General features: G+C 43.1%; 64 protein-coding genes and 5 tRNA genes (1 of these 69 cut by a window edge). 30 read left to right on the top strand and 39 right to left on the bottom strand.

All coding sequences use genetic code 11. From position 1 onward, the window contains the following. A protein-coding gene (locus JKP82_RS17475) for an alpha/beta hydrolase (RefSeq protein WP_159530398.1) crosses the window boundary here: on the top strand, positions 1-500 show its final stretch. 532 nt of this gene lie to the left of the window's left edge; the window shows 500 of its 1,032 coding nt (coding positions 533-1,032); the start codon falls outside the window, past its left edge; its stop codon occupies positions 498-500. 5 nt (positions 501-505) lie between these two features. Here JKP82_RS17475 and JKP82_RS17470 read toward each other — a convergent pair whose 3' ends face one another. Beyond that, the gene (locus JKP82_RS17470; RefSeq protein ID WP_159530396.1) at positions 506-1,177 is read right to left on the bottom strand and encodes a hypothetical protein; all 672 of its coding nucleotides are present in this window, start codon (positions 1,175-1,177) and stop codon (positions 506-508) included. A gap of 453 nt (positions 1,178-1,630) precedes the next feature. Here JKP82_RS17470 and JKP82_RS17465 point away from each other — a divergent pair, with 453 nt between their 5' ends. From JKP82_RS17465 to JKP82_RS17455, 3 genes are all read left to right on the top strand, one after another. Continuing rightward, the gene (locus JKP82_RS17465; protein WP_159530394.1) at positions 1,631-2,011 is read left to right on the top strand and encodes a hypothetical protein; all 381 of its coding nucleotides are present in this window, start codon (positions 1,631-1,633) and stop codon (positions 2,009-2,011) included. Positions 2,012-2,214: 203 nt separating this feature from the next. Next, positions 2,215-2,306: transfer RNA gene (locus JKP82_RS17460), tRNA-Ser, on the top strand. Between the two features lie 331 nt (positions 2,307-2,637). Further along, the gene (locus tag JKP82_RS17455) at positions 2,638-4,104 is read left to right on the top strand and encodes a DUF3360 family protein (RefSeq protein WP_218398026.1); all 1,467 of its coding nucleotides are present in this window, start codon (positions 2,638-2,640) and stop codon (positions 4,102-4,104) included. Between the two features lie 58 nt (positions 4,105-4,162). Here JKP82_RS17455 and JKP82_RS17450 read toward each other — a convergent pair whose 3' ends face one another. Continuing rightward, positions 4,163-5,095: a LysR family transcriptional regulator gene (locus JKP82_RS17450; RefSeq protein ID WP_218398059.1), complete on the bottom strand. Its 933-nt coding sequence runs from the start codon at positions 5,093-5,095 to the stop codon at positions 4,163-4,165. 192 nt (positions 5,096-5,287) lie between these two features. Here JKP82_RS17450 and JKP82_RS17445 point away from each other — a divergent pair, with 192 nt between their 5' ends. From JKP82_RS17445 to JKP82_RS17390, 12 genes are all read left to right on the top strand, one after another. Continuing rightward, positions 5,288-5,737: a DoxX family protein gene (locus JKP82_RS17445; RefSeq protein ID WP_159530390.1), complete on the top strand. Its 450-nt coding sequence runs from the start codon at positions 5,288-5,290 to the stop codon at positions 5,735-5,737. A 113-nt stretch (positions 5,738-5,850) separates the two neighbouring features. Next, complete coding sequence (locus tag JKP82_RS17440; RefSeq protein WP_218398024.1) at positions 5,851-6,687, top strand: DODA-type extradiol aromatic ring-opening family dioxygenase; 837 nt, start codon at positions 5,851-5,853, stop codon at positions 6,685-6,687. 141 nt (positions 6,688-6,828) lie between these two features. Then, positions 6,829-6,920 (top strand) — tRNA-Ser (locus JKP82_RS17435). A gap of 647 nt (positions 6,921-7,567) precedes the next feature. Beyond that, the gene (gene ovoA / locus JKP82_RS17430) at positions 7,568-9,667 is read left to right on the top strand and encodes a 5-histidylcysteine sulfoxide synthase (protein WP_218398022.1); all 2,100 of its coding nucleotides are present in this window, start codon (positions 7,568-7,570) and stop codon (positions 9,665-9,667) included. Positions 9,668-9,718: 51 nt separating this feature from the next. Then, positions 9,719-11,101, top strand: a complete 1,383-nt coding sequence (locus tag JKP82_RS17425) for an aminotransferase class I/II-fold pyridoxal phosphate-dependent enzyme (RefSeq protein ID WP_218398020.1) — start codon at positions 9,719-9,721, stop codon at positions 11,099-11,101. A 348-nt stretch (positions 11,102-11,449) separates the two neighbouring features. Next, positions 11,450-12,097: a pirin family protein gene (locus JKP82_RS17420; RefSeq protein ID WP_258544425.1), complete on the top strand. Its 648-nt coding sequence runs from the start codon at positions 11,450-11,452 to the stop codon at positions 12,095-12,097. A 67-nt stretch (positions 12,098-12,164) separates the two neighbouring features. After that, positions 12,165-12,809, top strand: coding sequence for a UvrY/SirA/GacA family response regulator transcription factor (uvrY, locus tag JKP82_RS17415; RefSeq protein ID WP_159530380.1), 645 nt, complete (start codon positions 12,165-12,167; stop codon positions 12,807-12,809). Positions 12,810-12,815: 6 nt separating this feature from the next. Beyond that, positions 12,816-14,633 carry an excinuclease ABC subunit UvrC gene (gene uvrC / locus JKP82_RS17410; protein ID WP_159530378.1) on the top strand — a complete coding sequence of 606 codons (1,818 nt, stop codon included), beginning with the start codon at positions 12,816-12,818 and terminating at the stop codon, positions 14,631-14,633. Positions 14,634-14,747: 114 nt separating this feature from the next. Next, on the top strand, positions 14,748-15,326 hold the full coding sequence (gene pgsA / locus JKP82_RS17405) for a CDP-diacylglycerol--glycerol-3-phosphate 3-phosphatidyltransferase (RefSeq protein WP_218398018.1): 579 nt from the start codon (positions 14,748-14,750) through the stop codon (positions 15,324-15,326). Between the two features lie 151 nt (positions 15,327-15,477). After that, positions 15,478-15,553, top strand: a tRNA-Gly gene (locus tag JKP82_RS17400). Positions 15,554-15,567: 14 nt separating this feature from the next. Further along, positions 15,568-15,641 (top strand) — tRNA-Cys (locus tag JKP82_RS17395). A gap of 62 nt (positions 15,642-15,703) precedes the next feature. Further along, positions 15,704-15,790, top strand: a tRNA-Leu gene (locus tag JKP82_RS17390). A 398-nt stretch (positions 15,791-16,188) separates the two neighbouring features. On the opposite strand, the gene JKP82_RS17385 is transcribed toward JKP82_RS17390, so the two are convergent. From JKP82_RS17385 to JKP82_RS17375, 3 genes are all read right to left on the bottom strand, one after another. Next, positions 16,189-17,139 (bottom strand): DUF2589 domain-containing protein, encoded by a 951-nt coding sequence (locus JKP82_RS17385; protein WP_218398016.1) that lies wholly within the window; start codon positions 17,137-17,139, stop codon positions 16,189-16,191. A gap of 1 nt (position 17,140) precedes the next feature. Beyond that, complete coding sequence (locus JKP82_RS17380) at positions 17,141-17,818, bottom strand: hypothetical protein (protein WP_159530372.1); 678 nt, start codon at positions 17,816-17,818, stop codon at positions 17,141-17,143. A 67-nt stretch (positions 17,819-17,885) separates the two neighbouring features. Beyond that, positions 17,886-19,025, bottom strand: a complete 1,140-nt coding sequence (locus JKP82_RS17375; RefSeq protein WP_159530370.1) for a DUF2589 domain-containing protein — start codon at positions 19,023-19,025, stop codon at positions 17,886-17,888. Between the two features lie 309 nt (positions 19,026-19,334). Between JKP82_RS17375 and JKP82_RS17370 the strand changes: the two genes are divergently transcribed. From JKP82_RS17370 to JKP82_RS17335, 8 genes are all read left to right on the top strand, one after another. Then, complete coding sequence (locus tag JKP82_RS17370; protein WP_201299250.1) at positions 19,335-20,042, top strand: tRNA-uridine aminocarboxypropyltransferase; 708 nt, start codon at positions 19,335-19,337, stop codon at positions 20,040-20,042. Positions 20,043-20,107: 65 nt separating this feature from the next. Further along, positions 20,108-20,602, top strand: coding sequence for a thiol peroxidase (gene tpx, locus JKP82_RS17365; protein ID WP_159530368.1), 495 nt, complete (start codon positions 20,108-20,110; stop codon positions 20,600-20,602). A gap of 78 nt (positions 20,603-20,680) precedes the next feature. Beyond that, the gene (locus JKP82_RS17360; protein ID WP_218398014.1) at positions 20,681-21,505 is read left to right on the top strand and encodes a sulfurtransferase; all 825 of its coding nucleotides are present in this window, start codon (positions 20,681-20,683) and stop codon (positions 21,503-21,505) included. 58 nt (positions 21,506-21,563) lie between these two features. Next, a complete protein-coding gene (gene cobB / locus JKP82_RS17355) occupies positions 21,564-22,280 on the top strand; it encodes a Sir2 family NAD+-dependent deacetylase (RefSeq protein WP_218398012.1) in 717 nt (238 codons plus the stop codon). A 100-nt stretch (positions 22,281-22,380) separates the two neighbouring features. Then, positions 22,381-23,073: a LysE family translocator gene (locus tag JKP82_RS17350; protein ID WP_218398010.1), complete on the top strand. Its 693-nt coding sequence runs from the start codon at positions 22,381-22,383 to the stop codon at positions 23,071-23,073. Positions 23,074-23,211: 138 nt separating this feature from the next. Continuing rightward, positions 23,212-23,973, top strand: a complete 762-nt coding sequence (locus JKP82_RS17345; protein WP_309475345.1) for a stress protein — start codon at positions 23,212-23,214, stop codon at positions 23,971-23,973. Continuing rightward, positions 23,966-24,757, top strand: coding sequence for a glucosaminidase domain-containing protein (locus JKP82_RS17340; RefSeq protein WP_159534496.1), 792 nt, complete (start codon positions 23,966-23,968; stop codon positions 24,755-24,757). The genes JKP82_RS17345 and JKP82_RS17340 overlap by 8 nt, the downstream gene beginning before the upstream one ends. Then, positions 24,754-25,389, top strand: a complete 636-nt coding sequence (locus JKP82_RS17335) for a DUF2987 domain-containing protein (RefSeq protein ID WP_159530360.1) — start codon at positions 24,754-24,756, stop codon at positions 25,387-25,389. Before JKP82_RS17340 ends, JKP82_RS17335 begins: the two co-directional genes overlap by 4 nt. On the opposite strand, the gene JKP82_RS17330 is transcribed toward JKP82_RS17335, so the two are convergent. From JKP82_RS17330 to ccoN, 12 genes are all read right to left on the bottom strand, one after another. Continuing rightward, positions 25,381-26,382 (bottom strand): patatin-like phospholipase family protein, encoded by a 1,002-nt coding sequence (locus tag JKP82_RS17330; RefSeq protein WP_218398009.1) that lies wholly within the window; start codon positions 26,380-26,382, stop codon positions 25,381-25,383. The genes JKP82_RS17335 and JKP82_RS17330 overlap by 9 nt on opposite strands. Further along, complete coding sequence (ttcA, locus tag JKP82_RS17325; RefSeq protein WP_159530356.1) at positions 26,383-27,324, bottom strand: tRNA 2-thiocytidine(32) synthetase TtcA; 942 nt, start codon at positions 27,322-27,324, stop codon at positions 26,383-26,385. Positions 27,325-27,504: 180 nt separating this feature from the next. Then, on the bottom strand, positions 27,505-28,428 hold the full coding sequence (gene uspE, locus JKP82_RS17320) for a universal stress protein UspE (protein WP_218398007.1): 924 nt from the start codon (positions 28,426-28,428) through the stop codon (positions 27,505-27,507). Between the two features lie 97 nt (positions 28,429-28,525). Further along, the gene (fnr, locus tag JKP82_RS17315) at positions 28,526-29,266 is read right to left on the bottom strand and encodes a fumarate/nitrate reduction transcriptional regulator Fnr (RefSeq protein WP_057791847.1); all 741 of its coding nucleotides are present in this window, start codon (positions 29,264-29,266) and stop codon (positions 28,526-28,528) included. A gap of 49 nt (positions 29,267-29,315) precedes the next feature. After that, a complete protein-coding gene (locus JKP82_RS17310) occupies positions 29,316-29,975 on the bottom strand; it encodes a sulfite exporter TauE/SafE family protein (protein ID WP_218398005.1) in 660 nt (219 codons plus the stop codon). Further along, positions 29,962-30,177 carry a cbb3-type cytochrome oxidase assembly protein CcoS gene (gene ccoS / locus JKP82_RS17305; protein ID WP_159530350.1) on the bottom strand — a complete coding sequence of 72 codons (216 nt, stop codon included), beginning with the start codon at positions 30,175-30,177 and terminating at the stop codon, positions 29,962-29,964. The genes JKP82_RS17310 and ccoS overlap by 14 nt, the downstream gene beginning before the upstream one ends. 1 nt (position 30,178) lies before the next feature. Continuing rightward, entirely contained in the window at positions 30,179-32,581 is a 2,403-nt protein-coding gene (locus JKP82_RS17300; RefSeq protein ID WP_159530348.1) for a heavy metal translocating P-type ATPase, read from the bottom strand. Next, positions 32,581-33,060 (bottom strand): FixH family protein, encoded by a 480-nt coding sequence (locus JKP82_RS17295; RefSeq protein WP_159534494.1) that lies wholly within the window; start codon positions 33,058-33,060, stop codon positions 32,581-32,583. Before JKP82_RS17295 ends, JKP82_RS17300 begins: the two co-directional genes overlap by 1 nt. A 136-nt stretch (positions 33,061-33,196) precedes the next feature. Next, complete coding sequence (gene ccoP / locus JKP82_RS17290; protein ID WP_159530346.1) at positions 33,197-34,150, bottom strand: cytochrome-c oxidase, cbb3-type subunit III; 954 nt, start codon at positions 34,148-34,150, stop codon at positions 33,197-33,199. Positions 34,151-34,166: 16 nt separating this feature from the next. Further along, positions 34,167-34,328, bottom strand: a complete 162-nt coding sequence (locus JKP82_RS17285) for a cbb3-type cytochrome oxidase subunit 3 (protein ID WP_013784114.1) — start codon at positions 34,326-34,328, stop codon at positions 34,167-34,169. A 1-nt stretch (position 34,329) separates the two neighbouring features. Beyond that, complete coding sequence (ccoO, locus tag JKP82_RS17280) at positions 34,330-34,935, bottom strand: cytochrome-c oxidase, cbb3-type subunit II (RefSeq protein WP_013784113.1); 606 nt, start codon at positions 34,933-34,935, stop codon at positions 34,330-34,332. Between the two features lie 15 nt (positions 34,936-34,950). After that, positions 34,951-36,384 (bottom strand): cytochrome-c oxidase, cbb3-type subunit I, encoded by a 1,434-nt coding sequence (ccoN, locus tag JKP82_RS17275; RefSeq protein WP_159530344.1) that lies wholly within the window; start codon positions 36,382-36,384, stop codon positions 34,951-34,953. A gap of 322 nt (positions 36,385-36,706) precedes the next feature. Here ccoN and JKP82_RS17270 point away from each other — a divergent pair, with 322 nt between their 5' ends. Further along, positions 36,707-37,093 (top strand): hypothetical protein, encoded by a 387-nt coding sequence (locus JKP82_RS17270; RefSeq protein ID WP_309475344.1) that lies wholly within the window; start codon positions 36,707-36,709, stop codon positions 37,091-37,093. Positions 37,094-37,099: 6 nt separating this feature from the next. Here JKP82_RS17270 and bfr (JKP82_RS17265) read toward each other — a convergent pair whose 3' ends face one another. From bfr (JKP82_RS17265) to JKP82_RS17255, 3 genes are all read right to left on the bottom strand, one after another. Continuing rightward, positions 37,100-37,567 carry a bacterioferritin gene (bfr, locus tag JKP82_RS17265; protein ID WP_159530340.1) on the bottom strand — a complete coding sequence of 156 codons (468 nt, stop codon included), beginning with the start codon at positions 37,565-37,567 and terminating at the stop codon, positions 37,100-37,102. After that, entirely contained in the window at positions 37,567-38,043 is a 477-nt protein-coding gene (gene bfr / locus JKP82_RS17260) for a bacterioferritin (protein ID WP_218398001.1), read from the bottom strand. The genes bfr (JKP82_RS17265) and bfr (JKP82_RS17260) overlap by 1 nt, the downstream gene beginning before the upstream one ends. Positions 38,044-38,179: 136 nt before the next feature. Next, positions 38,180-39,754, bottom strand: coding sequence for a cation:proton antiporter domain-containing protein (locus JKP82_RS17255; protein WP_062086274.1), 1,575 nt, complete (start codon positions 39,752-39,754; stop codon positions 38,180-38,182). 321 nt (positions 39,755-40,075) lie between these two features. Between JKP82_RS17255 and JKP82_RS17250 the strand changes: the two genes are divergently transcribed. Then, a complete protein-coding gene (locus JKP82_RS17250) occupies positions 40,076-41,707 on the top strand; it encodes an FMN-binding glutamate synthase family protein (RefSeq protein ID WP_159530336.1) in 1,632 nt (543 codons plus the stop codon). Here the strand turns inward: JKP82_RS17250 and JKP82_RS17245 are convergent. Beyond that, complete coding sequence (locus JKP82_RS17245; RefSeq protein WP_218397999.1) at positions 41,704-42,183, bottom strand: c-type cytochrome; 480 nt, start codon at positions 42,181-42,183, stop codon at positions 41,704-41,706. The genes JKP82_RS17250 and JKP82_RS17245 overlap by 4 nt on opposite strands. 136 nt (positions 42,184-42,319) lie before the next feature. Here JKP82_RS17245 and JKP82_RS17240 point away from each other — a divergent pair, with 136 nt between their 5' ends. Together JKP82_RS17240 and JKP82_RS17235 are read left to right on the top strand one after the other, a co-directional pair. After that, on the top strand, positions 42,320-42,742 hold the full coding sequence (locus JKP82_RS17240) for a universal stress protein (RefSeq protein WP_159530332.1): 423 nt from the start codon (positions 42,320-42,322) through the stop codon (positions 42,740-42,742). Positions 42,743-42,850: 108 nt separating this feature from the next. Beyond that, positions 42,851-43,207, top strand: coding sequence for a diacylglycerol kinase (locus tag JKP82_RS17235; protein ID WP_218397997.1), 357 nt, complete (start codon positions 42,851-42,853; stop codon positions 43,205-43,207). A gap of 61 nt (positions 43,208-43,268) precedes the next feature. On the opposite strand, the gene JKP82_RS17230 is transcribed toward JKP82_RS17235, so the two are convergent. Together JKP82_RS17230 and JKP82_RS17225 are read right to left on the bottom strand one after the other, a co-directional pair. Then, positions 43,269-43,625, bottom strand: coding sequence for a hypothetical protein (locus tag JKP82_RS17230; RefSeq protein WP_159530328.1), 357 nt, complete (start codon positions 43,623-43,625; stop codon positions 43,269-43,271). 270 nt (positions 43,626-43,895) lie between these two features. Further along, a complete protein-coding gene (locus tag JKP82_RS17225; protein ID WP_159530326.1) occupies positions 43,896-44,999 on the bottom strand; it encodes a tyrosine-type recombinase/integrase in 1,104 nt (367 codons plus the stop codon). Positions 45,000-46,142: 1,143 nt separating this feature from the next. On the opposite strand from JKP82_RS17225, the gene JKP82_RS17220 reads away from it, so the two are divergent. Next, the gene (locus JKP82_RS17220) at positions 46,143-46,544 is read left to right on the top strand and encodes a hypothetical protein (RefSeq protein ID WP_218397995.1); all 402 of its coding nucleotides are present in this window, start codon (positions 46,143-46,145) and stop codon (positions 46,542-46,544) included. A gap of 9 nt (positions 46,545-46,553) precedes the next feature. On the opposite strand, the gene JKP82_RS20930 is transcribed toward JKP82_RS17220, so the two are convergent. The 16 genes from JKP82_RS20930 to JKP82_RS17145 all read right to left on the bottom strand — a co-directional run bounded on the left by JKP82_RS20930 (position 46,554) and on the right by JKP82_RS17145 (position 55,658). After that, the gene (locus tag JKP82_RS20930) at positions 46,554-46,682 is read right to left on the bottom strand and encodes a hypothetical protein (RefSeq protein WP_258544424.1); all 129 of its coding nucleotides are present in this window, start codon (positions 46,680-46,682) and stop codon (positions 46,554-46,556) included. Continuing rightward, positions 46,679-46,972: a hypothetical protein gene (locus tag JKP82_RS17215; RefSeq protein ID WP_218397993.1), complete on the bottom strand. Its 294-nt coding sequence runs from the start codon at positions 46,970-46,972 to the stop codon at positions 46,679-46,681. Before JKP82_RS17215 ends, JKP82_RS20930 begins: the two co-directional genes overlap by 4 nt. Next, entirely contained in the window at positions 46,969-47,217 is a 249-nt protein-coding gene (locus JKP82_RS17210; RefSeq protein WP_218397991.1) for a hypothetical protein, read from the bottom strand. Before JKP82_RS17210 ends, JKP82_RS17215 begins: the two co-directional genes overlap by 4 nt. Further along, the gene (locus tag JKP82_RS17205) at positions 47,214-47,627 is read right to left on the bottom strand and encodes a hypothetical protein (RefSeq protein WP_258544423.1); all 414 of its coding nucleotides are present in this window, start codon (positions 47,625-47,627) and stop codon (positions 47,214-47,216) included. Before JKP82_RS17205 ends, JKP82_RS17210 begins: the two co-directional genes overlap by 4 nt. Positions 47,628-47,683: 56 nt before the next feature. Beyond that, entirely contained in the window at positions 47,684-49,147 is a 1,464-nt protein-coding gene (locus JKP82_RS17200) for a hypothetical protein (RefSeq protein WP_218397987.1), read from the bottom strand. Between the two features lie 3 nt (positions 49,148-49,150). Then, the gene (locus tag JKP82_RS17195; protein WP_218397986.1) at positions 49,151-49,804 is read right to left on the bottom strand and encodes a hypothetical protein; all 654 of its coding nucleotides are present in this window, start codon (positions 49,802-49,804) and stop codon (positions 49,151-49,153) included. Then, the gene (locus tag JKP82_RS17190; protein WP_218397984.1) at positions 49,804-50,004 is read right to left on the bottom strand and encodes a hypothetical protein; all 201 of its coding nucleotides are present in this window, start codon (positions 50,002-50,004) and stop codon (positions 49,804-49,806) included. The genes JKP82_RS17195 and JKP82_RS17190 overlap by 1 nt, the downstream gene beginning before the upstream one ends. Positions 50,005-50,073: 69 nt before the next feature. Continuing rightward, the gene (locus tag JKP82_RS17185; protein WP_218397983.1) at positions 50,074-50,409 is read right to left on the bottom strand and encodes a hypothetical protein; all 336 of its coding nucleotides are present in this window, start codon (positions 50,407-50,409) and stop codon (positions 50,074-50,076) included. Between the two features lie 10 nt (positions 50,410-50,419). Continuing rightward, positions 50,420-51,256, bottom strand: coding sequence for a major capsid protein P2 (locus JKP82_RS17180; RefSeq protein WP_218397981.1), 837 nt, complete (start codon positions 51,254-51,256; stop codon positions 50,420-50,422). Between the two features lie 239 nt (positions 51,257-51,495). After that, positions 51,496-52,134, bottom strand: a complete 639-nt coding sequence (locus JKP82_RS17175; RefSeq protein WP_218397979.1) for a hypothetical protein — start codon at positions 52,132-52,134, stop codon at positions 51,496-51,498. Continuing rightward, positions 52,134-52,637, bottom strand: a complete 504-nt coding sequence (locus JKP82_RS17170; RefSeq protein ID WP_218397977.1) for a hypothetical protein — start codon at positions 52,635-52,637, stop codon at positions 52,134-52,136. The genes JKP82_RS17175 and JKP82_RS17170 overlap by 1 nt, the downstream gene beginning before the upstream one ends. A 40-nt stretch (positions 52,638-52,677) precedes the next feature. Further along, positions 52,678-52,971: a hypothetical protein gene (locus tag JKP82_RS17165; RefSeq protein ID WP_218397976.1), complete on the bottom strand. Its 294-nt coding sequence runs from the start codon at positions 52,969-52,971 to the stop codon at positions 52,678-52,680. Next, entirely contained in the window at positions 52,971-53,147 is a 177-nt protein-coding gene (locus JKP82_RS17160; RefSeq protein ID WP_218397974.1) for a hypothetical protein, read from the bottom strand. Before JKP82_RS17160 ends, JKP82_RS17165 begins: the two co-directional genes overlap by 1 nt. Then, a complete protein-coding gene (locus tag JKP82_RS17155) occupies positions 53,144-54,934 on the bottom strand; it encodes a replication endonuclease (protein ID WP_218397973.1) in 1,791 nt (596 codons plus the stop codon). The genes JKP82_RS17160 and JKP82_RS17155 overlap by 4 nt, the downstream gene beginning before the upstream one ends. Beyond that, the gene (locus JKP82_RS17150; protein ID WP_218397971.1) at positions 54,931-55,260 is read right to left on the bottom strand and encodes a hypothetical protein; all 330 of its coding nucleotides are present in this window, start codon (positions 55,258-55,260) and stop codon (positions 54,931-54,933) included. The genes JKP82_RS17155 and JKP82_RS17150 overlap by 4 nt, the downstream gene beginning before the upstream one ends. Next, entirely contained in the window at positions 55,257-55,658 is a 402-nt protein-coding gene (locus tag JKP82_RS17145; protein ID WP_218397970.1) for a hypothetical protein, read from the bottom strand. Before JKP82_RS17145 ends, JKP82_RS17150 begins: the two co-directional genes overlap by 4 nt. A gap of 119 nt (positions 55,659-55,777) precedes the next feature. Between JKP82_RS17145 and JKP82_RS17140 the strand changes: the two genes are divergently transcribed. Further along, complete coding sequence (locus JKP82_RS17140; RefSeq protein ID WP_218397968.1) at positions 55,778-56,113, top strand: hypothetical protein; 336 nt, start codon at positions 55,778-55,780, stop codon at positions 56,111-56,113. Positions 56,114-56,203: the final 90 nt, after the last annotated feature.

The raw sequence follows: 56,203 nt of genomic DNA, 5'->3' as shown, positions 1-56,203 counted from the left end.
TTACTATGCGTTACGCGTTGAAAGATAATAAACCAGACGTTGACGGATACTTATTGTTTGCTCCCAATTTTGGCGAAGGTCCTACACAGCGTAAAGCGAGTGGAGATATGGCGGGCAATTCGCCAATTTTATTCAATACGACGAGAATGATAGGGCTATTGATGTTAAACACTATAGGAATTAATCATTTAGACTCATTAGCTATTATGTATTTTAATTTTCCACCACAGATGATGGCCTATAGTTATTCTTCAATCATGTCTGCTCAACCTATTAGGCCGGACACTACCGATAAAGCATTGCTCAATATACCTCAGCCATTAATAGCGATTATAGGACAAGAAGATGAAGTGTTTTTGGCCAGCGCGTACCCGAGTTTTATTCGTGAAAATAGTGCTTTAGGCTCTGTTGAATTAATAAACCATGCTGATCACATGAGCATATTATCTAATCCTCAAGCCATTGAGAAAGCGACTGCCTGGCTTAGAGCTAATTTCTAAACATGTTAAATGTCGATGGTTACATGTTGTTGTAACTCGCGCCTCTCATGCAGCAACATCGAACCTACAAGTATGAACCAAATTATCTGCAATAACCCAAATACTGCGCCAATTTCCTTAAGACTTGGTATAAGCGTCGAAAAACCGAAAAAACTTATAATATAACCAAAGAGAACAAGATTTTTACTTAATCTTTCCTCTTTCAGTAAACAAGTATTAATCAACATGACCCAGGTTGCTCCTACCCATTCAGAGCCTTCTCCTAAGCCCATTTGTATCGCATATATCTCTCGCCACAAATCAACTACAGCCGTTCCCAGCTTATAATTTTCACTAAATAGAAACTCGATCGATAGAATAGCGATAAGTCCGCTGGCGAATATGTAACATGACCAAAGATAGCTCATTAGCATCGTAATTTGCTGAAGTACACTGTGCTCTCGCGTTTGATTTTCTAATAATGAAACGCTAAGCACTAAAACGCTTATCCCAAATACGACATAAACTAAGAAATACCAAACCTGCATTAATTCACTAAAGTTATTAAGGGTACGCAAGCGTTGATCGGGGCCATCATTAAAGTCGGGCGCAATGATAAATATGAGGCACAAGCCAAGAATAAAGCTTGTAGCGCAAATAAAAGAAGCGATAGCGCCATGAAATTGTTTTTTTCTCATTTTTCTTTTGCCATCAATAAAACCTCACCAGTTGATGAGGTTGTTTTCAACGATGCAATATTAGCAAAACATCCTTTAATATAAGGAGTTTTTTTAATCAGAACTTTTTATAGTAGTGCTTGTATGGTCAATGTAAGGTGAAAAAATTGCTATTTCTGGTGCCAGTGAATATTTAGGAGAAAGCTTAATTCGCGCGAGGGGTCAAACCACCGTTGTTCGACAAAATGGCAGGATAGCCATTTTGCACAGCCGCAGGGTGAGCGCCATGGACGGCGCGAATGAATCCCTCCCTCTGTGCCAAGTTCTAGAAACCCGCACACTGTTGCGGTTTTTTTTATGCTTGAAATAAATCACATGATTTTATCATTTATTCGATGTATGTTTTGTATTCAGTCTTTGATTTACATACAGAAAATACTTTCGAAAGCCTAATACTTGTTTAAGGATGAATTTATGAAGCGCTTTTTAGCTATGTTACCCATTATCTTGTTGGCAGGGTGTAATTCAGATAACGACGATGGCGTTGTTTGTACCACTGAAGTTATTCCAGGCATCGCTATAACCGTTATTGATGATGTAACCGAAGCACCTATTTCTTGTGGCGCCACTGCCATACTACAAGAGTCAAGCTACGAGGAAGAGCTAACCAATCCAGAATCCTCTGATTGCGATTCTACTGCGATGTTGTTAGGCGCACTTGAGCGACAAGGCTATTATAACATTACCGTGCAAAAAGAGGGCTATGAGTACTGGTATGCTTATGATGTTGAAGTTGCCGAGGGGCTTTGCCATGTTGAACAAGTTGAAGTGGAAGCAAGGTTAATCCCTTTATAAGGTGCTGAAAATAACTGCCTACAAAAATGTGAAGCTTTGCAGATTCACTTAGCGTGGTTATTAGCTAAATGGCGCAAAACAAGTGCATTTTGTACGAAATAAGGCCTTTGCTTTTCATTTTGTTTATCTATTCGCCACTTGGCACACTTTATTTAGATTTGCACTTTACACGCAGAAAAATATCATTAAGATACGCAGCACTTGGAGAGGTGGCAGAGCTCGGTTTAATGCACCTGACTTGAAATCAGGCGAAGGGTCAAACCTTCCGGGGGTTCGAATCCCTCCCTCTCCGCCAAGTTTTGAAATCCCGCACACTGTTGCGGGTTTTTTTATGGTTAAAAGAAAAGTTAAAGCTTACATGAGAGGGAGGGTGAGACCCCCCGTTTTTCGACAAAATGGCAGGATAGCCATTTTGCACAGCTGAAGGCTGCCCGTAGTGTGAGCGCCATGGACGGCGCGAATGAATCCCTCCCTCTACGCCAAGTTCTGAGAACCCGCACATTGTTGCGGGTTTTTTATACATAAAATAAATGCGAAATCAGTTTACGTGTAAGACCACAGTCGCATTGTTACAGGCTATTAACAGGTATAGCCTTGCGATTCTTCCAGCAATCGTAAGGTGTAAAGTGTCTCAAGAAAGCGATTCTTATCAAAAACTTCACAAGCCAAGTAATACATTTAAATCAAGAGAAGATTACCTCAACCACGAATTACAAATCATTGCGCCAAAGCGCTGGCGATTCAACCTACCAGGTAGAGACTATCGTATAGAGTGGGAAGACTGTGTGCCTGGCATGGCGGCAACGATAGGTAAAATTGTAATGGTTGCCGCCGTTGTAGGAGCGTTTGCTGCGCCATTAGGGTTATCACCTGAATTCGTTGTAGAAAACGTCCGGTTTGAACTTCTCATTGCTGCAGTGCTTTTTGTTGTGTTGATATCCGGTTTTTTCAACCCTTCAGCGAACTTAGCGGGTACTCATGGCCCTTTACTGCCTTTGGTACCACTGATTGTTGCGTCGGGCGGTCATCCTATGGCGTTAGGGCTGTTAATTGGCTTTTTTGGCTTTTTGTTGGGGATAACCAAAGGCGGCAGTGTACTAGCAAAGCTAACCAGTAATGGGGTTTGTGGCGGCCTTTTACTGTATTTAGGATTTATTGGTATTACTGGGCAAGTTAAAAAGCTGTTTGCGTGGGCAGAGAGTTTCGACATGGCCTATTTAGCCTTTGTGGTTATTGTTGCCACCATTTTAATGTATGCATGGTTGGAGCATATTCAAAAGCGTTGGTTGGCTATTCCTTTAGGTGCAGTCATGGCAGCGGTTATTGCTTTTGCTCTAGGCGCGCCATTTGAATTTACTACCTCACCGGGTATGCCAAACTTAAACCCAGCCTATTGGTGGGGTGAAAGTACAGGTTGGCAACTGGGGTTACCTGATTGGTCTCATTTTATTGCGGTACTGCCATTTGCTGTATTAGCGGTGTCTATGTGGTCTCCAGATTTTCTTGGGCATCAGGTTTTCCAGAAGCTGAGCTATCCGAAGCACAGTGAGAAAGCGCACATGAATATCGACGATACCATGATTGCAGCATCTAGCCGCCAAGCAGTGGGAAGTTTACTTGGTGGGGGGAATATTGCTTCATCGTGGGGAACCTACATAATACCAGCTTCAATTGCTCGTAGACCTATTCCAGGCGGAGCGATAGTAACTGGCATATTGTGTGTAGTTGCTGCCATTTGGGGTTATCCAATGGACCTTGCTATTTGGCCTCCCGTGTTATGTGTTGCACTCATAGTCGGTGTGTTTTTACCGCTGATGGAAGCCGGTATGCAAATGACACGAGAAGGTAAAACAACACAATCTGCGGCCCTAGTGGTAATTTCATCAGTACTGGTTAACCCTGTGTTTGGTTGGTCGTTCACTATGCTTCTCGATAACTTAGGGTTAGTTGGTTGTAAAGAACGGGCTGGTGAACTTGGCAAAGCGGGTAGGTGGTTAATACCGGGCATTACCTTTATTGTGCTATGTACGGTTATGGCTCTGATTGGTATGTTCCCAGGGGTGCCTGCCATCATTGAGACCTTCAGGGTGTAAGTACTAAAACGTTTTTATAATATTAAGGGTAGGGGCTGTGTTTATAGCGGCCCCTGCATTAATTTTTTGGTATGGGCTCATTTAAGAGCTTGTCCCAGTAAGGAGTATCTTCAAAGTACGCACACAAAAAGTCGATAAAAACGCGGAGCTTATTGGAAACCAGTTTACGGTGTGGGTATACCGCATATAACGAAATAGCTTGTGGGACATAGTCTTCTAATATTGATAACAATTCACCCCGTCTGAGCGCGTCACCGGTAATAAAAGTAGGTTGTAGTACATAACCATCACCGTGTATTGCCACATTAGTCAGTACCTCTCCATTGTTCGCAATAAGTTTTGGTGTTACTTTTTGCGCATTAGTTTTAAGCGCCTTCATTAACTCAGACCCGTCACTATCATAATTTACATACGAATATTCTAGGTAATGCTCTGGATTCAACTCTGATGGATGTGCAGGCGTTCCATATTTTTCTAAATAGGCCGGTGCTGCACAAAGGGCTAAGTTAAGTGTGGTGATCTTTTTTGCAACGAGGGCAGAGTTAGCTAAATAGCCAGCCCGAATCGCAACATCCAGACCTTCATCTACCACATCTACTTTGCGATCATTCAGTTGTAAGTTTACAGAAACGCTGGGATGAGCATGTTGGAACGCCGCGAGTGATGAAGAAAGATGTAAGGTAGAAAAGGATACAGGGGCACTTACGCGTAGTACACCTTTGGCTTGCGTGTTAAGTAGGCCCAGCTGTCCCTCCATATCGTTAACACTTTCCAATATGTTATTGGCATGCAGTAAACACTGTTGCCCTGCTTCTGTCAGGTGAATCTTTCGGGTAGTGCGGTTGAATAAACGTACGTCTAAGTGCTTTTCAAGTTGAGCCACATATTTACTTATAAGCTGGTTTGAAGTGTTTAGCCTATCCGCAGCGCGAGTAAAACTGCCTTCATTAGCAACCACCACAAACGTTTTAAGCAGTGCGATCCTATCCATTTCTCTATTATCAACCATATTGTCAACAAAACGTTGTTAATTATTCAATACTATGCCGCTTTATTCAATTTATGTTGACAACTATTCTAGACCCATGCAGTTAGTTCTTCGTCACAGACAAAGGACTAACAACTAACTAAAGGCTTTCTGCACGGCAGTGTGGTTGCCGTGACTAAATATTAAGGTGTAACTATGAATAAGCATTTTTTAACAACCGTATTTTCTAGCAACAATAGTGTAGCGAATTTAGTGCTACGTGTGCCCCTCGGAATTATTTTAGCTGCACATGGTGGGCAAAAGCTATTTGCATGGTTTGGCGGATACGGTCTTGAGGGGACTGGACAATGGATGGAGAGTATAGGGTTAGCTCCTGGGCTTATCATGGCATTACTCGCTGGTAGTGCAGAGTTTTTTGGGGGAATAGCGCTAATACTTGGGTTTCTTACACGTCCCGCTGCCGCACTAAGTGCGTTCACCATGTTAGTCGCTATTTTTAGTGTGCATGCGGGTAACGGATTATTCATGAGCAACAACGGTTACGAATTTGCCTTAGCCCTACTTGCTGCCACGGTTGCACTGTCTATTCAGGGCGCCGGAAAGTTTTCATTTGATGCTGTTATCAGCAATAAATTACTTGGTTAATACGGTGGCTTTATAAAAGGCTGATTTTGTGAAAGACAGGCACGAATGAAGGCTGCCTATAGCTTTAATGAGTCTGCGTCATCGATTTAACAGTTATATCGGGAAAAACACTGATGAGTATTACAACGGCTTACATTTCACATGGTGGTGGACCGCTGCCACTTCTAGAACGCGGTACAGATGAAGACGGCAAAGGGGGCGCAAACCATAAAGAAATGATTGAGGTACTTAAAACCTTATCGCGAGATATGCGAAGGCCTGATGTCATTGTGGTGGTTAGTGCGCATTGGGAGGAAAATAACACCCAAGTGACTGCCGGTAACAAACCAAGCTTGATTTATGATTACTACGGCTTTCCTGAGCGGGCTTATACATTGCAATATCCAGCCCTTGGTATCCCCGATTTATCTGCATCTATTGTGGCGGGTTTGCAAGCACAGGGAGTTGATGCAACGGCTAACCAAAATCGCGGGTTTGATCATGGGATGTTTGTTCCTCTCACTATCATGTACCCAGAAGCAGACATTCCATGTATTCAAGTATCCTTAACATCAGACTTGGATGCGGCAAAGCATATAGCGTTAGGAAGGGCATTGAGACACATTTTACAGGCTAATTGTAACGACAAGCATGTTTTACTGTTGGGCTCGGGTTCGTCTTTTCATAACATGCGTGGCTTTTTTGATAGTTCAGCGTCGGCAAATAAAAAAGCACAAGAATTCAATCAATGGCTACAAGAAACAATGAAGTTTGAAGCAATGAATGAATTAGAACGGAGTCAAAAACTCATTGAGTGGAAAAGTTCACCCCACGGAATATTTGCTCACCCTAGAGAAGAACATTTACTCCCTCTTCATGTTTGTTACGGTGCAAATGAAAGGACGGTAGACAAAGCAATATCATTAACGTTACTGACGAAGCCAGCAAGTATGTTTGTTTGGAAAAACTAAGCGAAACATCCACGGACATGCACTTAACTTAAACAAATTAACCAAAATACAAGCACTTTGTTTATCAATTAATCGGTTGAACATAAAAGTTTAAGTTAGTGCTTTACACTTTCAGCTAAATCATTAAGATACACAGCACTTGGAGAGGTGGCAGAGCTCGGTTTAATGCACCTGACTTGAAATCAGGCGAAGGGTCAAACCTTCCGGGGGTTCGAATCCCTCCCTCTCCGCCAAGTTTTGAAAACCCGCACACTGTTGCGGGTTTTTTTATGCCTGAAATAAAGTGTATTAGCACCACAGCAAACGGGAATAAGCAGCGTATATTTTCGGGCAGGTTTAATTAAATAAAATTCACAATTCTAAAACTTTTATTAAGGCTAGAAGTTGTTCTAGCCACTAAGTAGCAATGCCGCAATGATAAACGGACAAACAAACGAAAGATAGCGGTGAAAAAGTACTGCAACTCATTGAAAGTTTTTCTGATCTTCCTCTGTCTATAATTTGTAATAAGCTCTTATAAAATGATTACATTCATAATAACTAATATTTTCGACTAAGCGGCGTTAGTAAAAATGAGTGAGAGATAGAAGAAAGGCACTCGCGACAGTCGCATGTTGGTCATAAATTTTTGCTAAAAACGATTAACCATTAGTTTTCTATATTATCGCTATTGTACATAGGTACACTTGTTTAAAGACACTAGTTCACAGATGTGTGATTAGGGCTTCACTCTAATGTCCAATTGCAATTAAGGTGTATAGTAAGTGATATAGAGGTTATTACTCATTACAGTGCTAATGCTTAAAACGAAAGTGTAAGTGAAACGCAACGACAGCTCGTTACACCCACTGACGAAAAAGAATAAATATAGAGGATTGATATGCAGGCTATGAGTACGCTCAATTTGAGTCAGGGCAGTGTTGAGCAAAAACGTCAGGAAATAAAAGCGTATTTTACGGATTCGTTTGATACCTATGAAAGCCTATTTACTTGCCTAGCAAGCGATGATGCCTATTTCCAGCGTGCTGAAAAGCTTCGCCATCCACTTATCTTTTATTTTGGCCATACCGCGACTTTTTTTATCAATAAGCTTATTTTGGCTAAAATCATTTCTGAGCGTATCAACCCGAGATTCGAGTCGTTATTTGCTATCGGTGTAGACGAAATGAGTTGGGATGATCTTAACGACGAGAACTACGTATGGCCGTCTGTTGATGAAGTGCGTCAGTATCGCCGCCAAGTGCGCGATCTCGTGTTATCGGTAATTGAAACCCTCGATTTTAGTATGCCTATCAATTGGGAAAGCCCAATGTGGCCGCTGGTGATGGGAATTGAACATGAACGCATTCATTTAGAAACGTCCTCAGTCCTTATTCGTCAACTGCCCATTAGCCAGGTTAAGACCGATAACAAAAATTGGCCCAGATGTAACGTTTCATCTAGTGCTCCTATCAATACATTAATTGACGTGCCAAGTGGCGATGTTATATGTAACAAACAATGGAACGATGCCTTGTATGGGTGGGATAACGAATATGGCCACCATCAAGCTAGTGTAGCCGAATTCAAAGCCAGTCAATTCGCTGTGAGTAATGGTGAGTTTTTAACGTTTATAGAAGCAGGCGGATATGAGAGCTCAGATTACTGGGAAGAGGAAGGCAATAAGTGGCGCGAGTACACAAAAGCAGCTCACCCGACTTTTTGGGTAAAGGCTGATAGCGGTTATTTGTATCGCAGTATGTTGGAAGCATTTCCATTACCACTGAGTTGGCCTGTAGATGTGAATTACCACGAAGCGAAAGCCTTCTGTAATTATAAAAGTGAGCAATCCGGCACGCTAATTCGACTACCTACTGAAGATGAGTGGCTACGTTTACGTGAGTTCGCGGGCGTTACCGATAATATTTATTCAAGCGGCTACAATGTTGCGTTGAACAAGTACGCGTCTAGTGAACCGGTAGATGTTAACCAAGCCGGTGATTTTTACGATGTAGTAGGTAACGTATGGCAATGGACGGAAACGCCAATTTACCCCTTTGATGGGTTTAAAGTGCATCCGCTGTACGATGATTTCACCACGCCTACCTTTGACAACAAGCATAATCTTATTAAAGGTGGAAGCTGGATATCTACGGGGAACGAGGCTATGGCACAAAGCCGTTATGCGTTTCGCCGTCACTTTTTTCAACACGCAGGCTTTCGCTATGTAGAAGCTGCACTACCTATACAGGTAAATGATTTGGATTACGAAAGCGATACACAGGTATCACAATACAGTGAGTTCCATTACGGTGACACTTACTTTAATGTTGAAAACTTCGCTAAAGCAAGTGCTCATTTTTGTTTAAGCCACATGCCTCAAAACAAAGGCGGAAAAGCGTTAGACTTAGGCTGTGCAGTAGGGCGCTCATCGTTTGAATTAGCCACCTATTTTGACCAGGTTGATGGCATCGATTTCTCTGCACGGTTTATTAAAACCGCTGTTGCTATGCAGGAACGAGGTGAAATTCGTTATAACCTTATTGAAGAGGGCGAATTAACGTCGTTTAAAGCCCGTAAGCTAAGCAACATGGGCTTAGCGGAATGTGCAGATAAAGTCCATTTTGCCCAAGGTGACGCCTGTAACTTGAAGCCGCAATTTACAGGCTACGATTTGATCTTTATGGGTAACTTGCTTGATAGAGTGTACAGCCCTAAGAAAGTGTTGAACGATGTTACTGCAAGGCTTAATGCAGGCGGCATACTGGTAATAGCCTCACCGTTTACGTGGTTGGAAGAATATACAGAGCGTAGCGAATGGTTAGGGGGTTTCAAAGACGAGAACGGTGAAACGTTAACGTCGACAGAAGCGCTGGAAGCCACGCTTAAAGAAAATTTCGAGCGAGTAGGGGCGCCAACTGAAATTCCTTTTGTTATTCGTGAAACAAAGCGTAAATTCCAGCATACGCTGTCTGAATTTAACGTGTTTAAGAAGCGATAGTATTGTGTATACAGTGTTTACGCGTTGTGTTCTTTGCCAAAAAGGTAATGAATGAAAGCGGCTAAGCAAAGCGCTTTAGCAGGCGCCGATCAAATAGCGGGCTGCAGCGTAGATATAAACGCTGCTTTGAGAAAACAGGTTGCCGATATCGACAATTTATTTTCTGAGCAATGTAGTGAATTTTCATCGCTTTGGCATACACCCTTGTCTTTAGGTGACACTGATGACAATGACAACGCCGACTATGGCGAGGCTCACGCAAGAAACCGCCTGAAGTTTTCGTCGCTTTCTACTCGCTTCCCGCATGCACCAGAACACGCAGTAAGTATGTGGATAGCCGACATGGACACTGCGCCATCTAAGCACATTGCCCATGCTATATCGGCATTTGTGTCTTCGCATTATGGGTATCAGTCATGTGATATTGGTGATGTTGTGGCAGCCCGTTACGCTAAACAAGGTGCGGTCATTGCTTCCAATTCGGTAGTGAGTACGGCAAGTGTGATGGCTGCAGTAGATACTGCGTTGAAGGTGTGCACCACAAAAGGTGATAAGGTCATGGTGCTTTCACCTACCTATGGCCCTCTTCGAGAAAGAATGGCGGCGCAAGGCCTAAACCTCGTTGATGTGAGTATTGACGATATTAGTTATAAGGGAACCGGTGTTGAAACAGGTTTAGAAAAAAATACAACCGCGTTATTAGATGCAGATTGTACTGCCTTTGTGCTTTGCCACCCGAATAACCCCACAGGCACAGTGCTAAGCGAGTCATACCAACTTGATATTGCCCGTTTTTGTGAAACCCACAATATCACCCTTATCCTTGATGAAGTGCACAGTGAATTTGGTTTTATTGATGCCGATGCTACTGTGAATGCTTCGAGCAACACCAAAACTAACACCAAGCATAATGCTCCAAGCGCTATAAAACCTTTTGCGATAGATATCCCATTTGTGCAAGACACAATTATACGAATAAACAGTGCCGCAAAAGCATTTAATTTATCGGCTATACCCGCTGCATCGTATGCCATTATTGTAAATGATGAACTACGCACTAAGTTTGCAATGGAAATAGACAGCTGCCATCTTGAGGCATCCCCCGTAGCTAAAGTTGCACTGATTGCGGCCTACGAAAAAGCAGATGACTGGTTGGCGTTAGTGTTGAAGGCTATTGCGTTTAACAGGCAATACGCCAAAGCGCTTATGAACGTACTGAGCCCAACCACATCTTTTACTTTGGGTGAGGCTGGTTACTTTTTATGGTTGAATTTGAATCAACGCTTTCCACAAAACATGTTCGTTGAAACCTGCAAGCGTGGGGTTATTGGTGTTGATGGGTCAAGTTTTAACGCCCCAGGTTATTTGCGCCTTAATTTGGCATGTCACCCTAGTGCGATAAAAACGGCGTTACTGAGATTATTTTCCGATTAAGTTATAGCCTTTAGCTTAGTGCTAGTCTTCCGCTAATTGTCACTCATGCTGTGTTTACTAAATCCAGTTCGTTCCCCCTTTGTTGGGTGCTTCCTATTTCTACCGTTAGATCTGACTAATTTTCACCTCGGGCTCCTGTATCGTGCTCTGCATCGGGAAAGCCAATTTAGTACCTAGCCTAGACCTAGCCCAACATCCATTCATTCTCAAAAAACGAATGAATGGTGCTAAATTCGCTAATTTTATCCCGCTGTTTAGGTACTACAATATTGAGTATTGAAAATTGATTATCGATAACAAGCGCTCTAGTGGTGCTTGGCGCAAAAGAGTCGATGTAAGGAATTAAAGATGCAATACATCCGAAAAGGTAGCGAACGAGGCAACGTAAATCTTGGTTGGCTAAACAGCAAACATAGTTTTTCATTTGGCCAGTATTATGACGCCAATCATATGGGGTTTTCTGCCCTAAGGGTCATTAACGATGATATCGTACAGGCGGGTAGAGGCTTTGAAACCCATGGACACCGAGACATGGAAATCATTTCTTTTGTCGTAAGCGGTGCGCTAAAACACAAAGACAGCACAGGTAACGACTACGTTATTCCTGCTGGTGATATTCAAGTGATGAGTGCAGGAAAGGGCATTAGGCATTCTGAAATGAATGCGTCTGATCACGAGGAAGTTAATTTTATTCAAATTTGGATTGAGCCTAACGTAACGGGTGTTCAGCCAGCTTATTTACAGAAGTCGGTTAGTGATAAAAACGGATTAGAGTTGCTTGTCAGTGAGTCGGGGCAAAACGGCGCATTAAAAATTAATCAAGAAGCACGTATTAGTAAACTGGCTCTTAGCCAAGGCGAAGCTTTCGACTTAGCGGTTGAATCTACAACAACCTTGGGAGCTGGCTATTTGCATATTGTGAAAGGTGAATTAATAGTTAACGACGTGAAGTCAGATAAGATGACTACCTTAAATAGACGCATGATTGGTAAGTAACTGGTGGAAACCACCACGGTTACGGATCTTTTTTGTTCGAAAGTAAACCGTAGTCAGTGAGATACTTGTGATAAAAATTATCCTAGCAGATGACCATGATTTGGTCAGAAGAGGGATCCGCCGAATTCTGGAAGATGTCGTAGATTTTTCAATCATAGCTGAAGCTAAAAATGGCGAAGATGCCGTACAGTTATGTCGAAAAAATGCCCCAGATGTGGTACTCATGGACGTAAATATGCCCGGTATTGGCGGGCTAGAAGCAACTAAACGCATTGTGCGAATGTCTGAGAACACTCGCGTGATTTGTTTGTCTATGCACAAAGAAAGCCCCATTCCGATGCAGGTTATGAATGCTGGCGCGTTTGGTTTCTTAACGAAAGATGCTGAACCTGAAGAAGTTATTCGAGCCATTCATAAAGTCGTTGCTGGGCAAAAGTATATCGATAGTGAAGTAGCGAACAGTATCGCCATCGATAAGCTTTCCCCGAATTCAGACAACCCGTTTAATGATTTATCAGATAGAGAGTTAAGTATTGCGCTTCGCCTCACCAAGGGCAAACGCGTACCTGACATTGCCAATGAGTTAAGCATTAACGCGAAAACTGTCAATACATACCGTTATCGTATGTTTGAAAAGTTAGGCGTAACCACTGATGTGGAATTAACCCACTTAGCGCTTCGCCACAAACTCATCGATTCGAATTTGCTTTAGCCCAGCATGTCTGCATTTGATTCCGCAGCGTTTCTCAAAAATTTAACTTCTCAACCGGGCGTATACAGAATGTATAACGCTCAGGAAGACGTCATTTATGTAGGTAAAGCAAAAAACCTTAAAAAGCGTGTTTCTAGCTATTTTCGGATGAATGTCGATAATGCAAAAACACGCTCATTGGTAATGCAAATTGCCAATATGGATGTCACCGTTGTAAATAGTGAAACAGAAGCGTTTTTGCTAGAAAATAACTTCATCAAGAAGTACAAGCCACGTTACAACGTGGTCATGCGTGACGATAAATCCTACCCTTTTATATTCCTATCTGACCACCAGCACCCACGTTTATCGTTTCACCGTGGCCCGCAAAAGAAAAAGGGCGAATATTTTGGCCCTTATCCTAGTGCGGGTGCCGTTCGTGAAAGTTTGCGTTCTATGCAGCGTATTTTTCCTGTACGCCAGTGTGAAGACAGTTACTATCGCGCAAGAAGTCGCCCTTGTTTGCAGTACCAAATGCAGCGTTGCAGTGCGCCTTGTGTTGAAGGTTATGTAAGCGACGAAGAATATAACGAGCAAATAGACCTTGCTAGGCTATTCCTAAAAGGTAAAAACCAACAAGTCATTGGTACCTTGGTCGATAAAATGGAAAAAGCCAGCGAAGCGCTAAACTTTGAAGCTGCCGCGCGTTATCGCGACCAAATTAATACACTTCGCAAAGTACAAGAGCGCCAATGGGTAGCCGGTACCCAAGATGAAATGGACATATTTGGCTTTGCGGTGAAAGGCAATATGGCGTGTATTCAGGTGATGTTTATTCGTGACAGCCAACTTTTAGGCAGCAAAGCGTTTTTTCCAAAGGTGCCGAACACGGCTGATGAACAAGAAATATTTGAATCCTTTTTTTTGCAGTTTTATTTAGCGGGTAACAAACTTATTCCTAAGCAAATGGTATTTGCTAGTGCGCTGTCTGATGAGCAAGCGATTGCCGATTTGCTTAGCAGTGAAGCCGGATACCGTGTGAATTTCTTTAAAGGTGCACGTGAAGAGAAACGTCGCTACCTAGAATTGGCACAAGCCAATGCTGAAACCGCACTAGAGGCCCAGTACGGCGAACAAAAGTCTGTATTTGCCCGTTATCTCGATTTAGAAACAGCGCTTGAATTAGAGGCGCCATTGCAGCGTATGGAATGTTTCGACATAAGCCACACCTCAGGCGAACAAACCGTAGCATCTTGCGTGGTGTTTAATCGTGAAGGCCCACTTAAAAGCGATTACCGCCGCTATAACATTGAAGGCATTACGCCTGGTGATGATTACGCCGCCATGGCTCAAGCCCTCAAGCGACGGTATAAATCAGTTAAAGAAGTACAAAAGATCCCTGATTTGCTGCTTATCGATGGCGGTAAAGGGCAGTTGTCTCAGGCTGAATCTTTCTTTAAAGATTGGCCTCATGATAAAAAGCCAATGTTATTGGGTGTAGCGAAAGGCACAACCCGCAAACCGGGTTTAGAAACTATTATATTGGCCGATAGCCACGACACCGTGCCTATGGACAGCCACTCACCCGCATTGCATCTTATTCAGCATATTAGAGATGAATCTCACCGCTTTGCAATTACTGGGCACAGAAACCGCCGTCAAAAGGTTAAAACCACATCAAGTTTAGAAACCATACCTGGAGTAGGGGCTAAACGTCGCCAAACACTGTTGAAATATATGGGTGGGCTGCAAGGGCTTAAAAAGGCCAGTAAGGATGAAATTGCTAGCGTACCAGGTATTAGCAAAGAGTTAGCTGACACCATATACGATCATCTTCATCTTTAATCTCATCCAATACGCGCATTAATACGTAAATTGCGGTAATCTGTTAAAAATTGAAGGCTTAAAAAAAGCTGCGCTAAACCTGCCTATAATAGGCGAAAATTTTGAGATGTATTTATGTGGACGGTTCCAAATTTAATTACTCTATTCAGAGTGATCCTTATTCCTGTGTTTGTTGGTGTTTATTTTCTTGATTGGCGTTGGGCCCACGAAGCCGGTGCATTTATTTTTTGGCTTGCAGCTATTACCGATTGGTTCGATGGTTACCTAGCCCGAAAACTTGAACAATCTACACCTTTTGGTGCTTTCCTAGATCCTGTTGCCGATAAGCTCATTGTTGGGGCGGCACTGCTAATGATTACTCACAGCTATGCTAGTTTATGGATAACCATTCCAGCCATTGCACTACTAGTGCGAGAAATTTACGTTTCAGCGCTTAGAGAGTGGATGGGACAAAATGGTGTGAGGGAAGCGGTAAAAGTATCATTTATTGGCAAAGCAAAAACGACTGCGCAAATGTTAGCCATTATTGGATTATTATCTGGCCTTGAATCGTTTATGGGCATTCCACTTTATTGGGTAACCCTAGGACATATTTTACTTTATATCGCCGCAGTGCTGTCAATTTGGTCAATGATTATTTACTCACGTGCTGCATGGCCACACCTAAGTGCGGGCTTAAAAGATAATATTTGATCGTCTATTGAGCAATGTGAATAAAAATGTAGCAAACGATCACAAAAATGCATATTTCCTTGTTTTTCGTATTGACACTTTCAGCGTTACAGGTAGAATTCACCGCACATTTCGAGACGGCAACAACGAAACGAAATGTAAGACTTTAAATGCGGGAATAGCTCAGTTGGTAGAGCACGACCTTGCCAAGGTCGGGGTCGCGAGTTCGAATCTCGTTTCCCGCTCCAAAGTCTAGTATTACGGCGGAATGGCAGAATGGCTATGCAGCGGATTGCAAATCCGTGGATCTCGGTTCGACTCCGGGTTCCGCCTCCATAATGCTTTAATGCGATAACAGGTTTCTACGCCTGACACCCCAACCGAAAGGTTACCCCGATGCCCGGGTGGTGAAATTGGTAGACACAAGGGATTTAAAATCCCTCGTCAGTAATGACGTGCCGGTTCAAGTCCGGCCCCGGGCACCATTTCTTTAAGAGTTTAATCCCAAAGAATTTTCAGCTTTGTCTCTAAATCATTTTTCGGTATTACCTAACTCGACAAATTATTACACACTGACATTAATGCACGGTTCTTGCGTCTAAAATAGTGTTTTCAGAAAAACCCGAAAATGACTCATTTAATCTAAGGGTAGCGTACTGAATTACCCGTAAATGTTTTGGCCGATTCAGCATTTTCCAACGCATTGTGTAGCTCTGCCATGGCAGATATCGTTTCTTTAGACGCTTCCCTATTCATCGTTAGCTCCACTAGGCAGTGGGGACATTTTACTACTTTCTGAAAAAGTAGGTCTTCCAAGGAAACCTTTATTTTATGGTCACAGGATTCTGTGGGACAGGGTATGCCGGGTGCTGTATTTTGAGTATTAATCATGATTTATTATCCTAAAGTAAATTTTAATAGTAGATGTTAAAGGGCTCGATACATTTATAAATCCGTTCGCTGCTTCGTTTAGGGTAGGGTGAAACGTAACTTTTATTTCTCCACTCGTGTTTGTGAGAACTTGCACTTGTTCTATAGAACTACTTCCAACGATGTCTCCGCTGTCAACGGTGATATACTTGCCGAAAGCTTTTTCTAATTCCACTTTATCATTTGGAATTAACGTTACCGTTAGTGGCACTAAATCAATGTCATCACTTTCAGCTAAGCTGTCATTAAACTCATCGTTATTTTTCATTAATGTTAACGTCAGTTGTACTGCCTCCTTATCCATTAGTAACCTGGAAGTGTTCGGGCTGATTTTTAAGTCATAAGCAACATGTCCTTCGACGCCTTGGCTAGAAACATTCAGTAGTTGTAATATTCCTGACGGCAAATCTGACGAAACGACGTCCATTTTCACCTTCATGTTTGTATTAACTTTACTGTACTGCGCTGTTTCAGCAGACTGAGGGGGTCCTTTAGGTGACGAAGATTCATATGGACCTAACATAGCTAACAATTTTTTATCGCTTGTACTTTCATCCGTTTGCTCCCAAGTCTCGCTCGATACATCGACCCAACTTAGAATGTTAATACCCATTTCGAATTGGGCTGAGTTAATGGTGTAATACGGCATCGTGATCAAGGATATGATGGGTATTTCAACCCTCATAGTTTGAGCTGCTCCACCTTTTACATAATCGTAGTAAAAGATAAATTTAACCGCTTCGCGTTTTCCATTTTTGTTTGTGAAACAATATTCATTCAAGAAATTTAGCGTTGTATTGTTTCCGTTTGCACTCGACTCAATAATCGATGTTAATGGAAATTCAACTAATTTCTCAAAAGTGAAAAGATTCGACATAACCGTCTTTTCGGTAGAATTATTCATACTAGGTTCCTGCTAAGAATATTTTTCGTTTTAAATTTTCGTCAGCGCCCTCAGCTCCTTTTTTATCTGCATATCCTGCTTTCATACCGACGACTTCTGCTTTCACGTTAATAGAGCAGAGAATGTCATTGTTATACGAATTAAGGTCATTGATAGTAAGCAACGCTTTAAGACCTGAATTAGATTCATTTTCTTCTATTAGCGGTTTCGACTCGCCAAAATCATGAACTAATTGTTTTAGCGACTTAATAAACTGTTGAATATCGTCAATTAACTTTTTGTTACTTTGAAATTTTAAAGAAGTAGGGGGGACTGTCTTATCACGCTTCCAAATTGATGAAATGAATGCTTTTAATGCATCGGCGTCTTCATTTGGAAGTTGGTGATGTTGTAATGACGATTGAATAAACGCCTGTAACTCAGAATGAATTAAGTCACTCAGTGCTTTGCTCATACCTTCACCAATGACTGCGTCTGTTTGTTCAAGCGCAAATTTGAGCTCGAAGTCAAAAGATTTTATATTCGCTGTGGGTACATCAAAGTACTGTAGTAGTTCATGTTTACGATTCAATCCAACATAGCTTTCGGCAATATCTGCCGAACGAATATTAGCTTGGTTTTGGGCGTTGATCATATCTATCAATATAGACGATAGAACTGACTCCAAAATGTCCGACATAATTGCTCCCCCCTAGTAAGTAGGAAATTAAACTTAATTAACTTTTTAATATTTCACCGTAGCTCAATCATTTAGCTTTTCCCTTCGGACTATTTTTTACCGCTTGAGGTGAGTCATCTTTTACCTCAACGTCAGGATCAACGACAGGATCAGTGTTTGTGACCACAGTGTATGTGTAATCAATTATCTCTTGCTCTGTCTTGTCAGAATTTGCGATAGGTACCATGGCTTCTATTTTCATTTTTCCCTGGGAATCAACCGCGTTTTCGGCCAAGGTAACAAGGAACTGAACCACGCCTTTCCTGTTGGTGTAACCTGTGACCGCAGCAGCATCATTAATCTCAGGCCCTGTATCTCTGCGTCTGTATGCTTTTATCAAATCCTTGGTTACATTCAGTCTTTTACCACTTACCAAATTATTTACTTCGGTTTGTAAATCCTCTTCTTCATTACCTTTGATTAATGTAATGGACGCGAAAGGATTTTCACCCACAGGAGTAATGGTAACTTTACCTGATTTGACATTACGACCTTGGGTATCGGTCATAGTGACTTGGATAGTGCCACTTTGCGTTCTGTCGATATTTAAATTTGCAGGGGATATTAATACCTGCTCATCTACTCCAACCGTTGTTGCACTGCCTTGTAGGATATTAAGCACTGTTTGTAGACCCGTAGGCATACCAGATTGGCCACCTTTTACATTTACATTCATCGTATACTCAACGGAGTATTTTGATTCTTGTGCGGCTTTAGAATGCTGTTTAGATGAGTAGTTGGCTTCTGCTTTGACTTTAATACTAAACGGACCTATACCCAGTGATGCTTCTGCTGATGCATCAACACCCAGTTCAGTGTCTGAGCTAGTTTCTTCAGTAGATGACGAACCAGCAGATATGTTTGCGATGAAATCAATCGTAAACTCTGAAACTTCAATGCTAGGAATTGTTAAAATAACAAGTAAAGGAACCGTTAATGTGGCTTCCTGGCCGTTATTGTTATAGGTAAATACAACGTTCACTGGCTTTTTTTCGTTCGTATCGGGGTCAATAGTTAAACAGACTTCATTTATAAACTCATAGGTAGTTTTTGCTGCCAGAGCTTGAGCTTTGATTATTGCGTCCATTGGTCCACCTATCAACGAACTAAAATCCAGCGCTTGAAGCGCGTTAGTCGCAACGGTGTTGGGGGTGACATCTATAGCCATTTCAATTCTCCAAAATTTTATTTAGGTTATGGAAAACTTGTACACAGCATTCGTTAAAATATTACAAATTCACAATAACCATAGGCTCATCACAATTTACCAACCTTCTGTTAACCTTCTGGCAGCATAATGTGCTGTTTTGTGAATTGTTTTAGGAGAAATTATTTATTCCAAAATATTAGGAACTTTGTTTAGAGGCTTAGATAATGATGAAGTGGCAATATGAGTTATAGGCTTTTCGCGTTATAAGAGGAATAAGCAAGATAGCTCTGTGCTACCATATCGCTCTAATCTGATTGAGTTTACCGCGTGCTTCCACATATTAATTCCATTCTGGCGCTTAGAACGTCTGAGCTCAAACGAGCAAAGCGAGCATTCAACGCGCGGGGTAGTAAAGTTATCCGTTGCGACATTTGTTTGCTGCCTGTAAACGCGTGTATTTGTGCCGATAAGCCAGAACCACAAGCATCCTGTGCGGTGTTATTCATCATGTACAAGGGCGAATACTACAAGCCCACCAACACAGGCCGATTAATTGCGGATGTGGTAGCTGAAAATTACGCGTTTGTGTGGCACAGAACAGAGCCCGATCCGGATTTACTGGCGTTACTAAGCAACCCTAAATACCAACCCATTATCATATTTCCTCACGAGTATGCTGAGCCAGCGCGCTGCATAGCCAAGCCTGAAGATAAAACAGATAAAATTCCGTTGTTTATTTTTTTAGACGGCACGTGGCGTGAAGCGCGAAAGATGTTTGGTAAAAGCCCTTACCTTGATAACTTTCCGGTGCTGGGTGTATCCCCTGAAATATCATCGAATTACTTGTTGCGTGAATCTACACGAGAATTCCAGCATTGCACTGCAGAGGTGGGAATAAACGTGTTAGATTTGGCCGGTGAGGTTGAAGCGGCTACGGCGCTTGCTAAATATTTCAGTATTTTTCGACATCAATACTTGAAAGGGAAGCCCCATTTAAGTCACAAAATTGAATTTGCAAAGGCGCAAGTTAAGTAACCCTTGTCTTGCGTGCATTCGCGCTTAACTATAAGGTTAAGCAATCAAAACCCAAGGAGAAAAACATGGCAACAGTTACGTTTCAAGGTAATTCAGTTTCAACTGTAGGTTCGCTTCCAGAAGTTGGGCAGCAAGCCCCAGACTTCACATTAGTAAAAGCGGATTTAGGTGAAGTAACCCTCGCTGATCTTAAGGGTAAACGCGTTATTCTTAACATTTTCCCTTCTATCGATACGGGTACGTGTGCAACGTCAGTGCGTAAATTCAATGAACAAGCCGCTGGTTTAGACAATACACAAGTAATTTGTGTATCTGCTGACTTACCGTTTGCAGCTGGCCGCTTTTGTGGGGCTGAAGGCATTGAAAATGTTGTTACCGGTTCTACTTTCCGTACAAGCTTTGGCGACGACTACGGTGTAGCGTTCACCTCTATGCCGCTAACTGGTCTGCTATCACGAACAGTCGTTGTGATTGATACCGACGGTAAGGTAATTTATACCGAGCAAGTGGCTGAAACCACGGAAGAACCAAACTACGATTCAGCAATGGCTGCTTTGTAAATTAAGAGTGTAAAGCGTAAATAAATCAAACCAGTAATGCCCACAGCGTTACGTGGGCATTTCAATGGAGAGGGTGGTATGTCGATGTTAGTTAATGTTCAATCGCTTGCCACGCAACTGCAAGATGAACCCATCATTTTAGTGCGTGCAGTTATGGACGATCCAGTTACCAAAACGCCTGATTCTCGCGATGCCATGGTGTTGCCAAACTCTGTGGATATAGACTTAGACGGCGAGGGCAGTGATCACACCACGGGTTTTCCTCATAGTATGCCAACCGAATCTGATTTTGCTTTGTACTTAGGGCGACAAGGTTTGACCGAACGTTCGTCTTTAGTGGTTTACGACACTCGAGGAATGTACAGCGCCCCCCGTGTTTGGTGGATGCTTAAGGCCATAGGGCATAAGAACGTAAAATTGTTAAATGGCGGCCAAGTAGCGTGGGAAGAAAAAAACTTACCAGTATCAGAACAACGCATTCCCTCACACTTTAAGTATGAGAGTAATGCCCAGAGCAAATGGTTCGTGAATAGTTCAGCGGTTATTCAAGCGATTAAAACCGATGCTCAACTTGTCGACGCCAGAAGTGAAGCGCGGTTTTACGGGCAAGTAGAAGAGCCTCGTGCTGGGGTTCGTTCGGGGCACATGCCCGGCGCTTACAATCTTCCATTCACAGCGCTGTTAGATAATGGCTTTTTCTTAGGCATTGAAAAATTAAAAGATGTTTTTGCAAAAGCCAACATTGATTTGTCGAAGCCCATTATTTGTACCTGCGGTTCAGGAGTTACGGCGTGTATTATTGGCGTTGCTGCACTCATGTGCGGTGCAAATGATGTTGCTATTTACGATGGTTCTTGGTCTGAGTGGGGAGCAAACGCCACTTTTCCAGTAGTGAAAGATTAACCTTCGTTTAATTTAGGGTAGTCGTGTTACGTGTATATATTTCAAAGGAATTGAGCTTATGAATACACCGCCTCGCGTTGTCGTGTTAACTGGTGCAGGAATTTCAGCCGAGTCTGGATTAAAAACATTTCGAGATAACAACGGATTATGGGAAGAACACAGTGTGGAAGACGTGGCTACGCCCGAAGCTTTTGCGCGTAACCCTGAGCTTGTATATCGATTTTACAATGAACGAAGATTACAACTCACCAACGCCTGCGTTATGCCTAATGCAGCTCATGAAGCGCTAGCGCAACTTGAACGGGTATTAAAAGGCCAACTTACGTTAATTACCCAAAATGTGGACGACTTGCATGAGCGGGCAGGTAGCGAACAGATTTTGCACATGCATGGAAAGTTACTGTCCAGCCGGTGTGTAACGACCAATAAAACGTTTGAATGCAACACGGCGTTCGACGGCCAAACTACTTGTGCGTGTTGCAATACCACAACCTTACGACCAGACATTGTATGGTTTGGTGAAATGCCCCTTTATATGGAAGAAATTTCGCAAGATATTGCGAACGCCGATATTTTCGTAGCCATCGGTACCTCAGGCAATGTTTATCCTGCCGCTGGGTTTGTGATTAATGCAAAAGATTCTGGCGCAAAATGTGTAGAATTGAATTTAGAACCTAGTGCGAATAATTGGTTGTTCGATGAATCTATTAGCGGCAATGCCACCGACATAGTCCCAGCGTTTGTAACACGGTTAATTAAAGAATATGATCTTTAACTAAAGTCATGACTTGAAGATTTCATGGCTAAAAACGCTTTACTACCATGTAAGCCCACTGACACTGAACACTTAAAATACAGAGTAATATTAAAAATATATGCCTTACCTTAATGAATTTTTAACTATCGCCCTAGTACACCTTGTTGCAGTAGCTAGCCCAGGCCCTGATTTTGCGGTAGTGGTTCGAAATAGCCTCGCTTACGGTCGCCGCATTGCTATTTATACCAGCATTGGAATTGGACTAGCGATTTTGCTGCACGTTGGGTATTCATTAGTGGGATTGAGCGTAGTTATTGCCACCACGCCATGGCTGTTTCAAACCTTTAGTTATCTTGCGGCGGGTTATCTTTTGTATCTTGCGTATGGTGCATTAAAAAGCGGGCCTAGCCAACCACGAGTAGACGGCGAGTCTGGGGTAAGCAACAGCGTAGATAATCTGGATGAAACTAAGCTAGCTGATAACAAGGAGGCCAATAATAAAAAAGCTAGCTCGCAAATATCTGCGCAAAAAGCGCTTTGGATTGGTTTTTTAACAAATGGCTTAAACCCCAAAGCGACCTTATTCTTCTTATCGTTGTTCACCGCTATTATAGATATCGACACGCCTTTTTCAATCAAGCTTGGTTATGGTATTTACTTAGTCATAGCAACAGGGCTTTGGTTCTGCTTCTTATCCTACCTACTTAGTACCAGTAAAATTGCTCAACTTATTGGAAAAAAAGGGTACTGGCTTGACCGTGCAATGGGCGTTTTACTGGTTGGCTTGGCCGCAAAATTAGTCTTGGGCTAGCATTTCGCACAGATATTTATTCTTAGAAGCAAATCGAGAGTCATTACATTTAATCAACTAACACGTGGTTATTGGGGTTAATCGCCATATTTATGTATAATACGGCGGTTAAATTCGATAGCAGCAGTAGAGGAACGTGTGGCAGATAATAAAATGCCTTTTAAAGATAACCAGCCATCAAGCAAGCTAGAAAGAACACTTTCAAAGCAATATGATTTCGATATTAAATCGTTGTTTTCTCGCGCTAATGGTTTGGCTAAAGCAAATTTTTTAAGCTTATTCCAAGCATCATTGGTTCTATTTCTTACGTTTGTCGTACTCGGTTTTGTTGCTCAGAAGTTCATCACTTTTAATGAAGACGGCACCTTCATTTTTGAACACCAATCGTTAATTGAAATTGTCGCTATTTTCATAGTTGCACCACTAATCGGCGGGTTGTATATGATGGGGGTAAGCCATGCCAGAGGTCAAAAAACCACGGTATTTTCTATTTTCAGCTATGTCTCTTTAATATTCGCATTAGCCCTTACTCAATTGGTGAATGGCATTGTGGTGCAAATCGGCTTGGTATTGTTAGTGGTCCCTGGTGTGTACTTTTGGATGGCGACCTCTTTTTCACTGATGCTAGTTGCCGATAAATCGCTAACACCGCTTCGCGCTATAATTTTATCTTGCCGTGTATTTAATGCTTATTGGGCACAGTTAGCGGGTGTGTTTGCCATTTTCATTATATTGTTTATTTCCGTTCCCTTTACATTAGGTTTGTCCCTTGTTTGGGTTCTACCCCTGTATTTCAGTATGCTAGGCTTGTTGTATGAAGAGATGATTGGTGAAGAGGGCGAACCTACCCAATCTGAATCTGTTCAAAGTAAAACGAATGAGTCGAGCTTCGATGCATAAACGGGAAACCCTAAAAATTGTTTTAATTACTATCGCTGTATTGGCAGTAATAGTCATTAACGCGCTAATATTAACTAAGCGTGAGCCCGATATTTTAGATATTCCAGAAACACCTGAAGCGACAAAACCTGTTCCTGATTTTTCTGCTTATACTGATATAAAAGAAAAGAAGAGCGCGTTTTTTGATTACTTACGCCCTGAAGTTGAAAAACAAAATGCGTATTTACTTACCCTTAGACACTACATACAAACTTTGTATCGTAAGGCTTTGAACGAAGAGTCCCTAACTGACGATGACATTAGCCGCCTTGAGTGGCTACAAACTGAGTACCGCGTAAAGGCGGAACAACCGCTAACGTCTCGTCTGCTTGCATTGCTTCACAAAATTGATATTTTGCCTGCTGAACTCGTGCTCGTTCAAGCGGCAAACGAGTCGGCATGGGGCACCAGTCGTTTTGCTAGAAAAGGTTATAACTTTTTTGGTATTTGGTGCTTTGTAAAAGGTTGCGGTTTTGTACCTGGTAAACGAAATGCGGGCGCAACGCACGAGGTCGCGAAATTTTCCAGCCTTTCTCGCGCTACTTATACTTATATGCGTAACCTGAATAGACACGATGCCTATACCGATTTGCGAGAAATCAGAGAGCGGTTAAGAGCAAATCAAATCCCCATTACTGGTGTAGCCTTGGCAGAGGGATTAATGAATTACTCTGAGCGTGGCGCGGCCTATGTAGACGAATTACAAACCATGATCCGGTTTAACCAGGAGTTCTTAACTGAATGAAACGTATAGCATGCGCGCTTATTGGCGCATTACTCACCTCAAGTGTTGCCGCCGAAATGGTAAATGTGGAATATAGCCGTTTTTATAGCCACGTAAAAAAACTTGATAATGAAGACACTCAAGCTCTGCAATTCGCTTTTGGTTTTCTGAGGGTTGGTGAAGGGCGGTTATGTGAAATTAATAACGCTGAAATTGTCACTGACAAACAAACTATGCCATTGGAGGTTAGTGATGAGTATAGATTCACGGTACCTACGGAAAAAGCGCTAAAATTAGCGAATGCATTTATACGCATAGATTTAACGGAAGCGGCAAATGTGTGCGATATGTCAGTTCAGCTCGAAACAAAAAGTGAATACTTAACCGCCAGTTATACAAAAGAAGAGCTGAATTTTATCTATGGTCAATATGAAGCGTTCTTCAATGAAATGGGCAGCTTTTTATCGTTCTTAATGCCAACCGTTAAAGGGTTGATGTTGCAATTCGATGATAGAAACTTAGATTATATTACCCCAGAAGGGCTGCATATCAACAACGGTATACTTCACCTAGAACAAAGCGAAATCAACGAAATCAAAGGGCTTACCTTACCGAAAGCCCCACTTCGTGTTACCGCTATGGCATCAAGCTAACAGTTGATACTTAATTTGCTCAGCAATTCGGGTGATGGTTTCTTCACCCTTTTCGCATAGCTCTTGTGCACGATGAAATTCCATAATACCCACATCCGTTAATTGGGGCTCTATAAGAATATCCGGCGGATCGCCCGCTAAACGTGAACGTGTCACCCTCGCTTGAAGTATCTCCAGCGAACTACTCATTACACTTAAAATCCCTGGTGGGTTACCTCTGGGGACTTTATTAGGTGGTGGAGAAATCGTTTCTTCTATGGCCTCAATAGCGTCGCTAGCAACCCCTTCGTTTTGTTCGGTGTGCTTGCTGTCGGTTTCCGTTTCTTCTTTTTCTTTACTGTCAGGTGAAAACCATTGCTTAAGCACATTTTGGCTTTTAGTGAAAAAGTCTTCGGTTTTTCTTTGGTTCTCTTCGTGATCTAGTCGTAATTTTTCAAGCCTAAGTGGCCTGAAGTCAGCATTAAGGTTCACGGCAATCACAAAATCGGCACCAAGCTGTCGACATAGATTAACAGGCACTGGATTAACTACCGCACCATCAACTAACCAACGGTCGCCATGAGCCACTGGGGCAAATAGTGCAGGAATAGCACACGAAGCTTGAATGGTGTTACCAATTTCGCCCGAACTGAAAACCACTTCACGGCCCGTGTACAAATCGGTAGCCACCGAGGCGAACGGTTTTTCCATTGCTTCGTAGGTTGGGGCACAAAATTCACTGGCAAGTTTATCAAACACTTTTTGCCCACTAGCAATGCCGCCTCTGCGTAAGCCAACACCCATCAAGGCGAGTACCTGCCAATCTGACAAAGAACAAGACCATTCTTTAAGGCCTTCTAACTTGCCACTAGCGTAGGCTGCACCGACATAGGCACCAATAGAGCAACCTGCTACGACGTCAATTTTAATACCCAGCTTTTCTAACGCTTGAATAATACCAATGTGGGTCCAACCTCTTGCGGCACCCGCACCTAATGCTAGACCAATTTTCATTTAGTTTGATTCCATCAAATTGATAACGTGAACCGTGTCGTCAGAAGGCTCACTTGGCGACGCGAAGGTGGGAGGATCGAAACCAATATCACCGTCTTCAACTGGGCCGTTCTGCGTAGATATACCTTTAAAGTCGTGCAAATTCTGATCGACCAAATGCGATGGTGCTACATTTTGAAGCGCACTAAACATAGACTCAATACGTCCAGGAAAACGACGATCCCAATCTTGTAGCATGGCCTTAACGTTCTGACGCTGTAAATTCTCTTGAGAACCGCACAAGTTGCAAGGAATAATAGGAAATTCTACGGCATCAGAATAACGCTGAATGTCTTTCTCGGTACAATAGGCAAGGGGCCTGATCACAATGTGTTCACCATTGTCGCTAACCAGCTTTGGCGGCATTGATTTAAGCTTACCGCCATGGAACATGTTCAAAAAGAAGGTTTCTAGCATGTCGTCACGGTGGTGGCCAAGCGCAATTTTAGTGGCGCCTAATTTTTTGGCCGTGTTGTATAAAATGCCCCGACGTAATCGTGAACAAAGCGAACACGTGGTTTTACCTTCAGGCACTTTGTCCATAACAATAGAGTAAGTATCTTCTTCTACAATTTTGTATTCAACACCTACACTCTCAAGGTATTCAGGAAGTACATGTTCTGGAAATCCTGGCTGCTTTTGATCTAGGTTAACCGCAATAATGTCAAAATGAATTGGCGCGATGCGTTTTAAAAACATAAGAATATCAAGCATGGTGTAACTGTCTTTTCCTCCGGACAAACACACCATCACTTTATCGTTATGTTCAATCATGCCGAAATCAGCAATCGCTTTGCCTACATTTCGACGAAGTCGCTTTTGTAGCTTGTTAAAGCTGTATTTTTGTTTGTTTTGAGACGCGGTTAACGGGGCGTCTGCACGGTTTGTGCCTGCACTGGTCATATCAATAGCTTGGTTACTGCGAAAAAAACCATTATACAGTAATCAGGTAAAATTGAATGTGCGAGGTTAAGATTTTTTGTATCTTGTCGGCACTAGCCGCTAGCAAAAAACAATAGCGCAAAAGACTATAGAGCGGTGCTAGCAAACAGTGCCGACAGGCTGTGTACAAACACGTTTGAATTACCGTGAAAGGGGCGAAATAAAGCCGTCTGGTTTTATTGCCAGTACATCACACACAAGTTCATCAATAACATGTTCAGCCGTGTTACCTATAAGGGCCGCGGAAATACCTACTCTGCCAACGGTACCAATGATCACAAGTTCGGCATCGATATCTTTGGCTATTCTTGGAATGACTTTTTCAGGAAGCCCCTCTTTCACATAACAGCGCTCGCTATCGATAGCATACTTTTCGCTGTGTGTGTTCATCTCGAGTTCGTGATGATGCTTTACCGCGTTGTTGTATGTGTCTGGGTCGAACTCAGGAACTTCAATAGCAATATTAAGCGGTGTAGCAGGGTAGCTGTTAACCAAATTTACGTTGCCGCTGAGTAATGCGGCATAATCGTTAGCAATAACTGTGATTTTGTCGTTGAGTAGCGCATGTTCGTCGTCTTCACTGCCTACATTTACCGCCGCAATAATTTCGCCGTTTTCAGGCCATTCATGTTCTTTAACCAACAATACGGGGGAGGGGCATTTTCTAAGGAGATGCCAGTCTGTAGGAGTAAAAATAACGGAGGCTAAATCGTCATGGCGCTTGGTTGCTTTTACAACCAAGTCTATATTGTTATCTATTACGTAATGCACAACAGCTTCAAAGGCACGGTTATTCCACTCAACAACAATATCGGTTTTTTCAAACCCTAAATCGCTAAGGATTTTCCGTAACCAACCCGCATGTTCCTTAGTGACCGCATCGCGCATAGCTTCACGATCATCAGGGCTAAGCATGGTTGTCATATCGTAAGATAAGTCGTAAACCACCAGCATGGCGGTGACAGAGGCACCTGTCTTTTTGGCAAGTTCATATGCACGGCTAAGCGCAGGTTGGGTATCTCTATCGGCTTCAATGACCGCTAAAATACGTTCATACTTAATCATAACCCCTCCAAACATTTTTAGATTTTTGGTTGCTACAATTTAAGTGTAATACCTATTTGCTATTACGTAACTTGTTTTAGATCAAAAGCTTTGAAGATTAGCTATTACAGGCGATATTAGGTGCAACCACAGACGTTAAACGTTGTGACATCTCATCAAAATCTAAAATAGTGATGAGTTTACCGTCCACTTGGATAATATTTTCTTTTTGAAAACGGCTTAATAAGCGGCTAATGGTTTCAATAGTTAGACCCAGGTAGTTCCCAATTTCATTTCGGGTCATGGTTAGGTGAAATTCTTTATTTGAAAATCCACGTTCTTCGAAACGTTGAGAAAGCTGAGAGAGGAAATACAATAGACGTTCTTCCGCTGAGCGCTTATTAAGCAACATCATGAGGTCATGATCTTGTTTAATTTCCGCACTCATGAAACTCATTATTTGATGTCTTAACTTCGGAAATTGAACCGACATCTCATCAAGCGTCTCATACGGTAATTCGCACACCATGGCGGTTTCTAATGCCTGGGCATAGCTTTGGTGCTTGTTTTCCCGTAATGCATCGAAGCCGATAATATCGCCAGGGAAGTGAAAACCTGTAATCTGCTCTTCACCATCTGAATTGGTGACGAAAGACTTAAAAGAGCCCGTGCGTACTGCGTAAAGAGAGTTAAATGTATCTCCCGACTTTACCAGCAAATCACTCTTGTGAAGGGGTTTCTTTCGCTCAATAATATCATCTAAAGATTCAATCTCAGTCTTGTTTAGCGCAACGGGTAAACACAAGTGGCTGAAACTGCAATTTTGACAATGAATTGAGAATTGGCTTCCTTTGCTCATAAGTTCAAACTATAAATAGGGTCGACTTAATATAATCTTACTCTTTTGTTTATGAAATTGCTGCATAAATTAAAAAGAGAGCGTAAATAGCCAATATTCCAGATAAGCATTGTCTTACCACGGGGTGCCTGAAACCGGCTATTAGGTACTGACTACCTGCGCTTGCCGCCAGCAAAGTGGGCAGAGTACCTAACCCAAAAAATAGCATAATGGCAGCGCCGTCAACGGCCGAGCCTGATGCTAATGACCACGTTAACGTGGAATAGACCAACCCGCAGGGAAGCCAGCCCCATATGAAACCATAGGGTAGTGCATAAACCGGGCTTTTGAATGGAAGAAATCGTTTAGATAAGGGCTGAATAGCTTTAAATAACCCGCGCCCCATAGCTTCAATATAATTCAAGCCTTGCCACCACTTTCCCAAATAACACGCTAAAAGCACCAGCATAACGCCACTAATCAAAGATAAAACGGGTTTAGCGATAGGCACAAATTCGGTTGCCATTTGGCCGACAGCGCCTGTAATAGCACCGGCTAATGTGTAGCTGAGAATACGGCCAAAATTATAGGCAAGGGTGTAGGGTAAAGCAGGTTCATTACTTGGCGTTACCGTGCGTAGTGCCGCAACAATACCGCCACACATGCCAACACAATGCACTCCGCCAGCAATTCCAATGAAAAAGGCAGAGAATATATTAACCTCTGTCATCAGTTTCTTTACGTTGTTGTAACTGCTTTCGCTGCTCGGCTAGCTTCTTTTCATCACCTGATAAATCATCATCAAACAAAATGCTATAGCCCTGTCTATCAAGGTCTTCAAACTGATTGGTTTTAACCGCCCAGAAAAAGATAACCAGCGCCAACGCAACAATGATGATAGCGATGGGAATTAAGACGTAAATGATACTCATGTTATTTACTTAATAACCTCGTTGAATTGGTGACCACAATAATACTACTCAGTGACATGCCAACCACGGCCATCCAGGGAGAGAGTAAACCCGACACCGCAAAAGGAAGAATGATTATATTGTAACCTACTGACCATGCGATGTTTTGCTGAATTTTACGCTTTGCCTGTTTAGCCACTGAAAATAAGGTTGGTACCGACAGCAAGCTGTCTCCCAGCAAAATAACATCTGCCGCTGTTTTGGCTACATCGGTGGCGTTTCCTACCGCAACCGCCACATCTGCACTTGCAAGAACAGGGGCATCGTTTATACCGTCGCCCATCATCATGACTTTGCGGCCTTGCTTTTGTAACGTATGCACCTGAGAATACTTTTGCTCAGGCGATAGGCCACCTTTCGCTAAATTGATAGGTAAGCTGGCAGTAAGTGCATTAACATTATTTTGTGTATCACCACTTAACACCACCAATTGATGTGCATTCAGTGCGTTGAGTGTCGCTAAGGCATCTTGACGCAAGCTATCATTGACGCAAAACGCCGCCATTAATACACCGTCGGCACACAAAAACACATTTGCCGGTATGTCTACCTTAGAGGTGGTTGGTAAGTTACAAAATACGGCTGAGCCCATAGTAAAAACTACGTTGTTTATCTCACCACTAATGCCACCACCTGGTGTAACGGTAAATCCGTTCATGCTATTAGGTGGGGTTTTATTTTGTGACTTAACATTATCGCTGTCGAAGGCACGCGCAATAGGGTGCTCAGAACGAGACTCTAACAATGCGGTGAGCGCCATTACCTGCACCGGATCTACCCCTTTAGCAAACCAGCGCTGTTGCAACGAGAACTTGCCTTCGGTTAGTGTGCCGGTTTTATCAAGGGCAATAGTATCAATATCGTTGAGTTGCTCTAACGCATCAGCACGCTTTAACAAAATGCCCTGACGATTTAGCTTTGCCATGGCACAGGTTAACGCTGACGGTGTGGCTAAGCCAAGGGCACAAGGGCAGGTTGCCACTAATACCGAGATGGTGATCCAAAACGCTTCTTCACTGCCCACAAACGACCAATAACTGTACGTTAAAGCCGATATCAACAACACCGAGAACACAAAATAACGGGAAAAGTTATCGGCAATTTGCGCGGCTTTTGGTTTACTTGCCATGGCGCTAGCCTGCAAACGTACTATTTGGTTGACTAAGGCATGCTTTAAGCTTTGGGTTACTTTAACCGTTAGTGTACCATCTTGATTTACTGTACCACCATAAACTACATGGCTGGTCGATTTACTTACGGGGTTAAATTCTCCCGTTAACATAGACTCATCAACCGCAGCAGTGCCGTCTAGCACGATACCGTCTACAGGGATGGTCTCACCAGGCTTTATTAATACAACATCATCGGGCACTAGCAGCTTTGCTAGGCATTGAATCATACTGCCATCATCTTGAATTTTAGTGGCAGATACAGGAATATACTGCATCATGTTGGCTGAAATTTGCGCCGCACGGTGCCTGCTTCTATGTTCGAGGAATCGGCTTAACAGCAGTAGAAAGATAAACATGCATATGGATTCAAAATACACTTCACCTTGCTCTAGCAAAGTGGAACGTAAACCCGCAAAGTAGGTGCCAAATACCGCGAGGGTGACAGGCACATCCATATTCACGGTTTTTGCGCTTATTGCCTTCAAAGCACCTAAATAGAACGCGCTTCCTGAATAAAGTACTACTGGGGTGGTAAGGGTGAGTGCAACCCAATAAAAGTATTGACGGGTTTCTTGTTCAATGGCACCAAACCAATCGAAGTAAAGCCCAGCCATTAGCATCATCACCTGCATGGTCATGATGCCTGCCAAGCCTAACTTTTTAATAAACGATTTTTGCTCGCGCTTATAGCTCGCTTCATGTTCATCAGGGTGAAACGGTGAGCCAACATAACCTATGCGTTTTAGTGTGGTGAGTATCTGGCTAAGCTTAATAACATCGGGTTCCCAGGTTATTAGTGCGCGGCGCTCCTGAACGTTTACGGCGACTTGCGCAATGCCGGATACTTTTGAAAGCTGCTTTTCAATCAGCCAACCGCACGCTGCACACGTTATGCCTTCAAGGGTTAGCTGTATTTGCTTGTGCTGTCCTTCGTCAAAAACAAACTCTTCTTGAAGGGCTGGGTCGTCATAAACATTAAGCGCAGAAAGGCTTTCTAATATACCATCGTCTGACTTTTGGGCAGGCTCAGTACGAAACTGATAATAATCTTCTAAGCCATTATCAACGATGGCCTGAGCAACCGCTTGGCAACCAGGGCAGCAGAGCTGCCTAGTTTCACCTAATATTACTGCTTCGTATTTGTGTGTTGCATCGTTAGGTAACGCGCAATGGAAACAAAGGTTCTCGCTCATTACGGGTTAAACTTGATAGCGCCAGAATAGGGGAGTTGAAGCGTATTTTGTACTTTCCAGCTGTCATCTATAGGAGAAAGCGAAACTTGCCACTTACCGGTTAAGTCTTTTTCAACAAAACCCCGGTAAATACCATTAGCATCACGACTTAATAATACACTTGTATCACGCTCTTCTATGGTGACATGATAAAAATTCAATTTAAGCGCGTTTCCTTCTGCAGGAATACCTGAATGGAATTTTACTGCAATACTGCCATCAGTAATGGTTAACTCAGTGGTAATATTTTTTCGTTTTGCAATGGCTTCTTTATCTAGCCGGGCATTAATGGCTTTACCTTCTTTGTAATAGTCGTCTACCACTAAGCTATCTTCGGTTGAAATAGCTAGCTTTAACAATACGCCTCCCATTATCAAAGTGATAAGAGGAACTGCGATAAGAAACCACGGCCAAAATTGTTTATACCAAGGTGTATTCATTAATGACATCAACTCGTTTACTACGGGAAAACCGGCGCGATAAAAAGCTAAAGCACACAGTCGGATAGGGCTATTTTCTCATAAAAAAAGCCTCGTGATAACGAGGCTTTTTAGCATTATTGTTAGTTATACGAATTTAGTCGTTAGAAAGACTATATACGTATGACGCAACAACATGGATTTTGTCATCACCCAAGGTTTTCTTGAATGAAGGCATAACACCATTTCGGCCGTAGGTTAGTGTTTCAGTAACCGCACGATGACTTCCACCATACAACCAAATGTTGTCAGTCAGGTTAGGCGCACCAAGTGCTTGGTTACCTTTACCGTCCATGCCGTGACAGGCAGCGCATGCAGCAAAGCGAACTTTACCTGCGTCAGCAAGTTGCTGGTCAACATCACGTCCGCTAAGACTTAATGCATATTCAACCACTTCTTCGATGCCTTTCTCACCCATAACATCTATCCATGCTGGCATAGCGGCTTTGCGGCCTAATGTTAAGGTTTCAACAATTTTGGCACCCGAACCACCGTATAACCAATCGTTATCAGTAAGGTTAGGGAAACCACCGTTTTGACCGCGAGCATCAGAACCGTGACACTGAGAACAGTTTTGCATAAACAAACGCTGCCCTACTTTATTCGCTTCAGGGTCCTTTGCTAGCTCCTCAACAGGAATTTGCGCATACGCTTCGAAAATTGGGTCGAACTTTTCAGCTGCATAATCCAACTCACGATCGTACTCTACAAACTTGCCTTGCTCTTTTGCATCGATACGCGCTTGCGCCGATTCTTCAAGCGTCAATATGCCTTGGTTTGAACTCTTCCAGCCAAATAAGCCTTCGTAAGAACCCAATCCAGGATAAAGGGCAAGGTAGATAAAACCCCAAATGATTGTCATGTAGAACATGATTGTCCACCAACGAGGTAGCTGGTTGTTCAACTCCTCGATGCCGTCGAATTCATGCCCCATTGATTCTCCTTCTGGCACGCCTGTTTGGTTAGACAAACACCAGCGCAGAAGGAAATAGCAACCAATGATTAACCCTAGGGTTATCACTGAAATCCATATTGTCCAAAACATACTCATAAGTTCGAGACTCCTGCTAATCTTCTTTTGATTTTTCTTTGTCTTCGTCTGCGAAAGGCAAATTCGCCGCTTCATCAAACTTTTGCTTGTTGCGGCTACTAAAAGCCCACCAAACTATGCCAATGAAACTAACAAAGACGATGACAGTAAAAATGCTACCTACTATTCCTTGATCCATATTATTTCAAATGTGTGCCAAGAGATTGTAGGTATGCAATAAGGGCTTCCATTTCAGATTTACCCTGTACTGCCGCTTGTGCTCCCGCGACATCTTCGTCGGTATACGGTACGCCAAAGCCTTGGAAAACTTCCATCTTCTTGGCGGTTAACTTACCGTCAAGTTTGTTTTCTGCAAGCCATGGGAACCCAGGCATGTTCGACTCAGGTACCACGTTACGCGGATTAAGCAGGTGAACACGATGCCATTCATCACTGTAACGCCCACCAACACGTGCTAGGTCAGGACCAGTACGCTTAGAACCCCAAAGGAAAGGGTGTTCCCATACTGACTCACCAGCAACACTGTAGTGACCGTAACGTTCTGTTTCGGCACGGAACGGACGAATCATTTGACTGTGACAACCAACACATCCTTCACGGATATAGATGTCACGGCCTTCTAATTCTAATGCTGTGTAAGGACGTAAGCCTGTTACCGGTTCCATTGTTTGCTGCTGAAACATCAGCGGCGTAATTTGAACCATGGCACCGAAGCTAATCGCAACAAGGATTAGCACGGTTAACAGGCCGACATTTTTTTCAATTAACTCATGTGGATTTTTCATTAGGTCGTCTCCTTATTACGCTGGCTGAGTTGTAACATCAGCAGCGATACTACCTTTAGGGGCACGAACGGTTTTCCATGTGTTGTAGGCCATGATAAGCATGCCAGTAACCACGAAACAACCACCAATGAAACGAACCACATAGAAAGGTTTAGACGCTTCAAGCGATTCTACAAAGCTATACGTTAATGTACCGTCAGCATTTACTGCACGCCACATTAGCCCTTGAAGAACACCTGACATCCACATTGCTACGATATAAAGCACTACACCAATGGTTGCTAACCAGAAATGAACATTAACAAGACGTGTGCTGTACATCGACGGCTGACCAAACAGGATAGGTATTAAGTGGTAGATAGAACCAATTGATACCATGGCTACCCAACCTAGTGCACCAGAGTGTACGTGGCCGATAGTCCAGTCTGTGTAGTGAGACAATGCGTTAACTGTTTTAATTGCCATCATTGGGCCTTCGAAGGTAGACATACCATAGAAAGACAATGAAACAATTAAGAAACGTAATACAGGGTCAGTACGCAATTTATGCCATGCACCAGATAGCGTCATTATACCGTTAATCATTCCGCCCCAAGAAGGAACGAATAGAATGATAGACATAACCATACCTAGCGACTGTGTCCAATCGGGTAGGGCAGTATAATGTAAGTGGTGAGGACCAGCCCAAATGTACAATGAAATCAATGCCCAAAAGTGAACAATAGATAATCTGTACGAGTAAACTGGGCGACCTGCTTGCTTAGGAACGAAGTAATACATCATGCCCAAGAAGCCAGCAGTTAGGAAGAAACCTACTGCGTTATGGCCGTACCACCACTGCATCATGGCGTCTACTGCGCCTGCATACAATGAGTAAGACTTAGTGAAAGACACCGGAATGGCCATGCTATTACCAATATGCAATACAGCAACGGTAAGCATGAACGCCCCTAAGAACCAGTTCGCAACATAAATATGCGACACTTTTCGGATAACTAGGGTTCCGAAGAAGTTAATGATATAAGCGAGCCAGACCAGCGTAATCAGTATATCGATTGGCCATTCTAGTTCAGCGTATTCTTTCGAGCTGGTTAAACCTAAAGGTAGAGAAACTACCGCCAATACGATAACGGCTTGCCAGCCCCAAAACGTAAATGCAGCAAGTTTATCACTGAACAGTCTAACCTGAGAGGTACGCTGAACGATGTAGTATGACGTTGCGAACAACGCACAGCCGCCGAAGGCAAAAATAACGGCATTGGTGTGCAAAGGACGCAGACGCGAAAACGTTAGCCATGGTGTGTCAAAGTTAAGCATAGGTGCAAATAATTGCGCGGCAATAAATACCCCTAGGCCCATACCAATGATACCCCAGACTATGGTCATAATGGTAAATTGCCTAACTACTTTATAATTGTAGTCAGGTTGTGCTTGGCTTATTTCACTCATTTTAATGAATCTTCCACTTCAAATGAACTATGGTCTCCAACAGCCGTTCAAGTACGGTCTAGACATGCGAAAGCAACGGAATAACGCTTCACACCGAGCTCGGAAAGAGTAATAATTATAGTCTCCAAGCCAGTTGGTACGCGGATGATAAGGTTTTTAATTACAAAAAGATACCATAAACTACCTGAGCTTGATCTCCATCAATGAAGAAATATACAAAATTTAAGAAATGCTAAATAACAGTAACAAAAAGAGATCATTTTATTCACAAAAGTGGCTTACCCCACTTTGTATTTTTGTCGTTGCAGCATGTGTATTTACCGTGCATCAATACCAAATGTCCGCCACGCCTTCTTCGGGCCCCTTAAAGGAAATAGGAGAGAGCTGTACATTTGTCAACGAGCACTGTGAATTTTTAATACATGGCCAGCATGCCTATGCGGAATTTTCAGAGAAAGTAGAACCTGAAACCTCTATCACCTTAGTACTCGATTTACCTGTAGGTACAAACATAGAAAGCGCGTGGATTGAAGGCGTAAATATGTACATGGGAAAAGTGCCCGTGTTGCTAGAAAATAAACACAATGGGGAATGGTCAGGCTGGTTTATGTTGGGAAGTTGTAGTGAATCGACTATGAAGTGGCAATTGCGGCTAAATATAGAAGGGCAGGCAGCACCAAGCTACCTGAACTTCGAAACTAAAATTTAGTATTACTTACATTTGAGACTGTAAGTAATTAGCCAAGCCAAGGCGTTTCACTAGGCCAAGTTGTTGCTCTAACCAATGCGCGTGATCACGCTCGGTATCGTCAAGTAGTACGACTAAGATATCACGTGTTACGTAGTCTTTTTCAGACTCACATAGCGCGATAACTTCTTTAAGTTTTGCATCTACTTCATATTCAACACGAAGGTCGCTTTCAAGCATTTCAGGTACATCTGAACCTACTTTAAAGCCAGTCCGCGTGACCATGTCTGGAACGCCTTCTAAAAACAGCATACGCTCGATAAGTTTAGTGGCGTGGCCACGCTCATCGTCAAATTCGTGGTCGATTCGCTCATATAGCTTGGTAAGACCCCAATCTAAATACATTTGAGAATGAATGAAGTATTGATCCATAGCGGCCAGTTCATAAGAAAGTAGCTCGTTTAGACCTTTAATGATGGTCTGATTACCTTTCATTAGTCATCTCCCATTACTTGCGCCTGAAGGTAGTTTTCAATACCCATAGCGCCAATTTGATATTCTTGAGTTTCAATCCAATCTAAATGATCTTCTTCGTACTCTAAAATTGATTCTAGGATGTCGCGTGTAACGTAGTCCCGCTTCTCTTCGCACAGCGCGATGGCTTCGCGTAATAATGGTAACTGTTCTTTTTGGAATCTGGCATCGCAGCTCAGCATTTCCTCAGTATCTTCACCGATATAAAGTTTGCCCAACGCCTGAAGGTTAGGTAAACCTTCTAAAAATAGAATGCGCTCAATTAACTCATCTGCTTGCTTCATGTCTTTAATCGACTTTTTGTAGTTCTTTTCATTGAGCTCTTGTAAGCCCCAATTTTTGAACATACGTGCATGCAGAAAGTACTGATTTATAGACGTTAACTCACTGGTGAGTACATCATTCAGCTTCGCGACGACTTGTTTGTCACCTTGCATAGTAAAAACCTTAATTATCAATATGACGCTAGTGTAGACCGAAAACGTAAAGATGTCAAAAAATTACTTTAAAAACAACGGCATACAAATAGAAATGGTTATCACTTCATCCTTTGTTTGCATTAAGAATAGCGAGCTATTCCTGTTGCGTATTTGCATAGGCTAAACTTTCTTCCGCAAAACCTAAACCCGCTTCAGTGAAAAAGTTAAATACTTTATCAACACCTTGTTCTAGTAAGTAATTCACTTCATCCTCATACCGCGCGATTGCCGCTACTTTACCGGTATAACCTGCATTTCTAAGTTGACGGGTAATATTAATGGCATCTTGAATAGAAGGGAGTGCCAAAAGAATTAAGTGAACGTTTTTAATTTCTAGGTTGTCCCATAAGTCTACATCTTCACCGTCACCGCAAATAACGTTTAACCCTTCACTGGCAAGTTGTTTTACTTTCACTCTATCGGCGTCCATACCCCATACACTCACGTCAGCAAGTTTAGAAAGCGCATTAAATGCACCTTGCCCAACGCGTCCCATTCCCAACACTAAAAACTCTGCTTTGTGCAACGTAGGATAAATGTCTTCTTTAAGCCGGCGGTTCTTTTCGTAACGTTTAATCGTGTCTTTATATTTGTGATATTGAGAATGCGAGGTGCGATACAGCACACTAGTAATAACGAAAGAGACGGACAATGAAAGTGCAATCACTACTAACCAGCTTTCGGCCAATAAACCTAGCGATACCGCAAGCGCGCCTACAATAAGCCCAAATTCACTGAAGTTAGACAGCACAAGGCTACTTAAATAAGACGTTCGGCCTCGTAATCGAAGTGACGTAAATAAGCCAAAGAATAGGGCAGCCTTTATAGGGATAAACAAACAGAATACCAACGCGATAATAATCATGTTGAAATCAGGAAGCGCGGTCAGCCCGATGGTAAGGAAAAAGCCTATCAGGAATAAGTCTTTGAAGCTAAGTAACGATTTAGCAAGCTCACTGGCCTTTTCATGTTGCGCTAACATAATGCCAAATATCAGTGCACCTAAATCGCCTTTTATATTCACAAGCTCGAATAGGTGATAGCCGCCTAAGGCAAGAATGAACCCAGTAAGAGGGAGTAACTCTCCGTGACCTGACTTATTGATAACACGGTTAATAAGCGGCATCGCGGGAATAAGTGCCAACAACCCAAGTGCCCACACCGAAGGGAGTTTGCCTGTGGCAGCCACTAAAAATATAACAGCAAACACATCCTGCATAACCAAAATACCAATGGCAAGTCGGCCATGACGGGTTTTACTTTCACCGCTTTCTTCTAGCACTTTAATAACACAAACCGTACTGCTGAAGCTTAACGCAAAAGCAATCAGCGTAGCGCTTTGCCACGTTAGCCCTTCTATATACTGGCTGGCTACTGCAGCAATGCCATACACACCACAAGTCACAATGCCCACCCAAATGAGAGTGTGCGAAATACTACCGGCCCACACTTCGCGTTTACTTAGGTCGCGAACGTTTAATTTTAAACCAATAGTGAACAACATAATGGTAATCCCCAAGTTGGCTATCTTGGTAAGATCATCAGTGAGTGTATAACCTGAAAAATTTAGTAGGAAGCCAGCGACTAAGTAACCTACTAACGGGGGGATCCCGATAAGTTTAACCGTTAAGCCGCAAACAAATGCGAACAGAAGAAATGCATACTCCATGAATTACCTTTCACCATTTCGATTGATTAGTACAAATAGGAATGTCTGTCGTCCGTTTAAGCCATAACATCCGTACCTTACATTCTTACATTAGTTAGCGCGGCGATCACTCAAAATACAAAACACGCTGATGTATATAGAGGTGTTTAGATTAGCATGTAATGAAACCGGAGCGAATGGGAAAAGATAGATACCATTATGTTGCGTTTATATCGCTGTAGGTTTTATCAATTAAAGATATAGTAATACGTAATATACCGCCTAATAAAACCCGAAATTGTGTTGGAACAGTAACAACTGGTAATCACATGTGGAGTAGCTATGCGAAATCAAATCTTAGGAAGCTTAACGGCATTATTTATTTGTAACCTATTGCTAGGTTTTTATTGGCATCCAGCGTGGTGGTTTCTATTGTTAACCGTGATGTTACTGGTTTTAGCGATAGTCGACACAGTCCAGAACAAACATGCGATTTTGAAAAACTTCCCGCTAATTGGCAGAACTCGCTGGACCATAGAGTCACTGCGCCCCTTTATACAGCAGTATGTTTTAGAATCAGATACTGGCGGCGCGCCTATATCCCGTATGTTTCGCTCTATTGTATACCAACGAGCAAAAAACAGTAGAGAAACCATTCCTTTTGGCACCCAGTTAAATACGTACGACGATGGTTATGAATGGATAGGACATTCATTATCGGCCCGTGATATTGATGAAATGAACCACGACCCAAGGGTAACGATAGGTGGAAAAGACTGCAAGCAACCATACCATGCGAGCATTCTAAATATTAGTGCGATGAGCTTTGGTAGCCTGTCTAAAAATGCCATTCTGGCGCTTAACAAGGGCGCAAAGAAGGGTAACTTTTTCCATAACACTGGCGAAGGAGGCTTAACGCCTTACCACGAAGAAAACGGTGGTGACATTGTTTGGCAAATTGGCACAGGCTATTTTGGGTGCCGGACCAAAGACGGGAAGTTTGATGCCAATTTGTTTAAAGACAAAGCGTGTTTGCCGCAAGTTAAAATGATTGAAATTAAGTTAAGCCAAGGCGCAAAACCCGGCCATGGTGGTATATTACCAGCCTATAAAAATACACCTGAAATAGCGAAAATTAGAGGCGTAGAGCCAGGTACTCAGGTAGATTCACCACCACGTCATAGCGCCTTTTCTACGCCATTAGAGATGATTGATTATATACAAAAGCTTCGCGACCTAAGTGGTGGCAAGCCCATTGGAATTAAACTAGCGTTAGGCAGAAAAAGTGAATTTATTGCCATGTGTAAAGCCATGGTAGAAACTGGTATTACCCCCGACTTTATCACGGTAGATGGAGGTGAGGGTGGTACCGGCGCCGCCCCACTGGAATATACAAACTCAATTGGATTCCCACTTAGAGAAGCACTGGCATTTGTAGATGATTGTTTGATTGGTTTCGACTTAAGAAAACAAATAAAAATTATTGCCTCAGGTAAAATTATCTCAGCATTTCAGTTGGTTAAAAACTTAAGTTTGGGTGCAGATATTTGTAATAGTGCAAGAGGTATGATGCTGGCGCTTGGTTGTGTGCAGTCATTGTCGTGTAACACTAATAAGTGTCCAACTGGCGTTGCTACGCAAGATCCAAAACTGGCTAAAGGGCTAGATGTGACGGATAAATCTGAACGCGTGTATCGCTTTCACAAAAAAACCTTACATGCATTAATGGATATGCTGTCTTCAACCGGCCATGTAAGTACAACAGAATTAAACCGCACGCATATATTTAGACGTGTAGATCAAGCAAGTATCGCGCGATACGACGAAATATTTCCGCTAGTAAAAACCGGTACATTATTAGGTGATGATATTCCCGAGCGATTTAAACTGCACGTCAAAGAAGCTAATTCTGATAGCTTTATGCCATGCAGCCTATTGGCTGAAATCGAAGAAGAAACGAAATCAGTGTCTTAATTGCCATCTTGTTCTGGCATGCGTAATTGATACAAACGATACTCGGAAGTTCGATAGGGCACTACTTTATATTTAGGTTGTAAATAAGCAACTAAATCAATGAGTTCCTGAACGGTAAGTACATTGTTCATATTACGCATGCGAGAATCTCCATCTACAGAAGTCATACTAACAGGCTGTCTACGCGTTAGCTTATGAGAGGGATTTATCACACTGGTGACGAGTTCTCCGTATGTAGTGATCCTGCCGCTGCTTCCCCCTAGAGGTATAGGTTTGGGAACTAAATAAGCATGCTCTTCTGGCATTGTTATGCCTTCTATTTGGTGACAGTCTGTACACTGGTACTTTTGAAATGCAACTTTGCCAGCATCGGCATTTCCCTCAGGTAAGCTAAAACCCCGAGGGGAATCTGGACCTAAATCGCATCCCGCCAATAAAAATGCGAAAAATGGTAATGCGGTAGTAAGTTTTGCCATGTTCACGACTCCAACTTTATTATTCTGAAACTTTATTATGGTGAAAATCTAGAACGGCGAATTGATTTCAATCAAAGAAATGTGAAGGGAAGTTAACTATATTGTAATTATCCACTCCCGTTAATGGAATGAACTAATGGAAGATTACAATACTGTTTTAGTACCTGTAGATGTGTTTTCAGACTATTCGCAAATTTTATCGAGAGCGTTGCGGGTTGCGCCAGACCCAAAAAACGTTCATTTACTTTATGTGGCATTTCCACAAACTAACGTTGAGCCATACGGACTGTTTTTGGAGCGTGACTATTCACAAGACGTGCAAGAACAAGCAATGACAAAGTTGAAAGATATCGCGGCAATCAACAATATTCCAGACAGCAATGTGAACGTAGAAATTGGTTCACCTGCGGATGAAATACATCACTTAGCTGAAAAGTTAAACGCCGATCTGATAGTAATAGGGACACATGGACAAAGTGGTCTTCGGCTTCTTCTAGGCTCTACAGCGAATGCTGTGCTGCACGGTGTGAAAAGAGATGTTTTGGCAGTAAAAATCTAAACAATAAAAAAGTCAGTGCGCTTAATGATAGTGCAAAAAAATACGTAACATATCTGTCATTTAAATAAGTTAGTGTTTAAGAATTATGACCTAAAACACTGTAATGTTATGCCACCAAAGCGATCAGGTTTTACTCGTTTGTACTTTGCAACTATCTATTCCGCTAGAGGAATAAAAGCGGCATTTTCCAGCGAAGCTGCAGTGAGACAAGAAGTTGTAGCGATGGCGCTACTCATTCCCATTGTGTCTGTATTAGAAGTAACAAACAGCGAAAGAGTATTGTTACTCTTTTCGCTGTTTGTCGTGCTGATCACAGAACTACTTAACACTGCCGTGGAAAAACTATCAGACCACGTAAGTACTGATATGCACGAACTGATAGGGAAGGCCAAAGACATTGGTTCAGCCGCAGTATTTATCAGCTTGGTTTTGGCGTTAGTAACGTGGGGAATCATCTTATTGTAATAATGTTAAAAACGTAAATTTGCGAAGATATACGTTTATCTACAAAAAGATGGCTAACCTATTACATAGTTTCAGGGCTTTTCTTTTTGTCGTAACACTGCTCGATTAGCGCTACCACCGAACTGCTTAAGTTCTTAAGGTGTGATGCATCAACGCGACTTTCGCCACCGTGATTCAAATCGGAAATAGTAAACACCACATCTTCACCACTAGAATTAACATGAACCAATACATCATCGTCTTCATCTACAAATGGCACCTTAATATAAAGTGGCTCATTGCTATCAGCAAAGTAATCGATAGCTTCATCAATTGCAGTGAATGCTGGTTTTTTTTCAGGGTGGAGAGACCAGGTCTTAGATGGGATGACGAGTTCAGCGATAGTTTTACCGTGTGACGCATTAATACCGTTAGACATAACATTTCCTTTTTTAATACCTATGCTAGTTGGTACGAACCCATTCGATAAATGGGTTCAAATTTGAAAGTAAACAAAAAAAAAAAGAGAGAAAAACGGGAGCGATAAAGGGCGTATACAGCCCTGCATAGTTACGCATAACCAAAAGTTAAAAATAAAGCTCTTATATCAACAAGATAAAGATTGGATCAAAAAGGAAAAAATCGTGATAATAGAAAAAATAACGAGGGAAATCCTATTTGAACAATAAGGCTAATACAAAACCCAAATTTAGCGCTTAAATTTTTCTGAAAGCTTGGCCATTCCACCGCGTTTAACGTTGGCTTGTTGAGTATAGTGACCAGGCATTTCAGGGGACTGCCAGCCTCCGGCCAATTGGAGTTCAGGCAAGGTAGCACCATTTTCTGCTAGTGAAACTGCGCCACCAACTCTGCCACTATGAGGCGTAATGTTTTCTTTTATTCCTGCACGGGCTGCAACTCGTTTCCATATTCGATAAACACTCGAATAATCGAGAATTGCAGATTCATGTGTTGGTGAATGATGATGTGTATTTGGCTGTTCGTTATAAGGCAGCAACGCATGCCCACGGTTTGACACACGGCGAAAAAGGATACCTTTGTTTATACGGCGAGGATCATCGATAAGTCTTTCGCTCTGTGTCTTAGCATCGAAATTAGCCTCTGATATATATTCATCAACCATGTTGATAGTGCTAGTAGAAATAAAACGATGTGAACCTTTACCGCTTTGATCAGACTTTGATGTTACAACTAAAATTGCATTATTACGTCTACTAATATGCTCAGCACATACACGTACTAACTCATCAGCTCGTAACAGTGCATCGAACATTAAGTTCATAATAGTTAAATCACGCATCTCTAATAATGTGTCTGGAATAATTTTATTGTTTATTACGTCCAATAAGTCGATAGAAAGCGGAACGGCTTGGTTATGACTAAGTTGGAACTTACGATTTTCAATAAGTGACAAACGAACGAAATCCCGCAGATAAACCGATTGGATGATAGGGTTAGGAAGTTTTGCAATGCCTAAAAATTTACTCAGCGCTGACAGACGGCGTTTGATAGTTCTGTAGGCTAGGGGAGACTTACACAGCTCTTCTACATAGCGTTTAATTGCGTATTCATTATGAGAGAAATCATCATTAAAACTGTCGATACGTTCTGACTGGCAGAAAATGGCAAAGTCGTTAAAGTCACTGATATAGGCGCGTTGGGTATTGCGAGGTAGCTTTGTGAATATGTCACGAAAATACGCATCAACATATTCAGCTCGTTCTGTACTAGCAGTGTCACCATCGACAATAGACAGTTGTGTATTTGAACCAGGTTTGAATATAGACGACATCTAACTAACTCATTGCTTTTATTATAATTAACACAGGAATTTCACGCATGATAATTGCAGTTATCATGCGTGAAATACGAGAATAGCCTTGTATTAACCCAATTCTACACATTTATACTGTTTTTATATACAGTTGCGTTGGTAATAATCCAATTTTTCCTTACTAATCGGCTATATATTAAACGTGCGCTACGTAAAATTTAACAGCATATACCTCTGTTATGTTCTCAGATTTCACGTAGAAGCACGTTCAAATTACCCAAGTTTCAACTTTACTGGGTCTAAACTTACTCTCCAAACAATTAACATACTCAGCACTAGGTTAAGCGTCTATTCAACTAGCATCACTTAGAAAATTCCTACAACAGACAAAGTATAAAATAAAAATTGTAAAAAAGGTTAGGCGTCTTATCCTCGGCAATAAAAGTAAATAAGAAGTAGTAGATAATCACCGCGTTAAATTAAACGCTGCTCAAACGATGAATATCGTATTGTTAAACAAATCTAATTATTAATAATAAATCCTGACATTATCATTTATGCATAAACACGATAAGGGCTCGTTGAGACACACAATCACATTTATAAAATAACTAACTAATTTGTTTCCATATAAATACTCAACAAGCTTAATAACGTCTCGTTAGTAATAAACATACGTAACGTATTTTTAAAGCTGCCACTAAATTATTAATAATGATTGCCAAGCTACAAATTTAACAGTGAGTGCATAATCCACAGAAAGCTTCTAATTGTTGTACTTAAGAAATGAGTTTCCATTTCAGCCTAATTAATTTAAATACAGCGGTAAAGCATGGCTAACCCTAGGACAGGGAACAGCCTTAAGACTGGCCACAGCGAGATACAGAGTTAGAAATGCATCGACACATAAACGCGCCTACCTCCATAGCTACATCAATGCCTTATTTAACATAATATACATTATGCGCAATCAGTAGTTTGTACAGGAAAGCCAACAAAATGAAAAAGTTGAAAAATGACGCCTTTACATTGCTTTACATTCCAAACGGCTGTTTTGTATACTCGCGCCGCGCTCATTTCTTCCTCATTCCTCCCCCTGCATTATCAATTAAAGTGATAAACGCGCAGTGCAGTATAAATTAAATAAATAAGGCTAGTCTTATGGATAAAATTTTCAATTCGCATCCGCATCACGCACTCAGGGCGGCGTTTCATTTCCCGAATGGCGATACTGACACAAGGCGCGCGGCTGATTTCTTTTGCGTAAGCCAGCGCACTATTCAGCACTGGATGGTTCACGAAACCTTGCCAGATTGGGCGGTCAAACTACTATCTATCCACATGCGCGGCTATTTGCCCCACAACGACGAATGGAAAGGCTTTCACGTAGTGGGCAATAAAATTCATTTCAATGGCTTTTACGGGGCGCGTGAAGTCAGCGCGCGGCAACTTATGGCGCTTGATTTCGCACTACCTAGCACAAGCGATATGAAAAATTCGATATTTTGGGATAAGTTTTTGAAAAAAGAGCGGCGAGAAGAAATGAAAAAGCGGGCACACTAGCCCGCTCGTTTAACTGTTTTTACCCTCCAATCTCGTTAAGCGTAATTCATGCTTAAGCACGACATAACCTAGAATGCACATCACCCCATTAGCGCCCGTTCCCAGTAGGGCGCTAATTAAATCAAAGGTTTCTTTCATTGTCGCCGCCTATAGCCCGCGACGCCAACAAGCGCACCGCTTAACACCATGATAAAATCAATGTACCAATCGGGCATTTGCCTAACTTCGACAAACCCGCGCATGGTATAGGCTTGCAGGTACGGAATGAACACACTGATAAACGGATAACACCACATGCCGATAAGCGCCAAGCCCACGCGCCCATCTAAGGCCGTAGAAACGCCTTGAGCGGCTTTTTTCGTTCCGCTGGTAAGGTTATTCACTAAATCACGTAAAATCGGCGCTATGGCCGTTAAAATTTGAATCATGGCATTGTTTCCCCATGTATTAGGTCGTATATCCACGAACCCAGTTTAAAATTGCTGTCACCTGTTACCGATGCGCCCACACCATCAACACCAGACGCAAACACATTATCGTTGTTTAGCGGATTAACTGCATTGGCCGCTTTGCTGGCCTTTTTCTGGCCGTACTCAACCGCGACCAGTGCAACCACGGCGACCACGGCAATTTGTCCGGCTGGCGTTGTTAAAAATTTCGTTACCTGCTTCATGCGTAAAACCCCGCTGAAAAGCCATTATAAATAACTTGCTCAGAATATGGCTGTTCGCCGTTTTCGTGGTAAATCATGGCGGCAATTACATCGATATAATCTGCATCGCCCAGCACCACATCACGCCCCAGCCCTGTCTGATTTTCAATGCTGGCAATATACGCGCCTGTTTTATTTTCAGTGTCTGGTGCCCATCGCGTAACAATTTGCGCAATTGTCTTAAGTTGATATTTATCACGGTAATTTTTTAACAGCTTGGCGGCGGCGCGTATGCCCATTTCTGGCGTATTGAATTGCTCGAATTCGCTATCGCTTGAACTGCTCACCTCGCCTTGCCAATCGTTACCCACACGGATATTCAACGGGTTATTGTTTCGAATGCCGCGCGGCTTGTTATCACTTGCTTTCATAAATCCCCCTAGTAAGGCGACGCCAAGCGCCGCCCCCAGTAAATACGCGGCGCGCATTAGTTAACTTCCGACATAATGGCAACCTTAAGCCCGCCAGCCTTCGCCGTTTTACCTTCAACAATGATACAAATATCATCATATCGTGCATAAGCCTTGCCTAGCGTCGTAATGTTTAGTGAACGGCACGTGCTAGACGCCCCTTTTTCAAACTTAAACACCTCTCCGCCTTCGCAGAAAAACAACTCTGTTGTAGATCCAATCAGCACGCGCCCGCCTAGCCCGTGCATCAACTGAAAATCACCATCAGAGGTTAAGTAAGAACTAAATCGTTCGCCGTTAAAGCTGTAAAGCGTCTTGCTCGACGTTAGCACGAGTAAGTCACCTGTGTGTTCGTCAACTATAAGCCCGCCCGACGTGATTGTTTCCGGCGTTGAATAGCCTTGCCAAGTCTGCCCCTTATCCGCTGTTTTATATAAAAAGTTGGACGTTAACAACCAAATGACATTATCTGCGGTAATTGCCATTCCGTAAGGGATATACCCCTCGTCAGGAACCACCACACCCGACATGGCAAAGGGCGCGCCATTTTCTGATATTTGAAGACCTACTGTTTTTTGATACTCGGCGCGAATTGTGCCGCGCGCGTCGATGGCGTATGACGAAGACTGACCTTGAGTATTCCCCATTGCATCTTGTGTAACTTCTAGCGTATCGGGGTTAATGGTTATCCAGTTTTTATCATAACCACTACTTGTGCGTATGGGCGCACTGTAAAAGCCGCGATGGTCTATTGCGCCAATATCATCAATCGGATTCCCCGCAAACCCAGCCGCCCCCAAATCGGCGCTTAAATCAGCGCTCACCCTTCTTAAATTGCCACCCTTAAACATAAGCAATTCGTCGCTTTGCGGGCGACCTATAAAGTGCTTACTGTCTGTTGGTGCGATGGCAGTTCCTGCGGTTGGCGCTATTGTTGGCGCTTGCACGTCTCCAATTGTCGCCGATGTTGTCACCGTCGGCGGGTAATCGCCACTCGTTTCAAGTGCCCACACTGCGCCCTGTGTTGCCATGGTAAACACCTGCCCCGCCGCCAGCTTTACGCCGTTTTGAATTGAAAGGTTTGAACCCCCTAAAAATATGTCCTTTTCAGGCGTGAGCGTAATACGATTTCGCCCCACTTGCGCGGGCAGTAGCTCGGCTGCTTCACTTGAAAACACTTGCCCCACGGTAGAAATAAGGGCGTTTGACCCCACCTCGCGCGCGGTGTCTGGTGAATATGCCAGGGGAACGTCGGAAATCCAAACCTTTGTTTGCTGGTCGTTGTCTGACTTAAGCGCGACACGCTCAAACGTCGGCAATTCAAGCGCCATACCGCTAACCATCTTGGTTTGAAATACCTTACCCTTAGAATCGGTAATTCGCGCCGTCATTTCACCCGCAGCCAGCACAATGTTAATGTGTCGGCCTTGTCGGGTTACCTCATTAAATCGCCCTGCTTTTAGCAAAATATCAAATAGCATGCATCACCCCTTTTTTCTAAACATGTAAGCGGCCATTACGCCCGCCACGGCGACGAGCGCCACGGTTTTCATATTGGTTTCAGCCAATGCCGCGCCGTCAGAGCGACTAAATTGCTCCGTGAATTGCATCATCTGCTCAAACCCATCATTGAGCGCCGCGTTTGTGTCGGCTTGCTGCGCGCGGGCGTTACCCGATAGTGCAACCGCTAATTCATTGCCCATCTGCACTTGGGTAAGTGCGCTATCGTGAACCATCATTGCACTATCAAGCGTTCGAGCGTTCACCCCATCGGCCAATTCTAGCGCATCACCTGTCACGCCTTGCATTGCGCTTACGCCGTTGTTAAACAGCCCGCTTGCAAATTCCATGGAATCAGTCGCCACGCCTTTCACGTAACCCATTGCAGAGTTTGCCGTCGCATGACTGTCGCGCGTTGCTGCGCCCATCCCCGCAATCATGCCGTCGTATGCATCCATGACGTTAGGGTCAACCATGGTGATAGTGCCCGTATTATTGTTGAAATCACCCTCAATTAATGATTCCTCATGCACATCAATTGAATTATCCCAATTAGCGTTGGCATAATCATTTATGACGCGATTGTCATAATTGTTTGTCGTATTGCTGCTTTTGCTGCTAGATGAAAATAAACCCATTAGCGACGCCCCATAAACATGAATGCAGCCACGGCAACCGCTGCCACAATTAACACGGTGTTATCACTTGCCGCGCCACCGCTGGCCGTATTGCTTTTATAAGTAAAGGCGTTATCGAACGCGTTTTCGCCTTTTGCATCAGACGCGGTACTTGTTGAAAGCCCGCCGCCCCCCGTTAAACTTGTTAACTGTCCAAACATAATATTTACCCAAAAAAAAAGCCGCTCACACGAACGCGGGCGGCTTTACACTTAAATTGCGGCAAAGCCTTACTTAAAGCCTTTTGCCTTCATCGCTAGCCCCATAACTAGCACGCCCACCGAAAACATCAGGAAACCCTTATTGATTTCGTTTGACGGCGTAACGCTAGCTGCCTGTTGGTCAGTCGCGGTTACATCGACTTTAATTGCAGCCCCGTTTGCCAATTCTGGCGCGGTTTGCTTTGCAACTTGGTCGCCGCCGCTGGTGCTTTTTTGCGCCTTAACTGCTTCAACCTGCCCCCAAAGCCCGATAGCATTTGAAAGTAGCGCGTTACCTTGCTGCAACCAACCGCCCGCAGACGTGGTTGCCGTTGGCGTTACTGGTAGTGTTGTTTGATTTTGCATACCCTACCCCTTAGAAGCGACCCACGCCCCATGTATCTACGTACTCAACCATCACTTCGATTTGACCCGCGCTTTCAGCGGTGCAGCGTAAGCGCATGTCGTTAATGGTTGCATCAAGCGGTAATGATTGTTGAATATCGCCATCCATCACCATGTCGATAACGGTTGATTCGTGCGTTTCTGGCGTGCGGCCATAGAATGACTGAATGCTGGCCGCTGTTTTCGCGTCTAAATCATGCCAATTTACGTTATTCACCAAAAGCATTGCCTTTGACAAATCGCAAACGCCATCACTGTTATCATCATGCATATACAGATGAATTGCAGCGATAGACGCGCCCGCAGGTTTCGGGATGTTATCAATATCAAACGTACCCGCCGCATCGACGTTTTTGAAGAAACGACGCACTTTTGTTAGGTAGTTTGGTGCACCTGCAACGGCCATCGACTTTTCAGCAAATGCTTTAAGCTTTGGATTAACTGCGCCCGCATCAATATCAATGTTAATCGCAGCAACACTAATACCCTGTGTCGGGCTTGTATCTAAGCCGAAAAAGCGACGTTGCGAAAGGTTGTGGAGTTCGTCACGGGTAAAGTTAAACACAATACACCCGTCTTCGGTTGCGCGGTTATAGTGCTTATCCATTGACAGTAGACGGTTGCCGTCGGGATATTCTGAAACGATACGGTCATTCAATTTAATTTCAATATCGCGCAGCTGACCCGCTGTTACACCTTCGTAATACAGAAAGATTTTTTCGTATACGTTACCCACTGGCAAATTAATTGTAACGGTGTTACCCGCTGCAACGTTGGCAATCGTTGGCAATTGGTCGAGTGATTTCATGTACTCGACCCCTTACAAATATTTTTTGATAGATAGCGGCGCAAAGTTTTTAATTGCGGCGATAACTAGAACAGATGCTAATGCACTTTTTAAAGTAGCTTTGGTAATCATAATTTCCCCTGCTTCACAGCGTTGGAATGGTTAAAAGAAATAGTAATAACTCGTTAAAGTCGGCTAAACCTTAACAAAAACAAAGAGTATTATTCAATTTATAAATAACACTCTTTACTAAAAACCCGTTAACGGATTAGCTTTGTTCGTTGCGTCTTAAGATTTCCCGCCCGTAACGATAAATCAGCCCGTTTATAAACAATAAAATCTAGCGGTATCATCTTAGCGATTAGCGACACATCGCAATCCATTTCACTTGCTATCGCCTTGCGGTCAGCCATGCGCCCCAATGCACAGCAATGAATAATGGCGGCGTTACTCAATATGGTTTTATCCGCTTCGGCGGGGCGTTGTGTTACTGCCAATATTTTCACGCCGTATTTACGCCCGCGACGAATGAGCGTGCCCCAGTTAGGCGGCGCTTTTCCTGCACTGGTAACGTCGGCTATTTCTTCGGCCACCGCGACACACTCGCCCCACAAGAACGCACAGCGCGCCCAAAATTCAAAGGTTTTGACGGTTGAGCGCATTGGCGCATAAGTGATTTTTAGCGGCTTTTTGGCGTGAGATTGCAGCATTTTTGCCAAGTCGTTGGCACTGGTAACGCGAACAAAACCGCGCTGGTCGCCGTATTCGTCGTCAGGGTCATAAACAACAACCCGTTTAGCCTTTTCAATGACTTTTTTTACATGGCTACTTTTGCCCGTGCCGGAGTTACCGCAAATGTATTCGTGTTCGGCTTTTAGTGCCGTATTAGCGCGACTCATTAGAGCACCACACTTGCAATCTGGTGTGAATTGTCGGCTTTCACTGTACTATCGGGAGCGCTTTCCTTTTGTTTTTCCTTGTTTTTTTCGCCTTTCTTCCCGCCTTCCTTTTCTTCGTCGGGAACTTTTTTCAACGGCACGCCCGCACGCGATTTAATCACCATTGCAGTTACCATTAGCGCGGATAATTCAAGACCGTATTTATCAAGTCCTGAATTGGGCATATATTTGTCAAGTAATGCGCCGTAGACCGCGCCTAGCTGCTCGGATTCTTCGCGCTTAATGTTCCAGTTAGGCGCAAATATATCAGCGGTTACTTGAACCACATCAGCCATTAGCGCGCCGCTTGGGATTTCACTTTCTTCATTAACGGATTGCTCACCCGTTAACGGCGCGTCGGTTTCGTCAAGTTCGGCGGCGGCGGCATAAACACCTGCCCATTCTTGCTCGTTCATTACGGGCGAGTCGCCGCCCGCGTCGATTGCTTCGATTTCTTCGTTCATTACTTCCCCTGCTTCACAGCGTTGGAGTGTTAAAAAATAATTAGGCGGTCACTTCGTCGTCGTCACTTAAGAACCACCCCAAAAGCCCCTTGTCTTTTACATCGTTAACGGGTTTTGTCTCGTTAACGGGTTTTACTGCCCGTAACGGCTGGCCGTTCTCGCCAATGAAGCGCGCGTTTTCGTTAATGAATTTTTGCCCCTCGTATGACGTGGGTCGAATCTGCCCGCATTGGCAATACCAGTAAAGCTTTCTCGTTCCCGTTGCATAGCGTCTAATCTCGCCTTCGGTTTTACAAATTGGGCAATCAATGTGCCCTATTGTTGGGTTAGCCACTATTCATCCCCCTCTAAAGCTTCAACTACGGCCAGCAAACCACCAATAAGCGATTTATCTTTCTTTTCAAGTAGTGAGCGCATAGATAACATGTTCGCCTTTTCCACTTGGCGTGAAAGTTCGATTTGCTCTTTAATGCAGTGTTTTAATTTGTTTATTGCGTTAGCTTTTTTCATACTTCATCAACTCTCAGTTTTAAAATGCCGTCGGCGGTTGCCATTATTACCCCGTTGTCTGTCACTACTGCGCAATTTTCAATTGCATGGTTACAGTTATCGACAACCTTCCAAGTAAACAGGCTATCGCCTGTTTTTAACGCCTCGCTGCGCGCTGGCGTGACTTGCTCTTGAACCCAAACACCCACACGCGTCACAAACTCAGCCCCATTAATGACAATGCCCTTAATGCGCTTCATTTCCTCACCGTAGCGGGCGGTATCCGTTTCTTTTATCAATTCACACTTGTGCGCTAACTTCTCAAACGCGTACCAGTCCGGTACTTTCTCGTCGTCTTTTGTGCCGCCTGTTGCGTCAATTAGCTGCTGTATTTCTTCACTTGCTTCAGTGATGCGTAAACGGCGAATCTCACGAAAAACCGTAATACTCTCAATACCAAAAAATTGAAATTGCCTAATAGCATGAAAGCTTGACCACGCCCGCACGCGCTCGGCGGCGCTCACTATGTCTAAATCGGTTTCATTGTCGAACGGGTCATTTGATTTCACCCCCTTCGCCATGGATTCACCGTCTAGGTTTTTAGATATGTATTTCGCCACGTAGCGCGCGGCGTGCTTTGCATTTTCCAGCTTGACCACATCAAAGCGGGCGCGGCGCTTTTTAGGCGTGTTTAATTCGTCGGCATCTTCTTTGCAGAATTCGTCACCGATAACTTTCAGGGCGGCGGCGCTTTGTTCTGGCGTGAAAAATATCAACATGTGCCAATGCGGGCACGCATCTTTATGCGGCTCAACCACGCGAAACCCACGAAACGAAATGCCATGCTTTGACAGCTTGGCGCGTGCCAGTGCCCACACTTCGACAAGGCGACTTTGCACATCGCGCGGCATTGCACCACACCAGTTTTTACCGCTGTTATAGTGGTATTTACTCGGTGCTGTCATCGTCAAAAAGTACGCATCAAGCCCGCTACGCTCTGCCCACTCTGTTAACCCATCAACCCGCACGTTTAACTCGATTTCCCGTATACGGGTATTTGATGCGCCTTTTTCGGCGGCATCTTTCAATAAAACCGTTTCTTCAAGTTCGTCATTTACAAGTAAAACACTTGATAAAAATTGCTCGCCCGCCGCCACTTGTGCGCGATAAGCCTTAAGCCCGCCATTACTAATGTAAGGCGTTTTTGGCGTCACTTCGCCCCATGCGATAGCGACATTTTCACGACAAAGACGCCCTAAGCGTTCAACCTTTTTATCAACCCATTCTTCACATAAAAGACGGTTTACAATGGCGACAATATTTGATTTCTCGCCCTCGCTTTTTTCCTCTTTTGACAGTGGCGGCACTTGAACCCCCGCCGCTGCATACATCTTGCCCGCTATACGGTACGTTTCTAATGCATCACCGTCACACTCGGATGCAATACGGCGCGCGGCCAGCAATAGCGCCCGCTTTTCTCGCTCTCGCGTTTCAGTCGCATAAAGCGCATTAAGCGGCAAGCGCCACGCACAAAGTGCATTTTTAAGCGCATGAGATTTTTTTATTAGTGCTGCATTGGCATTTTTGACACACTGAAAAACGGGCGTGCCCTTGCCTGATTCGAGATTTTTTTGATAAATATCAGCAAAAACGCGGGCGGCGCGCTTTTGATATTGAATAGGGAATCGCGGCAATACAGAATCACGGGTAAAGGCTAAAAGCTTGTACCCTACCCGTTCCGCTTCGCGCTTGCTTGTTAGGTTAGGTACTTCAATAAAAACACCTAAACTACATACTTCCACTTTCATGCGGCACTCGACTTAAGTTGCATTTTTTCAAGCGATTGCTGAAACGCAAGGTCGGCACCATACCAACCGCACAGGTAAGCAAACAGCATTAAGCACTCGACAATCTGAATTTTTATCTGGTAGGTGCGATTGCCCTTAAGCACGCTTTTAATGGTGTTTTTAGCAATGGCTTTTTGCTCTGATAAGCCGCGTTGTCTAATGGCATCGGAAAACATACCCACGTAGTAAGGTGCACCCGTTACAATAGGGTCATAAGAACCAAGGGCGCTTTCAGCCATGAATGCGACGCGCTTTTGATTGTTCGGTGAAATAATTTCAAGCCTCATGACTCAACCCCTAGTGCAATTAAATCGGCGTTTAAGCCTTCGCGCTTACATGCAGCCTTAAGCAGGTTGTTTTCACTGTATAGCGCATCAATAATGTTGTTAATGGGGCGCGGCAATGTGGCAAGCCTTACAAATCCGTGAGCCGTCTTACCATCACCTAACGGCTTCACCGAAGTAATAAGTAGGAATTCACACTCAATATAACCGGCTGCTTTTTGCTCTCGTATCAAATCGTTTGTGCTTTTTGACACCTCTGGCTCTACTGCCACCACATCAGCTACAGACAGACCGTGACTAACTTCTGTGATGAAAAAAGGCTGCAACCCTGCTAGCACTTCTGAATAGGCGGCGTTAGGCAAAGTAAAAAGGGCTTTGTACTGCTTTGAAAAGTAATCCATGTTTATCTACTGCTCGTAAGGAAGTGCGACCACAATAAATACATGGATTAAAATTGTAAAGAGTGCTATTTATTTTGAATAGGTTATTATTGCATCAATTCACAAAGGGACTTACTATCATGCAAAGCAATCAAGAAATGGTGAAAACAATGGATTATGAAGAACTACTACACTGGTGCATATTCCGCAGCCCCAAGCGTACAGCGAAAAGCGCGGCTGAAATGTTAGGAATACACCCCGTTCAGTTCGGCCAGTGGCGCAACTGGGAAAAAAGCAATTGCACCCCTACCGATGAACAATGCGTAAAAATTGCCGACCTATGCGCCCTCGACCCTTATGTGGTATGGCTTTCAGTGCAAAGTGCCAAGGTAAAAAACGACACAATCAAAAGCGCACTAAAAAGCAGAATTGACACACACAAGCATCACCCATTAATGACAGGTACGGCGCAATAATTGCGCCTGTGCATAAGTCTATCAAGCCCAGTAAATACGCGGCTTTAGATAGTAAAGAATACTTTTAACTTAATATACATTATGCGCAAT

The sequence above is a fragment of the Alteromonas lipotrueae genome (assembly GCF_019249215.1).
In the GTDB taxonomy this organism is placed as follows: Bacteria; Pseudomonadota; Gammaproteobacteria; order Enterobacterales; family Alteromonadaceae; genus Alteromonas; species Alteromonas lipotrueae.
This window is presented reverse-complemented; position numbering and strand designations above follow the sequence as displayed.

Coding starts and splice junctions, on each gene's coding strand:
- JKP82_RS17470 (WP_159530396.1), bottom strand. CDS start 1,177: ATGAGAAAAAAACAATTTCATGGCGCTATCGCTTCTTTTATTTGCGCT.
- JKP82_RS17465 (WP_159530394.1), top strand. CDS start 1,631: ATGAAGCGCTTTTTAGCTATGTTACCCATTATCTTGTTGGCAGGGTGT.
- JKP82_RS17450 (WP_218398059.1), bottom strand. CDS start 5,095: ATGGATAGGATCGCACTGCTTAAAACGTTTGTGGTGGTTGCTAATGAA.
- JKP82_RS17445 (WP_159530390.1), top strand. CDS start 5,288: ATGAATAAGCATTTTTTAACAACCGTATTTTCTAGCAACAATAGTGTA.
- JKP82_RS17440 (WP_218398024.1), top strand. CDS start 5,851: ATGAGTATTACAACGGCTTACATTTCACATGGTGGTGGACCGCTGCCA.
- ovoA (WP_218398022.1), top strand. CDS start 7,568: ATGCAGGCTATGAGTACGCTCAATTTGAGTCAGGGCAGTGTTGAGCAA.
- JKP82_RS17425 (WP_218398020.1), top strand. CDS start 9,719: ATGAAAGCGGCTAAGCAAAGCGCTTTAGCAGGCGCCGATCAAATAGCG.
- JKP82_RS17420 (WP_258544425.1), top strand. CDS start 11,450: ATGCAATACATCCGAAAAGGTAGCGAACGAGGCAACGTAAATCTTGGT.
- uvrC (WP_159530378.1), top strand. CDS start 12,816: ATGTCTGCATTTGATTCCGCAGCGTTTCTCAAAAATTTAACTTCTCAA.
- pgsA (WP_218398018.1), top strand. CDS start 14,748: ATGTGGACGGTTCCAAATTTAATTACTCTATTCAGAGTGATCCTTATT.
- JKP82_RS17385 (WP_218398016.1), bottom strand. CDS start 17,139: ATGAATAATTCTACCGAAAAGACGGTTATGTCGAATCTTTTCACTTTT.
- JKP82_RS17380 (WP_159530372.1), bottom strand. CDS start 17,818: ATGTCGGACATTTTGGAGTCAGTTCTATCGTCTATATTGATAGATATG.
- JKP82_RS17375 (WP_159530370.1), bottom strand. CDS start 19,025: ATGGCTATAGATGTCACCCCCAACACCGTTGCGACTAACGCGCTTCAA.
- tpx (WP_159530368.1), top strand. CDS start 20,108: ATGGCAACAGTTACGTTTCAAGGTAATTCAGTTTCAACTGTAGGTTCG.
- JKP82_RS17360 (WP_218398014.1), top strand. CDS start 20,681: ATGTCGATGTTAGTTAATGTTCAATCGCTTGCCACGCAACTGCAAGAT.
- cobB (WP_218398012.1), top strand. CDS start 21,564: ATGAATACACCGCCTCGCGTTGTCGTGTTAACTGGTGCAGGAATTTCA.
- JKP82_RS17350 (WP_218398010.1), top strand. CDS start 22,381: ATGCCTTACCTTAATGAATTTTTAACTATCGCCCTAGTACACCTTGTT.
- JKP82_RS17340 (WP_159534496.1), top strand. CDS start 23,966: ATGCATAAACGGGAAACCCTAAAAATTGTTTTAATTACTATCGCTGTA.
- JKP82_RS17335 (WP_159530360.1), top strand. CDS start 24,754: ATGAAACGTATAGCATGCGCGCTTATTGGCGCATTACTCACCTCAAGT.
- JKP82_RS17330 (WP_218398009.1), bottom strand. CDS start 26,382: ATGAAAATTGGTCTAGCATTAGGTGCGGGTGCCGCAAGAGGTTGGACC.
- ttcA (WP_159530356.1), bottom strand. CDS start 27,324: ATGACCAGTGCAGGCACAAACCGTGCAGACGCCCCGTTAACCGCGTCT.
- uspE (WP_218398007.1), bottom strand. CDS start 28,428: ATGATTAAGTATGAACGTATTTTAGCGGTCATTGAAGCCGATAGAGAT.
- fnr (WP_057791847.1), bottom strand. CDS start 29,266: ATGAGCAAAGGAAGCCAATTCTCAATTCATTGTCAAAATTGCAGTTTC.
- JKP82_RS17310 (WP_218398005.1), bottom strand. CDS start 29,975: ATGACAGAGGTTAATATATTCTCTGCCTTTTTCATTGGAATTGCTGGC.
- ccoS (WP_159530350.1), bottom strand. CDS start 30,177: ATGAGTATCATTTACGTCTTAATTCCCATCGCTATCATCATTGTTGCG.
- JKP82_RS17300 (WP_159530348.1), bottom strand. CDS start 32,581: ATGAGCGAGAACCTTTGTTTCCATTGCGCGTTACCTAACGATGCAACA.
- JKP82_RS17295 (WP_159534494.1), bottom strand. CDS start 33,060: ATGAATACACCTTGGTATAAACAATTTTGGCCGTGGTTTCTTATCGCA.
- ccoP (WP_159530346.1), bottom strand. CDS start 34,150: ATGAGTATGTTTTGGACAATATGGATTTCAGTGATAACCCTAGGGTTA.
- JKP82_RS17285 (WP_013784114.1), bottom strand. CDS start 34,328: ATGGATCAAGGAATAGTAGGTAGCATTTTTACTGTCATCGTCTTTGTT.
- ccoO (WP_013784113.1), bottom strand. CDS start 34,935: ATGAAAAATCCACATGAGTTAATTGAAAAAAATGTCGGCCTGTTAACC.
- ccoN (WP_159530344.1), bottom strand. CDS start 36,384: ATGAGTGAAATAAGCCAAGCACAACCTGACTACAATTATAAAGTAGTT.
- bfr (WP_159530340.1), bottom strand. CDS start 37,567: ATGAAAGGTAATCAGACCATCATTAAAGGTCTAAACGAGCTACTTTCT.
- bfr (WP_218398001.1), bottom strand. CDS start 38,043: ATGCAAGGTGACAAACAAGTCGTCGCGAAGCTGAATGATGTACTCACC.
- JKP82_RS17255 (WP_062086274.1), bottom strand. CDS start 39,754: ATGGAGTATGCATTTCTTCTGTTCGCATTTGTTTGCGGCTTAACGGTT.
- JKP82_RS17250 (WP_159530336.1), top strand. CDS start 40,076: ATGCGAAATCAAATCTTAGGAAGCTTAACGGCATTATTTATTTGTAAC.
- JKP82_RS17245 (WP_218397999.1), bottom strand. CDS start 42,183: ATGGCAAAACTTACTACCGCATTACCATTTTTCGCATTTTTATTGGCG.
- JKP82_RS17240 (WP_159530332.1), top strand. CDS start 42,320: ATGGAAGATTACAATACTGTTTTAGTACCTGTAGATGTGTTTTCAGAC.
- JKP82_RS17235 (WP_218397997.1), top strand. CDS start 42,851: ATGCCACCAAAGCGATCAGGTTTTACTCGTTTGTACTTTGCAACTATC.
- JKP82_RS17230 (WP_159530328.1), bottom strand. CDS start 43,625: ATGTCTAACGGTATTAATGCGTCACACGGTAAAACTATCGCTGAACTC.
- JKP82_RS17225 (WP_159530326.1), bottom strand. CDS start 44,999: ATGTCGTCTATATTCAAACCTGGTTCAAATACACAACTGTCTATTGTC.
- JKP82_RS17220 (WP_218397995.1), top strand. CDS start 46,143: ATGGATAAAATTTTCAATTCGCATCCGCATCACGCACTCAGGGCGGCG.
- JKP82_RS20930 (WP_258544424.1), bottom strand. CDS start 46,682: ATGAAAGAAACCTTTGATTTAATTAGCGCCCTACTGGGAACGGGCGCT.
- JKP82_RS17215 (WP_218397993.1), bottom strand. CDS start 46,972: ATGATTCAAATTTTAACGGCCATAGCGCCGATTTTACGTGATTTAGTG.
- JKP82_RS17210 (WP_218397991.1), bottom strand. CDS start 47,217: ATGAAGCAGGTAACGAAATTTTTAACAACGCCAGCCGGACAAATTGCC.
- JKP82_RS17205 (WP_258544423.1), bottom strand. CDS start 47,627: ATGAAAGCAAGTGATAACAAGCCGCGCGGCATTCGAAACAATAACCCG.
- JKP82_RS17200 (WP_218397987.1), bottom strand. CDS start 49,147: ATGCTATTTGATATTTTGCTAAAAGCAGGGCGATTTAATGAGGTAACC.
- JKP82_RS17195 (WP_218397986.1), bottom strand. CDS start 49,804: ATGGGTTTATTTTCATCTAGCAGCAAAAGCAGCAATACGACAAACAAT.
- JKP82_RS17190 (WP_218397984.1), bottom strand. CDS start 50,004: ATGTTTGGACAGTTAACAAGTTTAACGGGGGGCGGCGGGCTTTCAACA.
- JKP82_RS17185 (WP_218397983.1), bottom strand. CDS start 50,409: ATGCAAAATCAAACAACACTACCAGTAACGCCAACGGCAACCACGTCT.
- JKP82_RS17180 (WP_218397981.1), bottom strand. CDS start 51,256: ATGAAATCACTCGACCAATTGCCAACGATTGCCAACGTTGCAGCGGGT.
- JKP82_RS17175 (WP_218397979.1), bottom strand. CDS start 52,134: ATGAGTCGCGCTAATACGGCACTAAAAGCCGAACACGAATACATTTGC.
- JKP82_RS17170 (WP_218397977.1), bottom strand. CDS start 52,637: ATGAACGAAGAAATCGAAGCAATCGACGCGGGCGGCGACTCGCCCGTA.
- JKP82_RS17160 (WP_218397974.1), bottom strand. CDS start 53,147: ATGAAAAAAGCTAACGCAATAAACAAATTAAAACACTGCATTAAAGAG.
- JKP82_RS17155 (WP_218397973.1), bottom strand. CDS start 54,934: ATGAAAGTGGAAGTATGTAGTTTAGGTGTTTTTATTGAAGTACCTAAC.
- JKP82_RS17150 (WP_218397971.1), bottom strand. CDS start 55,260: ATGAGGCTTGAAATTATTTCACCGAACAATCAAAAGCGCGTCGCATTC.
- JKP82_RS17145 (WP_218397970.1), bottom strand. CDS start 55,658: ATGGATTACTTTTCAAAGCAGTACAAAGCCCTTTTTACTTTGCCTAAC.
- JKP82_RS17140 (WP_218397968.1), top strand. CDS start 55,778: ATGCAAAGCAATCAAGAAATGGTGAAAACAATGGATTATGAAGAACTA.